This window comes from Neorhizobium petrolearium, from assembly GCF_017873175.1.
Classification (GTDB): Bacteria; Pseudomonadota; Alphaproteobacteria; order Rhizobiales; family Rhizobiaceae; genus Neorhizobium; species Neorhizobium petrolearium.
The window spans coordinates 225721-282046 of the sequence record NZ_JAGGJW010000010.1 but is presented as its reverse complement, the minus strand read 5'-3'; the positions used below and the strand labels follow the sequence as shown (position 1 = coordinate 282046).

Below are 56326 nucleotides of genomic sequence, written 5' to 3'. Positions count from 1 at the left end.
ATCGCTGATCTGCTGAGAAGCCGCCTCCTTCGACCAGGTCCAGTACATCCATTCGGCGGCGAACATTGCCGCGACCGTGTCGAAATAGCCGCCGTCGCGGGAGATCTCCAGCATGCCGTCGCGGAAGCTCGCGACCTCGGGAATGGACGTATCGAAGCCTTCAGGTTCGATGCCGCGCTCGGCAAAGGTCTTTTCGAAGTAAGCGATCTGCTGGTTGGCGAGCGCATCCAGCACACCGACCAGCCAGCGCTTCTGGGCGATGGTCCTTGCCTTCGCGGCGGCGAAGGCAAAGATCGAGATCGCCGTGTCGACGAAGGCGCCTTCAAAAACAAGGTAGCGGTCAAAGACGTCCTTCGGAAGGCGGTCGGCCTTGATGTCTTCGACGAAGCGATGGCCGATCATTGCGTCGAAGACGGCCTTGTTTTCTCTCAGGATCTGCTCGGACAGGGTTTCGGCCATTTCAGCTCTCCAGCGCCGGGCGGGCGGCTTCGACGAAGGCCTTGACGCGGGCCGGTTCCACGGGATTCCACCAGACGCCGCCTTCCTTCAGCGAGGACGCGACAATGACACCGTTCGTGCGCTTGAGAATCTCGACGATATTGTCCTTGGTGACTCCGGAGCCGACAAGCAGCGGCAGATGGGTTGCGGCCCCGATCGTCTCGATCTCCTCAATGGTCGCCGAATTGCCGGTACGCTGGCCGGTGGCGATCACCGCGTCGGCGTCGAAGAAGGCAAGATCGCGGGTCAGTTCCTCGATCGTGCGATCGGCGGTGATCGCATGGGCGCCGTGCTTCACATGGCTGTCCGCGAAAACCTTGATGTGTTCGGCGCGAAGGAGGGAGCGATAACGCATTGCTTCCGCCGCCCGGCCCTCCATGAAACCTTCGTTGGCGACATAGGCGTTGGCCCACTGATTGACCCGGATAAACTTCGCGCCGCCCGCCATGGCGATGGCAAAGGCCGGGATCGGCGCGTTCGCCAGCACGTTGATGCCGATCGGGATGCCGGTCGCGCGGGCGATCCGGTCGGTGATGACCGACATGAAAGCAGAGGTTTCCGGCCCGATATCTTCCGGCTTCGAGAAGGGAATGTCGCCGTGGTTTTCGATGATCAGCCCATGCATCCCACCGTCGATCAGTGCCTCGGCATCGCCCATCGCGGCGTCGTAGATCGTGTCCATTGCCACCCCGCGGTAACGCGGCGCGCCGGGGAACGGCAGGCAATGGATCATTCCGATCAGCGCCTTGTCAGTACCGAATATTTCCCTTATGGCGCTCGAATTGTTATCCGATATCTGCTGCATTTTCATTCCTTTCCGAAGGCCAGTCATGCCTGCCAATATTCATGCCCCGATACGGGCCCATGTCATCGGTAACGTCGCTGTCGACGAAACCATATCCGTGTCGACCATGCCGGAAGCCGGAGCTTCCATCCTCGGTCGCGAGGAAACCCGCGACCTCGGCGGCAAGGGTGCAAACCAGGCCGTGGTCATGGCCCGTGCTGGTCTTCCCACCGCTCTCGTCGCAGCCGTGGGCGAGGATTTCCGCGCCCAGACCATCCGCGATCAGCTTGCGCCGGAACCGGTCGAGGCAAAGCTCGTTGCGCTTGCCGGCCGTTCCAGCGACTTCTCCATCATCTTCACCACCCCGGACGGCGAGAACGCCATCGTCACCACGACCGAATCCGCCGGCTCGCTGACGCTCGAAGAGGCGATTGCCGCACTCGACACCGCCGCCGGTGACCTTTTGGTCCTGCAGGGCAATCTCAGCGAGGCGACGACCCGTGGCCTGCTTCAGGAAGCCCGACGCCGCGCCCTCGTCACCGCCTTCAACCCCTCGCCGCTCCAGCCCTACTTCGTCGACCTCTGGCCTCTTGTCGACATCGCCTTCCTGAATCGGGGCGAGACCCAAAGCCTCACCGGTCTCTCAGACCGCGCCGCAACCGAGCGGCTGCTGCAATCCGGCGTGCGCCACGTCGTGCTGACACTCGGGGGCGACGGCGCCATGCTGGCTAGTCAAGGCCGGGAAATCGCCACCATCCCGGCCGTCGCCACCAACGTTATCGACACGACCGGAGCCGGCGATACCTTCATGGCGGTGGCGCTTGCCTCCGCGGCACTTCGCGGCGTCGAACTCGACACACGCGCCATCGGCCATGCCGCTGCTGCCTCCGCCCTCACCGTCAGCCGCCGCGGCACCCGATCGGCCTTCCCGACCGCCGACGAACTGCGGGCGATCCTGACGCGCTGACGCGCGCCTCTGCTCGCCCCTCGCCTCAGCGGGCCGCGCTCAGCCAGCCGAGAATGTTCTTCCAGAGGCGGCCATAGCCTTCCCATTCGCAGAATGCCGGCGACAGCCAATGCGGCCCGATATCGGAGGTCCAGGCGGCGCTGCGTCCCTTGCCGAAACGTCCGGTGACGAGCAGCGGATGGCCGCCCTGGTCTTCCGGCAGGCGGGCGACGACTTCCACGTCGGCGCGATCGCGTACCTCAACCTCGTTGACGCCGAGCAACAGCGGCCATTCGCCCTTCATGCCGACCACCGTCGGATGATCCGCATTGGTGATGACGGCCGTCGCCCCTTCGGGAATTTCGACGCGGTCGTCATAGGGAAGGCAGGTCACCGGCAGCACGTCTTCCACCGCCGTGCGCCGCCAGCGCGCCTTGCCGTCGATGCCCTGGAAGGAGAAATATCCGCCGACCATCAGCAGGCCGCCGCCCTTCTCGACCCACGCCTTGATCAGCTTCAGGCGGTTCGGCACGGTCTTCGAATGCAGCCAGACCGCCGGCGGCAGCAGCAGCGAGTTGGCGCCGATATCCGACAGGATGATCACGTCGTAGGCGTCGAGACCGTCCATATCGAAAGGAAACTTCTCCACCGCCTCATGCGCCGGCATGTAGGTGAGTTCGTATTCGCTGCCTTCCAGCGCCTTCACCAGCGGCTCGGCACCAAGATGGAAGGTGACGCTGCCGAACTGGTCGAAGCCTTTGTAATGGGTGGCGGAGCTGACCCAGCTCTCGCCGACGAGGAGGACTTTCTTGGTCATGGTCTTTCCATTTCTGTCATCGTTTTGGCGGTCAGGCCTTGGCCTCGAACACCGATCTCGGATTGTCCTGCATGAGAATGTCGAGCTGCGCGTCAGTGACTCCGTGCCGCTTCAATCGTGGCAGGAAGTGCTTGAGGATGTAAGCGTATCCATTGCCGCCGTAGCGCGTCAGCATCATCTTCAGGAAGACGTCGTGGGAGAGCAGGATGCGGTCGATATGCCCGCGCTCGATCAGCTTGACGATGGCGCGCCCAGCCTCCTCGTCGCTCGGGCACTGCACCTGCTGGTCGGCATAGAAGAAATCCATGCCGATCATGTCGTATTCGAGAAATGCGCCGCGCGCGGCGAGCTCACCCTGATAGCCGAGGTCGTCATGGGACGGGTTCATGTGACAGAGTACCGTGTGGCGAAGCTCCGCCCCCTCTTCTTCCGCAATATCCAGCACCTTGTGACCGAGGCGGAACCAGCCGGGCAGATGTATCATCAGCGGCAGCCCCGTACGGACCTGAGCGCGCGCCGCCGCCCGCAGCGACTTCTCTTCCTCGTCGGTGAAATCCGACGACACGCCGATTTCGCCGATCAGCCCGACCTTGATGTCGGTGCCGTCGACGCCGACGGTTGCCTCCTGCACGATCTCGTCGGCGATCTGGTCGATCGTCATCTCCGCCACCCTGGCGGGATGCGAGGAGCCGAGATAGTAGCCGGCGCCCATCACGATATTGAGCCCTGAGGCCTCGGATATGCGCTTCAGGGCCTGAGGGTTCCGGCCGATCCCCTGGCAGGTGGGCTCAACCACCGTCCGTCCGCCGTGCCTGACGAAATCCTTCAGTTCCGTGATGGCGAGCGGCTCGTCGTCCAGCGTGATATTGTGCTTGTTGACAAAGGGATCCTGGCGCAGTTCGCCAAGGATCTCGATGCAGACGAAGCTTTCGGCCAGGTACTGTCGCTCCGGCGTCTTGGGCGCGTGCCACCAGCAGCGACAGTCGTTCAGGATGTGCTCGTGCATAAGAGTGATGCCGAGATCGGAGACGGAGACCGGCCCCCTCACCGTCATCACCTTGCCCGAACGGATGTGCGCTTCGGAACGTTCTTCCATCATGGCACCCTCACGCCTTCCTTCCGCCGAGGCGGAAGTTGGTGGTGAAGATCTTCGTGTTGAGCCAGATCGCCACGAGGATGATCGCACCCGTCACGATCTGCGTGAAGAACGGCGAGATGTGCATCAGGATCAGCCCATTGCCGATGACGGCGATCGTAAGCGTACCAAGCACCGTTCCGAGAATGCTGCCGCGACCACCCATCAGCGACGTGCCGCCTAAAACCACGGCCGCGATGACTTGCAGTTCAAAACCGACCGCCGCATTGGACGAGCCGGAGCCCAGGCGCGCGGCGATCAGCAAGCCCGCCAGTGCACAAGCGATGCCCGACACCATGTAGACCGAAGCCACGATCCATTTCGCCGGCATGCCGACGCGACGGGCCGCTTCGAGATTCGAGCCGACGGCAACGACCTGCCGACCGTATTTCGTATAGGCAATGATGACGTATCCGACAACGGCGACCAGGATTGCGATCAGCGCCGGCACGGGCATGCCCAGAAATTCACCCCGGCCGATCGCAAAGAAGCCGGGCACGTCCTTGATCGGGATCGAATAGCCCTGGGTCAGGTAGAGTGCGAAGCCGCGCAGGATGGAAAGACCGGCAAGCGTCACGATGAAGGCCGGAATGCCCTGGTATGCGACGAACCATCCTTGCGCCATTCCGAGCAAGGCACCGAAGGCCAGCATGCCCACCGCCACCACCGGCCACGGGTAGCCCATGGCGAGGATGATCGCGGCAACCGCATTGACCAGAGCCACTTGCGAGCCGACCGACAGGTCGATGCCGCCGGTGATGATCACGAGGGTCATCGCCACCGCCACGACGAGGATCGGAGCGGCCTGACGCAGCACGTTCAGGATGTTGCCAAGTGTCAGGAACGTGTCCGTGGTGACGGAGAAGAAGATGAGGCAGGCGAGGAAGAACACGGCAATCGACAGGACCTGTGCGTGTTCAGAAAGGAAGTCTGCGACCGGAGAGCCTGCCGCGCGTTCGGTATAGGCGGTCAATGTTTCTGCCCTCCGACGATCAGTTGCACGAGATCCTGGAGGTCGGTCTTGCCGATGTCGCGTTCTGCAACCTTGGTGCCTTCGTACATGACGGCGATACGATCGCAGACGCGGAAAAGATCCTGCAGGCGATGGGTGATCAGGATGACCGAGACGCCCTTGGCTTTCACCCGGTTGATCAGGTTGAGCACGGCCTCCACCTCGGCGACGGCCAGGGCCGAAGTCGGCTCGTCCATGATGAGGACCTTGGGATTGAAGGAGGCCGCGCGGGCAATCGCAATCGCCTGGCGCTGGCCACCCGAGAGCTTCTCGACCTTGGCGCTGAGGCGCGGAATGCGGATTTCGAGTGCATCCAGCATGGCACGCGCCTCGGTCATCATGCGGGAGCGGTCAAGGAATGGGCCTTTCGTCAGCTCTCGACCGAGGAAGAGATTGCCGACGACATCGACATGGTCGCACAGACTCAAATCCTGGAACACCATTTCGATGTTGCGGTCGCGGGCGTCGGCCGGTCCGCTGAAGCGAACCTCCTGCCCCTCGATCGAGATCGATCCGTCATCCGGGATATAGGTGCCGGAGATGACCTTGGTGAGCGTCGACTTGCCGGCGGCATTGTCGCCCACGAGGCCGAGGCACTCGCCCGGGTAGATATCGAGGTCGACGCCGCGCAGCGCCTGGTGCGAACCGAATGTCTTGCGGATGCCCCTGAGCGAAACCCGGGGCTGGCGAACGGCGCCCTCGCCGGACTGCCGGGGAAGATCTCCTCCCCCGGCCCCTGCGACAGCGGTTGGGTGCTGTCGATCAGAGATCATTTGAAGACGGCCCGGTAGGGTTCAACATTCTCCTTGGTGACGATGGTGATCGGCACGGAGATCGTCTTTTCAACGCTGCCGCCGTCCGAGATCTTCTTCAGAGCGTCGACCGCTGCCGCGCCCATGGCGGCCGGATCCTGCTGGATCACGGCGGTCACGTAACCAGCATCAATGCCGGCGATCGCCTGAGCCGTGAGATCCCAGCCGAAGATCTTGACGTCGGACTGCTTGCCCTGGCTTTCGACGGCGGCAATGGCGCCCATCAGTGCCGGTTCGCCGGTGGCGTAGACGGCCGTCATGTCCGGGTTGCCGGTGATCAGGTTCTCGGCTGCGGCGAGCGCGTTGTCCTGGATGTTCTGGCCATCGACGACGCCAGCCGTCTCCACGCCTTCGGCGCCCTTGACGGTTTTCTCAAAACCTTCCTGGCGCACGTTCTGGATGAAGGAGTTCAGTGCGCCGACGACGCCGTACTTTACCTTGCCGCCCATGTCGCTCTTCACGTAATCGAGGAAGAACTTGCCCATGTCGGCACCGGCCTTGGCGTTGTCGACGCCGATCTGCGCCTTCTGCGGGCCTTCCGGCAGGATGGCGTCGATGGCGACGACCGGAATGCCGGCGGCAGCGGCCTGCTGCACCGCAGGCATGATGCCGTTGACGTCGATCGCGACAACCGCAAGGCCGTCGACCTTCTGCTGGATGTAGGTTTCGATCGCGCTGTTTTGAGCGGCCGGATCATTGTTGGCGTTGAAGATCACAAGCTTGGCGCCGGCGGCATCCGCTGCCTTCTGTGCGCCTTCGTTCATCTGGTTGAAGAATAGCGCCTGCTGGTTGATCTGGACAAGAGCGAAGGTCTTTTCAGCGGCCTGGGCCATGGAGCCGAGCGAAATGCCGGCCAAGGCGGTCGCTGCCAGGGCGGTGGTCAACATTCTGCGTGTCAGAATAGTCATGTGTTCGTCCTCTGTTTGGTTCAGGGTCGTTGCTGTTATGATTTCGACGGCGGCGCAACGGAGTTCCGCACGACGATTTCGACCGGCAGAAGCTCTTCGGAGGCCAGACTCTCCGGCTCCTGCCAGTTTGTTTCCAGAAGCAGCGCCAGCGCACGTTCGCCAAGCGCCCGGACGGGCTGGCGTATCGCGGTCAGCGGTGGAGCAAAAAGGTGCAGCGGCCCGACGTCGTCGAAGCCGACGACCGAGACTTCATCCGGGATCGAGACGCCCTGGGCACGCAGGACCTCGATGAGGCCGATCGCAATCTCGTCGGAGCTCGCGAAGATTGCCGTCGCCGGCATGCTTTCATCGAGGAAGCGGCGTGCGGCTTCTCGGCCGAATTCCACGGTGTAGCTGCCCTCGTAGCGTATCACCTGAAACGGCTCTCCCCTCTCCTTCAGCGCGCGCTCGAGACCCTGTGAGCGGCGACGGGTGCTGATCATCTCCCGAGGGCCGCCGGCATAGATGACGCGCCGATGCCCGTGATCGGCGAGATGCCGCCCCGCGAGATAACCGCCATGGTCATTGTCGGAGAACAGCTTCGGCACCACTGCATCCGGCACGTCTTCGTCGACGATGACGACCTTGCCTGTCTGGTTGATCAGCGAAGCCAGCTCGCCGTTGTCGGGGTGGTTCGTTATGAAGAGAAGACCATCCACATGGTTGCGGCCGAGCGCAGTCACGTAGGAGATTTCGCGGCCGGGGCGGTTGAGGGTCGCATACAGCGACAGCGCGAGGCCGCGCTTGTCGGCCTCCTCCTCGACTGCCGAAACGAGGGTCGCGAAGAAGGGGTTTGCGATGTCCGGAACTACGAGACCGATCGTATCCGAGCGGCCGCGGCTCAGCCTGCGAGCATGCGGATTAGGTTCGTACTTAAGGTCCCCAATGGCCTTCTCAATGCGCAATTTTGTTTCCGAGGGAAGCTCGAGCGAGCCATTCAGAAGCCGGGAGACGGTCGTCACCGACACTCCCGCCGCTTCGGCGACATCTTTCAGGCTGGTTGCTCGCTTGGGAGACATCGGAAACCGTTATCCTGCCAATTTTGTAAAGCGCTTTACTAAACCGCTTTACAATGCATCCTGTTTCAAAGCTGTCAAGCGTTGTTCAAGTCCTTTGTTCGATGCTGAGGATGATTTCTCTCATCTCGCGGCGGCGTAGGCTCCGGGCTTGTCGGCGATCATGAACCTGGCGGGCGACCCGAATGCTCTCAACCATCCACAGGCTGAGTGCGAAGCTGATCGACGCCGATAAAAAGCAAGTTCTTCATCATAGAAAAACCTTTCCTGTTTGCCGGATCAGTCGAGATCGTCGCGGATGCACGCCTTGAAATGCCCTTTCGCCCCTTCCCGGAGCGGCGGCACGACGTTCGCACAGGCCTCGACCGCGACCGGACAACGCGTGCGAAAAACGCAGCCGCTGGGAGGATTGGCAGGGCTCGGGATATCACCCTTGAGGATTTGCCGGACGGTGTGCCTTGAAGGATCGGGCGACGGAACGGCCGAAAGCAGGGCGCGCGTATAAGGATGTTGCGGGCTGGCATAAAGCGCCCGGCTCGGCGCCATTTCCATGATCCGCCCCAGATAGAGCACGATGACCGTATCGGCGACGTATTCGACCACTGCAAGGTCATGCGCGATGAACAGCATGGTAAGGCCGAGCCGCATCTGCAGGTCACGCAGCAGGTTGACGATCTGTGCCTGGATGGAAACGTCAAGTGCCGATACCGGCTCGTCGGCGACGATCAGGTCGGGCGCGAGCGTCAGCGCCCGCGCAATACCGATGCGCTGCCGCTGCCCTCCGGAAAATTCGTGCGGATAGCGGCAAATCGCATCAGGCGGCAGGTCTACCGACGCGAGCGACTCAGTGGCCTTCGTGACCCGCTCCGACTTGCTGCCGATCCGCTGGATATCGAGCCCTTCCATGAGAATTTCGCCGATCGTCATTCGTGGCGAGAGGCTGGCAAAGGGATCCTGAAAAATGTACTGCACGCGCGCATGCAGGCGGCGGAGCTCGCGACGTGTCAGGCTTGTCGTCTCGACGCCGTCAAAACGGATGCTTCCGGAAGTGGGCTCGATCAGTTGTGCGACCATGCGGCCAATCGTCGTCTTGCCGCTGCCGGATTCGCCGACAAGGCCGACGACTTCGCCGCGTCTGATCCTGAAGGAGACGTCCTGAACGGCGCGGACGACCGGCCCGCGCGTAAATGCCACCGGAGCGAAATCTTTGCCGAGCCCGCTCACCTCAAGGAAGAATTCGTGTGACATCGGTCAGATCTCCTGCCAACGGATGCAGCGGCTGAGCTGGCCCTCACCGGCATCGGCGAGCTTCGGATAGGCTTCGGAGCAGGCCTCTATCCGATAAGGACAGCGTGGGGCGAACGGACAGCCCTGCGGCAGGTTCATCAGGCTCGGAACCGATCCCGCGATTGTCGGCAGCGGCGTTCCCGCTTCCTTGAGAAGCGTCGCCGTTCCAAGCCGCGGCACCGAGCGCATCAGCCCCTTGGTGTAAGGGTGGCGTGGATGGGAGAAGACGCGCGCCACGCTGCCGGTCTCGACCACTGAACCGGCGTACATGACCGCCACGCGATCGGCGATCTCGGCAACGACCCCGAGATTATGGGTCACGAACAGCATGCCCATGCCGCGTTCCTTTTGAAGCTGGCCGAGCAGGTCGAGGATCTGCGCCTGGATGGTGACGTCAAGAGCCGTTGTCGGCTCGTCGGCGATCAAAAGCGTCGGATTGCAGGCGAGCGCCATGGCAATGGTCGCCCGCTGCCGCATGCCGCCCGACAGTTCATGCGGATACTGCCGGGCACGCCGTCGCGGATCGGGAATGCCGACATCCTCCAGCCGCTGGATGGCATCCGCAAGGGCTTCCCGGTGGGACTTGCCGAGATGGATGCGGATCGGTTCGGCAATCTGTTCGCCGATCGTATAGACCGGATTGAGGCTGGTCAGCGGCTCCTGAAACACCATGCCGATATCGTTGCCGCGCACACGGCGCAGCGCCTCGCCGCCGAGGCTTTGCAGTTCGACGAGTTCTCCCGACTTCCGCCTGAGCTGAACCTTTCCCGCCGCGATGCGGCCGACGCCACGCGGCAGCAGCCCCATGATCGAGAGGCTCGTCACCGACTTTCCCGAGCCGGATTCGCCGACCAAGGCAACTGTTTCTCCGGTCGCCACAGCGAGACTGAGATCGCGGACGGCGGCAATCTCGCCGTCGCCGATGCGGAACACCGTGGTCAATCCGGAGATTTCGAGGATCGGCTCTGCATTCATCATCAATCCAGAAGGCCTGTTTGACGAAGGATACCATCGATGATGGCCGCCTCTTCGTCGTTGAGGGATCGCTGCGGACGGGCCATGATGTTGGTATCGATGACACCCAGGCTACGCATGGCGGTCTTGAAGGCCCCTACTCCGGCTGAACCCGCACTCGTCCGCGGCAGGCTGACCCACACCATCTCGAAAAGCCGGCAAAGCCGCTCCTGCTCCCGGCGTGCCGCAACGAAATCACCCGCCTGGCAGAGGTTCCACAGGCGCACATAGCCGTGCGGATCGACGTTGCCGAGGCCGGGCACGATGCCATGCGCTCCCATGTTCACGACGCTGTCGGCGACGATTTCCGATCCGGTCATGACGAAGAAATCCGGCAGATCGGCGGTGTCCGCCATCACATAACGAAGATTGCCGTCATCGCCGCTCGAATCCTTGACGCCGACGATCGTCCCCTCGCGGGCCAGCGTGACGGTGGTGCGACGCTCGAGCTTGGTGTGGACGCAGACAGGGATATCGTAAGCGATCACCGGCAGGTCGACCGCCTCCCTTATGTAACGGAAGTGATCGATGGTCTCGGATTGATTGGTGCGCGCATAGAACGGAGCCGTGACGACGATCGCGTCGGCGCCTGCCGACTGTGCCGTCTTTGCATGGGCAATGACGCGCTCCGTCGTGGGGTCGATCACGCCGACCAGGATCGGCACGCGGCCGCGTACCTGTTCAACCGCATGTTCGATGATGCGCCGCCGCACGGCTTCATCGTGAAAGACAACCTCGCTGGTCGAGCCAAGCACGAACAGGCCGTGCACCCCGCCCTCGAGCAGGTGGTCTGTGACACGTGTGAATGAAGGATAGTCCACTTCGAAAGCCGCGGTGAGCGGGGTGACGACGGGTGGGATGACGCCGGTAAAGAGAGGCATTTCTAACCTTTCACTTGAGTTCGGAGCGCGGGTCGAAAGCATCGCGAAGCCCGTCACCCACGAAGTTGATGGCGAGAACGGTCACGACGAGCGCTCCGCCGGGGAACATCCATTGCCAGGGATAGTTTTCGAGCACATGCGTGGCGCGGGCGGCGTTCAGCATATTGCCCCAGCTCGCTTCCGGAGGCGTGACGCCGAGGCCAAGGAAGGAAAGGCCCGCCTCCAGCAGGATCCCGCTTGCGACCTGCAACGTGGCATAGACCACGAGGATATCGATCGTATTGGGCAGGCCGTGGCGGATCAGCAGATGCCAAAGGCCGGCGCCCATGCCGTGCGACGCCACGACGAAATCGCGCTCGCGCAATTCCAGCAGCCGGGCCCGTACCATGCGCGAAAGGACCGGCCAGGATAACAGCGAGATCACGAAGATCGTCGGGACAATGCCGCTGCCCACGATCGAGGCGAGCACCAGCAGGAAAATGACCGGCGGCAAGGTCATGGCGAGGTCCACGAACCGCATCGTGGCGCCGTCGATGAAACGCCCTGCAAAGCCGGCCAACGCCCCTATGAAAAAGCCGATGAAGGTGGAGATCACCATCGAGACGGTCGCGACCAGCAGCGAGGTCCGTCCGCCCTGCAGCAGCCGCGCCATGATATCCCGGCCCACGCCGTCACTTCCGAGCCAGTGTGCCGATGACGGCCCCCGGTTCATCGCCAAGAGATCGATGTCATTGGGCTTATAGGGCCACCAGAAATCATAGGTGAGCGTGAGCAGAAGGATCGGAACGAGGATGACCAGGCCGGCGACGGCCGCACCGTTCTCGAAAAACCGGGACAGGGCGCGCCGGATGGGACCTGCCGAGCGGGCATGTATCAAGCTCGCCATCTCATGCCACCTTGATGCGCGGATCGACAGCGGCATAGGCGATGTCGGTGAGCAGGTTGACGAGAATGACGCAGGCGCCGGTGAGCAGCGTCGCGCACATGATCACGGGATAATCGCGCCGGACCACGGCGTTGATCATCAGGAGGCCCATGCCAGGCCAATCGAACACGCTTTCGATGAAGATCGCGCCGCCGATTGCGATGCCGATCGTCGATCCGATCAGCGTGATCACCGGCAGAAGCGCGTTGCGGACGGCATGCTTGACGATGACCCAGAACTCGCGGACGCCTTTGGCGCGGGCTGTCCGGACATAATCCTGCGACAGCACTTCGAGCAGGGAAGAGCGCATGTATCGCATGATGAGTGCGCCGTGGCCGATCGACAGCAGGGTGGCGGGCAGGACGAGATGCGCCAGAAGATCACCCACGGAAAAGGGAGCGCCAGGCGTCAGCATGCCGCCGGCCGGCACCCAGCGCAGGATGACCGCAAATACGTAGAGCCCCAGCAAGGCCGTCAGGAAAGCGGGGCTCGAAATTCCGACGAAGGCCGCCGTCGAGAGCGAGAGGTCAGCCAGCTTGTTGCGCCGGACCGCAGCAAAGATGCCGGTTGCGATTCCGACGATGGCCGCGATCGCGAGCCCGCTGAACATCAAGAGGATCGTTGGGCCGATGCGGCTGAGGACGAGCGGCAGCACCGCTTCGCCGTTGTACTGGATGGAATAGCCGAAATCGCCCGTCAAAGCCGCCCCGAGCCAGGCGAAATACTGCACCGGCAAGGGCTGGTCGAGGCCGAGGCGCGTACGGAGCATCTGGAGATCGGATGCCGACATGGGGAGCGACGGATTGACATACGCATCGATTGGGTCACCGGGAGTGAGCCGCAGCAATGTGAAGATGAGAACCGTCAAGGCCAGCAGCATCAACAGGCCGACAGCAGTACGGCGGAGAATGTATTGCAGCATGTTTCACCAACAGGGTCCGCAGGAGATGCGGACGGGTTTTGAACGCCGTCCGCATCTCGGTTCACGGGCTCATCACGGAGCGATATCCCACTTCTCCGGATGGGAGACGAAGGGGCCGCCGGCAGGAGCGGGCGTCCAGAAGAAGTCCTTGAGCTTGCTCGACACGACCCCATAGCGGCTCGCAACCCACATCGGCCCCCAGGGAAGCTGCGAATTCATTTCCTTGCAGACCTGCTGCCACTTGGCGTCCGCTTTTGCCGGATCGGTTTCCGCCATCGCCGTGTTCAAGGCCTCGGTAAGCGCAGGCATCTCGACGCGCATGATATTGTTGCCGGATGGAGGTATCTGGGCGGCGTTCAACCCGATATTGAGTGATGCCGGATTGGGCCCGTTCTGCAGGCCGGCATAAATCATCGGAAAGTCCTGCCACTTTTCGCTGCGCACGATGCCATTATAGCTTGGAACATCGAGAGCGCGCGGAACCACATTGATGCCGACCTGCGCCAGCATGGCCTGGATCGCAGCCATGACATTGGCGACCTGTGGTGTATTGTAATAGGTCAGCCACGGAATCGGCTTGTCGCCGTTGATCTTGTCCCAGCCCGCTTCCGCCAGCAGGTCCTTTGCCTTCTGGGGATCGTGGGCATAGCCGGTCAGGTCCTTCGGAAGGAGCTGCGGCGCGACGTAGCCGCAATTGGCGAGCTTGGCTGCACCGCCGAAAAGGCTGGAGACGATCGCATTCCGGTCGATGGCATACATGACAGCCTGCCGCACGCGAAGGTCGTCCCAGATTTTGGCCCGGTGATTGAAACCGATATAGTTGACCACATAGGAGTCGCCTTCGATGACCCGGAAACTGTCGTTGCCCTTGAAGGTCTTGGCATCGTCCGGTTCGGCGAAGGTGAACTGGACCTCTCCCGCTCTCAGCGCCGCGACAGCTGCGGCAGGATTGGCGAAATAGCGGTTGATCAGGCGATCCGCCTTCGGCTTGCCTCCCCGATAACCCTCATAGGCAGCCATTTCGACATACTGATCGCTGACGTACTTCACGAACTTGAACGGACCGGTACCGACAGGCTGGGTCGACCACCATTGGCTCTTGGCGACCTCCTTGACAGGCATGGAGGACAGCGCATGTTGCGGCAGTATCATGACCTGCGACAGCACGGACAGAAACGCCGAGTTCGGCTTGCTGAGCTTGACGACCGCCGTGCGTTCATCCGGGGTCTCGACCGATGCAATGCCGGCAAGCCGCGCCGCAAAGATGCTGCCGCTCTCGGCGTTCCTGGCGAGTTCGAGAGTGAATTTGACGTCGGCCGAGGTGAAAGGCTTGCCGTCATGCCATTTCGTATCGACGAGCTTGAACGTGTAGGTCAGGTTGTCCTGGCCGACGGCAAATTCCGAAGCCAGTGCCCCGGTGAGCTTCGACAGGTCCGACGTATAGATGACCAGCGGCTCGAAATAGGTGTTCAGCCATGTAAAGCCAGCGGTGGCGGTCAGCGGGTTGAAATTGCCTTGGAAACCGCCCGGCCCCACGTCGAAACCACCGACAATGGTCTTGCCCGCCTGCGCCATGGCCGGCACAGGCATCACTGCGGGAATCGTTGAAAAAAGCAAGGTTCCCGCCGCCAGAAGGCGGCCGAAATTCCGTCGATTCATGTTCTCCTCCTCTTGTGTATTCGTTTATTGCGGAACCGGCTCGACCTCCTCTGGCCGGTTCTTCGCAATGACTCTCCCTATCCCTGAATAGTGGTCGCTCAGGCGCTTTCGGGCGGCTCCGATATCCCGTGCCGCTATGGCTTCGACGATCTCATGGTGATCGCGCCAAGTCGCCAGAGGCGTAGGGCTTGCCAGGTTCGCAAAGCCCGAGGCCTTGTAGAAAGCGGACCAGAAGATATCGATCAGCGTGCTCAGCATCTTGTTGTTCTGGCAGCGGAACAGAAGCTGATGGAATTGCTGATCCTCTTCGGCGAAACTCTCACCACGTTCGGCACGCTGGCACATGCGGTCAGTAAGACGCCGAAGCTCAGCGACGTCGTCCTCACTGATCATCTGTATTGTCTTGTCGATGAGGCCGGTTTCCAGCACGCGGCGGATTTCCAGAAGCTCCTCCACATCGCGCAACGACGCCTGCAGCCCGTAGGCGAGATTATCCAGCAGCGGCGCAAACGAGAATTCCTTGACAAATACGCCAATGCCGCGCCGCGTCTCAAGGATACCGACCGATTCCAGCGCCTTGATCGCCTCGCGCACGGAGTTGCGCCCGACGCCCAACTGTTGCGCCAGGAAGGTTTCCGGCGGCAGAGCCGCGCCAGCCGTCAGATTGTTGTCCTCGATATAGCTGCGCAGGCTTTCCTGCACGCTGACATGCAGAAGTGGCGGGCGCTCCAGCGGCTTTATCGGCTTGGCCAAGAAGGACTCCTTTAGCGATCCGGCTTTTCAATATGGTTGAGGTATATCGACTTGTAGGATATCTTGCAAGTCTATAAATGGAATTGGGCGGAGAAAGCCGGCTTGCCGCCGGCGATGGCGCGCAGATGGGGAGCGGCCTCAGATGCATGCCCAAACAGGGAGGCGGGTATGGCACTCACAAAATTCGAACGGCGGGATGGCGGCTGGGGTCGCATTCGAGGAAACTGGGCGACGCTATTGCTGCCGATCAATGAAGACGACTCAATCGATTTCGCGCGTCTTGCCGATGAAATCGACCGACTGATTGCCGCCAAAGTGGACGGCATTTACTCCAACGGCACCGCCGGTGAATTCCACAATCAGACGGAAGCGGAGTTCGACGCTATCCAGCGACTGCTGGCTGATCGCTGTAGCGATGCGGGAATGCCCTTCGTGATCGGCGCCTGCCAGCCCGATTCCCGGATATCCCTGGAACGCGTGCGCCGTGCAGCAGACATGAGACCGGAGGCAATTCAGGTGATCCTTCCGGACTGGTGGCCCGTGAAGACAGCGGAAGCTTCCGATTTCCTGACGATGGCGGCGGAGGCAGCCGGCTCGGTGCCGCTGGTTCTCTATCAGCCGCCGCATGCCAAACGCGTCTTTGCCCCCGCCGAACTGGCCATGTTCCTCAAACCGGTCCCACAGGTCATCGGCGTGAAGCTTGGAGACGGGGATTCCCCATGGTACGAACAGGTCCGCCGGCATCTCGATACATGGGGAATTTATGTCCCCGGGCATCATCTCGCGACTGGCGTCGAACAGGGTGTTGCAGTCGGAGCTTTCTCGAACGTTGCCTGCCTTAGCCCATCCGGCGCGCAGCACTGGACCTCGTCCATGGCCGGCGGCCTCAATCAGGCGCTCGATACAGAGCAACGGCTGCGCGCCTTCCTGGAAGACCACATAGCGCCCTTCGCAAGGGTGCATGGCTATTCCAACGCAGCACTGGACAAGCTGCTGGCCGCGATCGGGGGATGGGCGGATGTCGGTACCCGACTGCGCCGGCCATATCGCTGGATCGATCCTGCGGTCGTTCCCGACCTGCGGGAAAAAGCCAAAGCTGCCCTTCCGGAAATCATGCTGTGATCCTGAGGTAAGTACCGTGACACCGCCCAACATTCTGATGATCATGACCGACCAGCAGCGCCGTGACACGCTCGGCATCTACGGCTGCGACTGGATTCCGACACCTCACCTCGACCGACTGGGTAAAGCTGGAGCGGTATTCGAGCATTGCACGGTCGACAATCCGATCTGCACGCCTTCACGGGCCAGCATCTTCACCGGCAAACCCGTGCCGGGCCACGCGGTGCTGCGGGTGCATGACGACCTGCCGCCGGACGAGGTGCTGTTCACCGAACGGCTTCGACAGGAGGCCGGCTATCGGACTGCGCTTTTCGGCAAGCTGCATGTCAGCAGCCGTGTCCGGGAAGAACATCAACGGCATCCGCATGACGGTTTCGATATCTATGAGTGGTGTCTGGAGCCGTCTGTCTCGATGCAGAGCCCTTTCAACGGTTATGCGGCCTGGCTTCGCGAGACGGCGCCGGACTTCTTCGCCGCCCTTCGGAGTAACGGCCGGAAGGAACTTCATCACCCCGAAGCCCGGCACATGAGCAAGTGGGCGGCTGACCGAACCATATCCTTTATCCAGTCCATGAAGGAGGAAGAACAACCTTTCTTCTGCCTGATGAGCCTGTTCGACCCCCACGACCCCTATGAGGATTATCCCCTCGCATTCAGGAACTGCATAGATGCCGCGAAGATTCCGGACCCCATCGTTTCGCGTACGATGCAACCCGAATGCGTTCGTCGGGAACAGCGGGGTTCCTATCTCGGACGTTTCGCAGACTTCTCTCCGGAGGAAATACGCAAGATCCGTCTTGGTTATGCCGCCTCCATTGCCTTCCTCGATGCGCAAGTCGGCCGCGTTTTGACGGCATTGGACGACGCAGGCCTTGCCGAAGACACGTTGGTCATCTTCCTATCCGACCACGGCGACCAGCTTGGCGATCACGGGCTCTTCATCAAGGGAGTTGCACTCTACCAGCCTACCACCGGGGTGCCGCTCATGCTGCGTTGGCCAGGCCACATCACTGCCGGCACCCGATGCACCGCGCTTGCGCAGGGCCGCGACGTGACGGCCACTTGTCTCGCCGCGGCAGGCATCGATACGCGATCCTGCCCTGAGAGCGAGGACCTGGTGGCCATGGCATTGCGGAATGCAGCCCGGCGCAGCAGTGCGATCTGCGCCTACCGCAATTCCGGTGTAAACGACAGCGGTCGTTTCTGGAACCCGCCGATGCACGCCACCATGGCGAGAGACCAACGCTTTAAGCTCACGTTCTATGCCAGCGGCGGCTTAAACCAGCGGGAACTGTTCGATCTTGAAACCGATCCACAGGAGACCGTCAATCTTTCAGGCGATCCCCTCCATGCGGAAGTTGAACTCAAGCTGCTGGGCGACATCGCCTCGTTTCTGCAGAATGAAGCGATGATGGCAGCACCGCGAGCAACGTCCTCCATCCCCAATGCAGCGCAGCGGCTGCAAAACAGAATCAAATGAGATCGACAATCCGTAACATGCTTCAGTGGCGGGAGAGCCAGTGCGCCGCAAGCGCGCAGGCGAGCGTGCCCAGAGCCGGACGGAACGATAGCGCTAGCGTTCCAGTGCCACCGTCTTGATGACAGCGAAGACCTGCTTTTCGGGCCGGAGGTCGAGGCGCTCCGCGGAGAGAGCGGTGATGCGGGCGAGAACCATATCCTCGCCGCAGCGGATGCGGATGCGGACCATGCCCTCGCTGTCCGGCTCCATCGAAGCGACATGGCCATCGAGGATATTGAGGGCGCTCAGGCCCTCGGGCCGTTTTATCGCCACCATCACGTCGCGCTCGGGGATATGCAGCCTGACTGTACGTCCGGCTTCAACATGGGCATTCAGAACCATCAGATGCGACGTGGAAAGCCGAATGTTTGCCAGACGATGTTCCGTGTCGACCGACTCCACGGTGCCGGAGAGAACCGCACCCGCTTCACGGCGGTCGGATGACGGCAAGGATGAGCCGCCAAGGATATCCGACGGAGTGCCGATCGCTTCGACCTTGCCGTCCCGCATCATGACCACCCGGTCGGCAAGCCGCGCCACCTCTGCAACGGAATGGCTGACATAGACGATCGGCGTTGTGGTCTCATCGCGCAGCCGTTCGAGATAGGGCAGGATTTCCGCCTTGCGCTCGTCGTCGAGGGCCGCGAGCGGCTCGTCCATGAGGAGCAGGCGCGGTGCCGACAGGAGCGCCCGGCCGATTGCGACGCGCTGTTTTTCGCCGCCCGACAGCCTGCCCGGCCGCCGGTCGAGCAGCGCGCCGATCCCGAGGAGGTCGACGATGTGGTCGAAGTTCTCCTTCTGCGCAGCCTTCGATGCAAACCAGCGGCCGTAGTCGAGGTTCTGGCGGACGGTGAGATGCGGAAAGAGCCGGCCTTCTTGGAAGACATAGCCGAAGCGTCGCCTGTGCTTCGGCACGAAGATGCGGTTTTCCGTATCGAGCAGCACCTCGTTGTCGATTATCAGCCGGCCGTGATCCGGTCGCAGGAGCCCGGCGATCACCCTGATCAGCGAGGTCTTGCCCGAGCCGGAACGGCCGAACAGCGCCGTCACGCCGCCTTCCGATGTAAAACCGGCATCAAGCGTGAATCCGCCGAGTTTCTGCTGTGCCTCAACGACAAGGGTCATTCGATGTCGACCCTCCTGCCGATCAGATAGGCCATGAACTCGGAGGCGAGCAGCGCGGCAAAGGAGATGACGATCGCGACTAATGTGAGCCGCATGGCGCCGAGATCACCGCCCGGCACCTGGGTAAAGGTATAGATCGCCGCAGACAGCGTCTGCGTCTCGCCCGGAATGTTGGAAACGAAGGTGATTGTCGCGCCGAACTCGCCCATGGCCTTGGCGAAGGCGAGGATCATGCCGGCGATGATGCCGGGCAGGATGAGCGGCAGCGTTACGGTGAGGAACACCCAGGCCGGACTGGCGCCGAGCGTACCGGCTGCTTCTTCCAGCTTTCGGTCGACCGCTTCGATCGACAGCCGGATCGAGCGCACCATCAGCGGAAAGCCCATGACGCCGCAGGCAAGCGCCGCACCCGTCCAGCGGAAGGAGAAGACGATGCCGAGATATTCGCCAAGGAAAGCGCCGATGACGCCGCGCCGGCCGAACACGATGAGCAGGATGAAGCCGGTGACGACCGGCGGCAGGATGAGCGGCAGGTGCACGACCCCATTCAGGATCGATTTGCCCCAGAATTTCCCGCGGGCAAGCAGATAGGCGATGAGAATGCCGAAGGGCAAGCTGACGACCATCGCCACGCTGGACACCCACAGGCTGAGCCTGACGGCCGTCCATTCCTCGTCGCTCAACACCAACCAGTCCAAACGCTACCCCCAAGGAAGGTGGCTCCCGCAAAGGAGCGCGAGCCACCTTAACCCGACTTACTTCAGAACCGTAAAGCCTTCCTTCTTGAAGAAAGGCGCAGCTTTTTCCGACTTCAGGTATTCGAGGTAGGCGGTGGCATCCGAAGACCTGGATTCCGAGAGAATAGCGATCGGGTAGATGATCGGCGGATGGGTGTCTTCCGGAAACGTGCCGACCACTGCGACACCCGGGTCGGCCGCCGCGTCCGTCTGGTAGACGATGCCGTAGGGTGCTTCGCCGCGCGAAACGAGGGCGAGTGCGGCGCGCACGCTCTCGGCCCCGGCGATGCTCTTTTCGACCGAGGCCCATATGCCGAGTTTTTCGAGCGCGGCCTTGCCGTATTTGCCGGCCGGAACGGAGTTCGGCTCGCCCATGGCGAGCCTGCCGCCTTTCAGCAGACCGGCAAGGTCAAGGCCCGGCTTGATGTCGACCGGTGCAGCCTTGTCCTTCGCAGCGATCAGCACGATCCGGTTGGCGAGGAAGTTGGAGCGGGTCTCTTCCTTCACAAGTTTTTTGTCGGCTACGTATTTCATCCAGTCGAGGTCAGCGGAGATGAAGATGTCAGCCGGCGCGCCGCTTTCGATCTGCTTGGCAAGCGCCGAGCTTGCCGCATAGGAGACGGCCACCGCCCTGCCCCCCTGGGCGCCCCAGGCCTTGTTGGCATTGTCGAGCGCGTTCTTCATACTGGCGGCGGCAAAGACGGTCACCTTTTCCTGTGCAGTAGCAGGCGCGGCAAGGCCGGCCAGCGACAGAAAGGCTGCGGTCGCCGAAGCAATGGCGATCCTGATCAAGAAGCGACGGCTGATGGTCATGTTTCCCTCTCCAATCTTCAACGAAATATCTCCCTGAATATATCGGGGATGAAGTTTTGGCCAGCGTTATATTCCGTGAAATATCTTGATTGGTGGGATGTGTTGAACAGCAATCACCCGCCGCAACGGATCGCGTCGCAGCGGGTGCTGAAACGTTCGGGCGAGAGGTCAGATGCCGAGCGCCATGCCATCCTTGCGGGGGTCGGAACCGCCCCGCAATACGCCGGTTTCCCAGTCGATCCAGACGCCTGAGCGCCACCCATCGGCGATTCCGGTGCCTTGACCTGAAAACCGCGCCGTTCGAAGTCCCGGCCGATCGTATCGCGCAGCCGATGTTCCATCTCGACCTGGTTGGTGCCGGGCAGCGGGAAGAGGCGCGGCAGGTCGATCGCACTCTGCAGGTCCATGCCGTAATCGAAGACCTTGGAGAGGAAATGCGCGTGGCCCATCGCCTGGTATTGGCCACCCATGACGCCGAAGGGCATCACCGCCCGGCCGTTTTTGGTCACCATACCGGGGATGATCGTATGCAGCGGTCGCTTACCGGGAGCGATTGTGTTCGGATGGTTGGGATCGAGCGAGAAGCTGAAGCCCCGGTTGTGGAACATGACGCCATGCTTCGGGTCCATGCGACCGCTGCCGTAGACGAAGAAGATCGAGTTGATGAAGCTGACCACGTTGCGGTCGCTGTCGACGACGGAGAGATAGATCGTATCCCGGTGCGGCACCTCGTCGAACTTCGGCAAGTCCGTTATCGCCTTGTCGGGATCGATCATGCCGGCCAGTTCCTCGGCGAGCGCATCGGAAAGCAGATAGTCGACCGGCACGTCCACCTTGGCCGGGTCGGCGAGGAAGCGGTTGCGGGCCGCGTAGGCCAGACGAGTCGCCTCGACCTCGATATGCAGCCTTTCGGGAGAGAGCGGGTCGCCTTTGCCGGGGAAATGCGAAAGGATCTTGAGGATCATCAGCGCGATGATGCCCTGCCCGTTCGGCGGGCACTCGTGGATTTCGTGGCCGCGGAAGGTCGTCTTGATCGGCGTGACATATTCGCCTTTCGCAGTGGCAAAATCTTCGAGCGTGTGAAGTCCGCCGATGCTGTTCAGATAGCGAACCAGATCCTCGGCAATCGGACCGCGATAGAAGGCATCCCGGCCCTCCCGCCCAATCGCCTCCAGCGTATCGGCAAGTTCCCGCTGGTACCGGATCGAGCCGGCGGGCGGGGCCTTGCCATCGACGAGGAAAGTGCGGCTTGCAGCCGGGTCTCCCTTCAGCACCTCCTCCTGGGCGGCGAGGTCATAGGCCGAGCGCGGCGGCAGCGCATAACCGTCGCGGGCAAGTTTGATCGCCGGCGAAAGGATGTCGGCCATCTTCATGCGTCCGTGGTCGGCGACGAGCCGTGTCCAGGCATCCACGGCACCGGGCACGGTGATCGTGTGCGGTGAGGTGCGGGTGAGGCTGGTGACGTCGAGCGAGCGGAGGTGCTCGACGGTCGCGGCGGCCGGTGCGCGGCCGGAACCGTTATAGGCGATGATCTTGTCCGTTCCACCGAGCGAGAGAAGCGCGAAACAATCGCCGCCGATACCGGTCGATCCGGCTTCCACCACGCATTGCACAGCGCAGGCGGCAACCGCCGCATCGATCGCGTTGCCGCCGCCGCGCAGGATGTCGATTGCCGTCAGTGTCGCCAGCGGCTGGGAAGTCGCCGCCATGGCATTGCGGCCGACGGCCAGCGAACGGCCGGGTAATTCGAAGTCTCTCATGGCGCTCTCATCGTTGGAAAAGCGGGCGAATGCCCTGTCGCGGCTTGTTATCCACTCAAGAGACCACGCCGAAGGCCAGTCATCAAGACCCTGGTTGTCGTTTTGAGATGGCTGATATTCCGCGGCAACCCGCTAATCTTGCCAACCACGGCCGACTTGACGCCTGTCTCCTGCCTGCCATTCTGCGAATAAAGGGAGACGGGGTTATGAAATATGTGGTCAATGGGCTCATCGCCCTTGTGGGCATTCTCGGCACGGGTGCGGTGGCAGGCATCGCCGCCATTCTGATGGCTGCTTTCGAAATGACCGGCTCCTGTTTCGAAGGTGCCTGTGCCTATACGGCGGTGTTCCTGGTCTTCCCGTTTCTCTGGATCGTGCTGATGGTGATCTTCTTCGCCATATGGCTGTCCATTCGCCGAAAACGGAAAGCGCTGGTCACGGGCAGGCCCTGATCCGCCCAGTTTCGATATCCGGCGAGTTTGCTGTGCTCCTGGTTCCTGATAGATTTCGGTGACGGAGGACGGACAATGTCAGTGAAATCATCGGAACGGCAGGTTGGGGAGATGCCGGCAGAGAACAAGGATCTCATTCCTGCCATTTTCCAGAATCTCGTTGGTTACCACCTGCGCGTGGCCCAGGAGGCGTCTTTCCAGGCCTTTGCCAGGGCGGCCGGGAAGGCGGACCTGAAACCCGGCTGGTACTCGCTGTTGACGGTGCTTGCGGAGAAGGAAAGCATGACGCCGTCGGAACTCAGCCGAATCTGCGGGCGCGACCGGTCTACGCTGACGTCGAGTCTTAAGGGGCTGGTGACGCGGGGATTGATCGAACGGCGCGAAAATCCGGAAGACCAGCGCAGCTACAGCGTCCGGCTGACGAAGGAAGGACTGCAAATGCAGGAACGGTTGCATGTCATCGCCGAAGCCCATGACCGCCGCCTTGATGAGATTGCAGGCGAGGACAAGGCTGTGCTTATCGCCGTACTCGGCCGGATCGCCGCCGCGCTTGGGGCAGAGCGAGATTTTTGACGACTGTGCCCAATATGTGCGCGTCCGCTCCAGACTGACGCCACAGATTGAAATCCGCATCGTTGGAATTGAAAAGGCCGGCGAAGTCTCCCTCGCCAGCCTGCGCGATCTTGAGAGATCTGCTTCAGAGAATATGCGTGCCGCCGAGGTTCTGCACCGCGCGGCGGGTCATCACGGCCACCAGATGTGCGCGATAATTGGCCGGTGCATGCATGTCGCCCATCATCTGCGACGGATCGATGGCCAGGCCTTCCAAAGCCTCGACTGTGAGGCTCTCATCGAGCCTCTCTTCGGCCTCAGTCCAGCGGAACACGCCTTCGTTGCCAGCACCCGTGATCGCTACGCGGACATGCCCGTCCCGGTGCTTCGATACGAAGGCGGCCGCCATCGAATAGCGCGAGGCCGGATTGCGAAATTTCGCATAGCCGGCGACTTCCGGGATCTTGAACTCGACGCGGACGAGGATTTCGCCTGGCTCCAGCGCCGTCGTGTAGAGGCCCTGGAAATAGTCGGCGGCCGGGATGGAGCGACGGTCGGTGTGGACGATCGCGTCGAGCGACAGCACGGCCGAAGGATAGTCGGCGGCCGGGTCGTTGTTGGCGGTCGAACCGCCGATCGTGCCCATATGGCGCACCTGCACGTCTCCGATCGAGCCGGCAAGGCCGGCCAGTGCCGGAATGGCGGCCTTGACCTCCTTCGAGGCGGCGACGACCGCATGCCTGGTGGCCGAGCCGATGATGACCTTGTCGGCCGTCACTTCGATGCCGGAAAGTTCCGGAATGGCGCGCACGTCGATCAGGTGCTGCGGCGCGGCAAGCCGGCTCTTCAGCGTCGGGATCAGCGTATGGCCTCCGGAGAGGTAAGACGGCTCTTCGGAATTCTCGTAAAGGTCGATGGCTTCGGAAAGCGTCTTCGGCTTGTGGTAGGTCGTTGCGTACATGGCCCTGTCCCCTCCCGCTTATTCGGCCGCGACGGCATGCGCCGCGCGATGCTTCTCGGCGGCATCCAGCACCGCCTTGACGATGTTGTGGTAGCCGGTGCAGCGGCAGAGATTGCCTTCCAGTTCGTGGCGGACGGTGTGTTCGTCGAGCATGCCGTCATGGCGGCGGATCATGTCGACCGAGGCCATGATCATGCCGGGCGTGCAATAACCGCACTGCAGGCCATGATGTTCGTGGAAGGCCTGCTGCACCGGATGCAGCTTGCCACCTTTGGCAAGACCTTCAATGGTCATCACTTCCGAGCCATCGGCGGCGACGGCGAGAACCGTACAGCTCTTCACGGCCTTTCCGTCGAGATGGATCGTGCAGGCACCGCACTGGGTAGTGTCGCAGCCGACATGGGTGCCGGTCAGCCCCAAATGCTCGCGGATGAACTGCACGAGCAGCGTGCGGTCCTCGACCTCTCGTGTCTCCGGCTTGCCGTTGACGGTAATGGTGATGCGGGACATGAGCCCCTCCTCTCAAAAAGACTCAGGCGGCAAGCGCCGCGACAACGATGACGGCGACAGCAACGACGCCGGCGATAATATAGGGCAAACGGCTCGCACGCTGCCCGGCCGGCGCTGCGGGTGCAACAACCGGTCCGGCAGCCTCGGGAGCCGCAGGTGGGATGGGTGCCGGTGCTGCAGCTGACATGACAGGCGCGGCAACAGCCGCCGTCGCAATAGCCTCCGCTACACCGGCATCGGTTGCATGATCAACCATGACGGCGCGTGCTGCAAGCTTTTCAAAGAACTCGTCGGCGAGTTTTTTTGCCGTGGAATCAATGAGCCTCGATCCGAGCTGGGCGAGCTTGCCGCCGACCTGCGCCTTGGCGAGATAGGTAAGCACGGTCTCCACGCCATCTTCGGCGAGATGCACATCGGCGCCGCCCTTGGCGAAGCCGGCGACCCCGCCCTTGCCCTCACCCGAGATCGTCAGGCTTTCCGGCGCTGTCACGTTCGACAGCGTCACCTCGCCGGCAAACGTCGCCTTCACCGGGCCGATCTTCGTGGTAACGCGGGCCGCAAAACCGGTCTCCGGCGTGCCCTCCAGGCTTTCGCAGCCGGGAATGCAGGCCTTCAGCACGGCCGGATCGTTGATCAGCGCCCAGACGTGCTCGCGCGGCGCGGCGATGCGATATTCGCCCTTGAGATCCATAGGTTCACTCCTCCCCGTCCGTCATTTGCTGCCTCTGACCGATTCGTAGAACGAGAGGTCAAGATATTTGGAAATATCGGTCAGCGGTGTGTTTCCCGATCCGTAGCGGGAGCGAAGGTCCAAGACGGCCCTCATGCCTTCGGGCAGGATCTTTGCGCCCGGAGTGAGACCCGAGCGCGGCGAAAGCAGACTTGCCATGATCGAAGGGACCGCCGCCGGCTGGATATCCGGCATCTTGGCCTGCAGCAGGGCGGCACCGGCTTCACGGTTGGCTGGGTTAAGCGTCCATTCGAGCCCCTTCAGATAGGCACGAATGAAAGCTTTCACTGGTTCCGGATTTTCGTTGGTATAGGCGCGGCGGGCGGCGATCACACCGCCCTGGTAGCTGTCGAAATGGTTCGAGGAGACGTCGAGCACGTTGAAGCCGGAACGTCTGGCGATGCTGGTGAAGGGCTCGATCGTCAGCGTCGCGGCGTGTTCGCCGGCCTTGACCGACTGCCAGCGCTGCGGGGTGGCGCCAACGGCGGCGAAGGCGACGTCGTCGCGGCTAAGGCCGCTGCGGGCCATCATCTCGAAGAGCACGAAGGCAAAGCCGGTGGTCAGAGCATCGAGCGCGATCGAGCGTCCCTTGAGATCCTCGTAGGTCTTGACCTCGGGCGCGGTGACAATCGCGAGCTCCAGCTGTGTGGCCCCCATCAGCACGACATAGTCCGGGTTGACACCCTCCGTCGTCGCACCCTGGCCTTCGCCGTAGGCAACGACATTGTCGAAGGCGGTAAAGACGATATCGAACTCGCCGGCGGCGGTCTTCTCCGCCTGGGCGACCGAGCTCGGGGTCAGCGAGACTTCGACATTCAGGCCTTCTTCCACAAAGAAGCCCTGTGCGATTGCCGCAAAGGTCGGCAGGTTCGGCGCGCCCGGGAATGCGATGACGCGGACGGTCTGCAAATCACTCATAAGATAAATTCCTCCTCAGGACGCCTTGCGTCCGCTATTCATGGCGCGCCAGACATTGGCCGGCGTGACGGGCATCTGGATGTCCTTGACGCCGAATTCCGAAAGCGCATCGACCACGGCGTTGACGACAGTCGCGAGCGCCGGCGTGGTGCCACCCTCGCCGCCCGCCTTGATACCGAGCGGATTGGTCGGCGAAATCACTTCGGCAATTTCGCATTTGAAGCTCGGCATGGTGTCGGAGCGAGGCAGGCCGTAGTCCATGAACGAGCCGGCGAGCGGTTGCCCGCTGTTGGGATCGATCGCACAGAGTTCCCACATGGCCTGACCGACGCCCTGGGCGATGCCGCCATGGGTCTGGCCGTGGACAATCAGCGGGTTGATGCAGCGGCCGACATCGTCGATCGTCGTATAGCGGACGATCTGCACATAGCCGGTGTCGCGGTCGATCTCGACCTCGCAGACAGCGGCACCGTTCGGGAAGACCGGCGTGTGCATTTCGTTGTCCTTGACGACGCGCAACTTGCCATGGGAGGCGCGCGTGCGGCGGCCGAGCTCGAAAATGTCGATCGTCTGGTTAGAGTTGCGGAGCTTGAAGACGCCGCCTTCGAAATCGATCCGGTCAGACGTCGAGCCGAACAGATCGGCGGCGCGCTTCCTTCCTTCTGCCAGAAGATCGGCGGAAGCCATGGCCATGACCGTACCGGCATGGCGCATGGAGCGGCCGGAATGCGAGCCGCCGCCGACACTGACGATATCGGTGTCGCCGAGCACGATCCACACCTTTTCGACCGGAACCTGGATCATGTCGGCCACGACCTGGGCAAAGCTCGTCTCATGGCCTTGGCCGCTCGGCTGGGTGCCGATGATGACTTCGATGGTGCCGTCGTCCTTGATCTCGATCTCTGCGCGCTCCTTCGGCGTGCCGATCGAGGATTCGACATAGTTGGCGAAACCGCGACCGAGCAGCTTGCCGCGCGCCGCGGCTTCCGCCTTGCGGGCCTCGAACGACGCCCAGTCGGAGAGCTCGAGCGCGCGGTCCATGTTCTTCTCGTATTCGCCGCTGTCGTAAACCGAGCCGACCGCATTGGTATAGGGCATGGCGGACGGCGGGATGAGGTTCTTACGGCGCAGTTCCAGCTTGTCGAAACCGAGCTGGTCTGCGGCAAGCTCTACCAGGCGTTCGATCGCGAAGGTCACTTCCGGCCGGCCTGAGCTTCGATAGGCCTGGGTGCACATCGTGTTGGAGAAGACGGCGCGGGCACGCAAGGTCGCATAGGGAATGTCATAGGAACCGGTAATGAGGCCCGAGCCCTTGCTGAGCGGCGACAGCGACACGGCCCGACCACCGACATTCGAAAGGTTGTCGGCGCGCATGGCGAGAAACTTGCCGTCCTTGCGGATGGCCAACTCCACCTTGGTCACGAGGTCGCGGCCCTGATAATCGGTGAGGAAGGATTCCGAACGGGTCGCAGTATATTTCACCGGCCGACCGATCTTGGCGGACGCCCAGAGAACCAGGCCGAATTCCACATAGACGCGGTTGCGGGTGCCGAAATTGCCGCCGACGTCGAAGGAAAGCACGCGCAGATCCTTCGGCTCGATACCGAGCACCTTGGAAAGCTCGTTCTTCTGCCGCACGGCGCCGCCGCTGCCGGCATAAAGCGTGTAACGCTTCGTCTCCGGATCGTAGGAGCCGAGCGAGGAACGCGGCTCCATGGTGACGCCGGTGACGCGGTGGATATGGAATTCCGCTTTTACGACATGGTCGGCCTCCGCAAAGGCGGCGTTCGTGCCTTCGACATCGCCGAAGGTCGTGTCGATGAAGACATTGTCCGGCACCTCGTCCCAGATGGTCGGCGCGCCCGGCTCAGCGGCCTTGGCGGTATCGGTGACATAGGGCAGTTCTTCCCAGTCGATGAGAACCTTTTCGGCACCGTCGGCGGCCTTGGCGGCAGTCTCCGCCACGACGATCGCCACGGCCTCACCGACAAACCGGGCCTTGTCCGCAGGAAGAAGGTAATGCGGTCCGGTAAATGCCGGGCTGCCGTCCTTCGCCCTCAGTTTCATGTCGAAATTGGTGGACGGAATGGGATTGTGGGGGATCGGCTTGATATCGTCGGCAAGAATGTCCTTACCGGTCAGGACCAGGAGCACGCCCTCGCTCGCCAAAGCTTCCGTCTTGTCGATGCCGAGGATGCGGGCATGCGGATAGGGCGAGCGCACGATCGCCGCACAGGTCTGTCCGGGCAGCGAGAAGTCGTCGGAGAAGCGGCCCTTGCCGGTGATCAGGCGACCGTCTTCCTTGCGGGGAATCGGCTTGCCGACATGCTTGAACAGCGCCTCCTGCACCAGCTTCATTTCGGGCGAAAGCTCTGCCGAATTCGGCTTCGGTTGCTTCAGCGGATGCACGATCATCTCGGACGCGGCGGTCTTGAACGGCCTGTTCATGAAACCTCTTCTCTTTGAAATCACGGCGGTTTCTCCCTTCCGCCGACATGTCTCCGAGCTCTCACCCCGCTCTGCGAGATGTTGTTGCTCTTCGTATTAATGTATGACAATATGGCAGGATAATGCAATCGAAAAGATCGCCCTTTCGACCTGAGGGTGATTGCCTCATCCGGCTCGATGCCTTCAGTTAAGGAATGACGCCTGCTTTTCCGTTCTCTCTCGAACGGATGCCGGCGCAGGTTTGGGAGTGAAACTTAGATGACGACTTTCGCGCGGAAGGCGCCGCTCGACCTGCAGGAACACCTGCGGCGGCTGGAGGCCCTCGGCCTCCTTACCAGGATCCAGGTGCCGATCGACAAGGACAGTGAACTGCATCCGCTTGCTCGCTGGCAGTTTCAGGGCGGCCTGCCGGACGAGCAGCGCCGCGGCTTCCTGTTTACGGATGTGAAGGGCGCCAAGGGCGAGAAGTATGATATTCCCGTCGCCGTCGGTGTGCTGGCCGCTTCGCCGGCAATCTATGCGGCAGGCCTCGGCGTCTCCGAAGACGAAATCGGCGATGTCTGGGTCAACGCCATGGAACATCCGATCGATCCGGTCATGGTCACGGAAGCGCCTTGCCAGGAAGTCGTCGTCACCGGCGACGAATTGAAGCGGGAAGGCAAAGGCCTCGGCTCCCTGCCCGTACCGATCTCGACACCGGGCTTCGATAGCGCCCCCTATTTCACCGCCACCCTCTGCGTCACCCGCGACCCGGAAAACGGCATCCGCAACATGGGCACCTACCGTGCGGCGCTGAAGGCGGAGGACCGGCTCGGCGTGCGCATGGCGAGCCGCCTCTCCGGTGCCGGCGGCTACCAGCACTGGCTGAAATACCAGAAGATGGGCAAGCCGATGCCCTGCGCCATCGTCATCGGCTGCGCGCCGGCCGTGCTCTTCACCGGCCCGCAGAAACTGCCGATCGACCAGGACGAACTGGGGGTTGCCGGCGGCCTGATCGGCGAGCCGATCCGCATCGTCAAGTGCAAGACGATCGACCTCGAAGTGCCGGCCGATGCGGAAATCGTCATCGAAGGCCTGATCGATCCCGTGCTCCTGGAGCCGGAGGGTCCGTTCGGCGAAAGCCACGGCCATGTGGCGCTCGAAGACTTCAACATGTCGATGCAGGTGACGGCGATCACCCGCAAGAAGAAGCCGGTCCTCGTCTCGATCGTCAGCCAGGTGACGCCGAGCGAATCGAGCGTCCTGAAGCGCGTAGCCTACGAACCGCTCTTCCTCAATCACCTGAAGAAGGTGCTGAACATCAAGGGCATCAAGCGCGTCGTGATGCACGAGCCGCTCACCAATATCCGCAAGGTCATCTTCCTGGAATTCGACCGCTCTGCGCCGCAATCGGAAATCTGGCGAGGCCTCCAGGGGGCTGCGACGCTGCAGGCGCAATGCGGCAAGATCGTCATCGCGGTTTCCGACGATATCGACAGCCGCAACGCGGATGCCGTCTTCTGGTCGCTCGCCTATCGCGCCAACATGATCGACGACGTGCATATCACGCCCTACCGCTCCGGCGGTCATGGGCCGAAATCCGGCTCGAAGAGCGCCGAGGGTACGATGCTGATCGATGCGACGCTGAAGGCGCCAATGCCTCCGCTCGCCCTTCCAGCCGAGCCCTACATGGTCAAGGCGCGACAGATCTGGGAAGACCTGCAGCTTCCTCGCCTCACACCGCAGCCGCCATGGCATGGCTATTCGCTGGGCGACTGGAGCGACCTCTGGACCCGGTTTGCCGACGATGCGGTCGCCGGGGACTGGCGCAAGACCGGCGAGAACACGCTCGCCCGCCGCAAAGGCGGCATGAAGCCGGAGACGCCCGCCCGCGACGTCGAAAACCCGAAGGCCGACAAGAAGGGCTGACGAAACGCGGCGGCGCGGATGGTTCAGACGTCGTCCGGGCCGCTATCGTTTTCGAGAATCCGTCCATCGATAGTCAAAGCATTCCGTTTTCGGGAGGAGTCATGTTGAAGATCGGCCAGTCGCAATTGCGGTTCGAGGATGACGCGCTGATTACAGGACGCGGGCGCTATATGAACGACCTCGCGCCCAAGGGCGAGTCAATGGCCGTCTTCGTCAGGTCGCAGGCCGCATCCGGCCGGATCGTCTCGGTCGATACGGAAGCAGCGATCGACATGCCTGAGGTTCTCGGTATCTTCACCGGCGCGGACCTGAAGGCGGCAGGCCTTCAGCCGATCCAGCCGAGGGGCAAGCATCCTGGCCCCGATGACGGCGAAATGCGAGTGCCGGTCTTCTATCCGCTCGCCGCCGATGCCGTCCGTTACGTCGGCGACCCCGTTGCCATGGTCGTCGCCGAGACGAAGGAAGCAGCACTTGCAGCCGCCGAAGCCGTGACGGTCGAAATAGAAGAGCGGCCAGTGGTAATCGACCCGCTGGAATCCGTCTCTCCGGACGCGCCGCTCGTCTGGGATGAATTCCCCGATAATCGCTGCTTCACCTTCGAAACAGGCGACAAGGCGGGCGTGAGCGCTGCCATCGCTTCCGCCCATACGGTGGTCCGCCAGCGGTTGAGAATTTCCCGCGTCACCGCCGCGCCAATCGAGACGCGCGGTGCAATCGCCTCTTACGACGATGCCGCCGGTCTTTACAGGCTCGAGCTCGGAACGCAGGCGCCGCATCGCATTTCCGGTGATGTGGCGCCGGTTCTCGGCGTTTCACCGGACAAGGTGCATGTGGTCGCGTCCGATTGCGGCGGTTCGTTCGGCATGAAGAATGCCGGTTATCCCGAATATCCGGCGCTCCTCTGGGCGGCAAAACGGACCGGCCGCACGATTCGCTGGGCAGCCGACCGGCTTGAATCCTTCCAGTCCGACGCGCACGCCCGCGACATGTGGGCCGATGCTGCGCTGGCTCTCGACGCCGACGGGAAATTCTTAGGCCTCGATGTGCATGTGCGTGCCAATCTCGGCGCCTATCTGGGGCCGGCGACCGTGCACCCACCGGTCGCCAATCTCGGCGGCCTTGCCGGCGTCTACCGCACGCCGAATATCCATGCCAAGGTCGACGGTGTCTTTACCAATACCCAGCAGACGGCGCCTTATCGTGGAGCTGGCCGGCCGGAAGCGACCTATATCATCGAGCGGATGATCGATCTTGCGGCCTACGAGATGGGCATCGACCGGGCGGAACTGCGCCGCCGCAACCTCGTGCCGAAGGAAGCCATGCCATATTCGAGCGGCTTCATCTTCACTTATGATTCGGGTGACTTCCCCGGCGTGCTCGACAAGGCGCTCGAAATGGCCGATTGGAGCGGCTTCGAAGCGCGTCGGATGGGGGCCAAGGCGCGCGGAAAACTGCGCGGCATCGGCATTGCCAATCCGATCGAGATCGCCGGTGGCCCGGCCGCCAAGCCCAATCCGGAATTCGCCCGCGTGGAAATCGCGCCGAATGGCAAGGTTCGCATCCATGTTGGTTCGATGGACAGCGGCCAGGGCCATGATACGGCCTTCCGGCAGGTCATCGCCGACCGGCTGGGACTTGATACGCAAGATATGGAAATCGTCACCGGCGACACCCATGAGGTGCCGCAAGGTACCGGCACATTCGGCTCGCGTACGCTGGCCGCGGCCGGCGGCGCTATCTGGACCGCTGCCGACACGATCATCGAAAAGCTGAAAGATCAGGCGGCCGAGCAACTGGAGGCGGACAAGGCGGATATCCTCTTCGAAAGCGGGGAATACCGTATCGCCGGCACCGACCGAGCGATTTCCTTCGCCGAGGTGATAGCCGGCGAATCAGTGCCTCTTTCGGTGGAAAACTTCGTGAGCAACGAAGGCGCCACCTTCCCGAACGGCTGCCATATCTGCGAAGTCGAGATCGATCCGGAAACCGGACAGGTCGAGCTCGCCAGCTATTGCGTCGTCGACGATGTCGGACTCATGGTCAATCCGCTGCTTGTCAAAGGTCAGATTACCGGCGGCGTCGCGCAGGGGCTCGGCCAGGCGCTGATGGAGAACGCCATCTACGACCCGAATTCCGGTCAGCTTCTGTCTGCCACCTTCATGGATTATGCCATGCCGCATGCCAGCGACATGGCGGGCGTGGAGATTGCCGGGTTTTCGGTTCCGACCAAACAGAACCCGCTCGGCGTCAAAGGCGCCGGCGAAGCAGGTACGGTCGGCGCTCTCTCAGCAGTGATCAGCGCCGTCGCCGATGCACTCCATCCGCTGGGTGTCAGGCATATCGATATGCCCGCAACACCCGAACGGGTCTGGCGCTGCCTGCAAATGCAACATATGGATTAGTCAGCGCCATGCCCCGATATATCTTGTTGGAAATATCGACTTGACGGAGAGGTGACGGCGCGCGAGTTTGTTTGTATGACAGACTTGTGATCACATTGGTTTGAACGCCGCCGCCTTCGAGGAGACATATGGCAAATCCGCTTGCAGAGCCTCTCAACCCGCTCGTTCACGAGCCCGCCCCCCTGCGGAACAAGATCATGAATTCCCTGCGGCGGGCGATCGAAACCGGTGCACTGGAGCCCGGTACCCGTCTCGTGGAGAAGGATCTCTGCGAGAGGCTCAATGTCAGCCGCACTTCGCTCCGTGAGGCGCTGCGCCAGCTCCAGGCCGAAGGCATTCTGACCGACCTCAACAACCGGGGCCTCACTGTTGCCGCCGTCACCCGCTCGGATGCGGAAAACATCTACCGCATCCGCGGCGTGCTGGAGCCGCTGATCGTGGAACAGTTCATCGAAAACGCCCCGGATGACGAGGTTCAGGCGCTGAAGGCACAAAGCGAGGTGCTGAAGAAGGCCTACAGGGGCAGTAACGCTGAGGAGATCGTCGCCGCCAAGCGCGATTTCTACGACCGGATCTGCACCGGTGCCCGCAATCCGATCGCCTTCGATCTGCTGAAGAAGCTGACGCTGATGACCTCGCCGCTGCGCCGCCGCTCGGTGGTGCGCCCGGAGCGCCAGAGCCAGAGCATCAGCGAGATCGACACCATCGTCGCAGCGATCGTCAAGCGCGACAAGGCCGCCGCCAAGGCTGCTGCCGAAAAGCATGTGGCCAATTCGGCGATCTCCGCTTTCCGGACTGCCGACGGGGTCTGATAACCGTTTAGGATAAAATACCATGCGCCGTATCATCGTTGCCATTACCGGAGCCTCCGGGGTCATTTATGGCGTCCGAGCGCTTCAACTGCTGAGACAAGTCGAGGATATCGAAACCCATGCGGTGATCTCGCCGTCCGCCTTTCGTACGGCGACCGACGAGATCGACATGAGTGCAGACGAGATCAAGGGGCTTGCCGACGTACTCTATAACTACAAGGACATCGGCGCGGCGGTCTCCTCCGGCTCGTTTCGCACGGCTGGCATGCTGATCGCGCCCTGCTCGGTGAAGACGTTGAGCGGCATTGCCAACTGCTACAATGACGAATTGATCGTCCGCGCCGCGGACGTCTGTCTCAAGGAACGCCGCCGTGTCGTGCTGCTCTTTCGCGAAACGCCGCTGCATGCCGGTCATATCGCGCTGATGGACCAAGCGACGCGGAATGGCGCGATCATCATGCCACCGGTACCGGCCTTCTATTCCAAGCCGGCCTCTATCGATGAGATGGTGACCCAGACCGTTGGTCGTGCGCTCGACCTCTTCGACATCCACCTGCCGATGGTCAAGCGCTGGAAGGATGGCCCCGGCTCACCGGGCCAACATTGATGTCCCGGATGGCCATCAGGTTACGGATGCCGGCTTAGAGGCCGGCCAGCGCCTTTTCGACAATTCCAAGAGCCTCGGTCGCCTTCGCGTCCGGTTCCGACCCTCGGAAATGCCACAGCACACGTGCGAGGTTTCCGCTGGCGTCACCCGAGCCTGCAGCAATCAGTGCCTCTCCTTCCGCCTCAAGCACCGCCAGTTCGATCTTTTCCGAACCGAGCTCGACGCCTTTCACCTCGTTGCGCAATGCCTCGGTTTCCTTCGTCGGTGCAGGATGCGGCCCACCCTTCAATCGACGGCGGATGTCACGCAGTGGCCTCACCACCTCGTTCCGCCAATCCGCGACACGTTCGTCGATGCGCGCAAGTTCCGCATCCGTCAGCGCCGCGGAATGCTTCGCAAGCCAGGCGGAAAAGAGAAGCACCGGCACGTCGACGCCGCTTTCGTCCTGCAAGGTCAGACAGGCATCGCCCACGCCCGGCGAGACATAGAGGCGTAGAGCAAAATCCCACAGTCCCATTCGATCGTCACTCATTTCGCCCTTCCCTTTCCGGTCCGTATCCGCTTAGCAGCCCGGCCCCAAAAGCGGCAAGGTTTCGATGAAAAATAAGGAACCCCAAGGCGAACCGGCGTGAGGGTATTTGTTAAGAATGCGAAACATCATTCGCTTTCCCTGTTGCGTCGCCCCGCCCTTTGTCATACAGTAGTATCATCATAGTATCTGACCATAAAGGGGCCGTACCGGGAGGGCCGGTCCAAGGGAGGGAGTCTCAATGCTCAAATCGATCCGCCTGTTGACCATCGCTGCAGCCACGGCCTGTGCCACCATTTTCGGCGCAGTCTCGGCTCAAGCCGATGCCGTTTCCGACTTCTACAGCGGCAAGACCGTCACGATCCTGATCGGTCATCCGCCCGGCGGTTCCTACGATCTTTACGCCCAATTGCTCGCTCAGCATTTCGGCAAGCACATTCCCGGCAATCCGACCGTGATCGTCCAGGGCATGCCGGGCGGCGGCGGCTCGCTCGCGGCCGCGCACTTCTATACCAAGGCGCCGAAGGACGGCACCATGGTTGCGCTCCTGCCGGAATCGTTGGCGCAGGATCAGGTCCTCGATCCGAAGAAGAGCCGCTGGGACGTTTCGAAGATGCGTTTCATCGGTCGCGTTGCCGACGTCACCTCGGTTATGATGGCGCGCAAGGATTCGCCGGTGAAATCGATCGAGGACTCGCTGAAGACCGAAGCCAACGTGAGCTGCTCCGGCCGCACCACATCGAGTGCCCAGACCGGAGCCGTGCTGAAGTCACTGATCGGCTCGAAGTTCAATATGGTCTGCGGTTATGACAGCGCGACCGCCAGCGCGCTCGCCGTATTTCGCGGCGAAGCCGATCTGACGACCACCGTCTGGGCCAACTGGTCGGTCAATTACGCCCAGCAGCTTGCTGCCGGCGATGTCGTTCCGGTCGTGCAGTTCTCGGAAAAGCGCCTGACGGACCTTCCGAACACCCCGACGGCTGTCGAGCTCACCAATGATCCGGCCAAGAAGCAGGCAATCGAATTCTTCGGTGCAGGCGGCGATATCGGCCGTGCCCTGATGACCCCGCCCGGTACGCCGGAAGACCGCATCGCGGGGCTCTCCCAGGCCTTCGATGAGCTGATGAAGGATCCTGACTTCCTGGCCGACGCCAAGGCTCGCTCGATCCCGATCGCGCCGATGGGCGGCAAGGATGTGGATGCGGTGGTCGAGAAGATCATCACGACCCCGCCGGACGTTGTCGCCACGCTCCAGAAGGCGATCGCGGACGGCTTCAACAACTGATCCCGATATGCCGCGCGGCTCCGGTCGCGCGGTTTTTCTTTGCCTTTAAAGCGTTCGTCACTTTCCCAATATCAAGGATTACGTCCATGGACCACCAGGGCACGAAGCGTTTCGTCCCGGTTGAAACCGGTGCGCCGAAATATGGCAGCGACCTGATAGCCGCGGCCATCCGGGAGCAAGGTTTTCCCTATATCTGCCTCAATCCGGGTGCGAGCTACCGACATCTGCACGACAGCCTGGTCAATTATCTCGGCAACGAAAATCCGAAGATCATTCTGTGCATGCACGAGGAGCATGCGATCGGCATCGCTCAAGGGTGGGCGAAAATCACCGACAAGCCGCTTGCCGCTGCGGTTCACAGCAATGTCGGCCTGATGCATGCCACGATGGGTATTTTCGACGCGTGGTGTGACCGCGTGCCGGTCGTCGTCATCGGCGCCACCGGCCCGCTCGACGCCACCAAGCGCCGGCCGTGGATCGAGTGGATTCACTGCACCATCGACCAGGGTGGTCTGGTCCGTGACTTTACCAAATGGGATGACGAACCCGCCTCGCCGGAAGCCGCAGTGGAATCGATCCGCCGCGCCACGATGCTTTCGACCGCCCGCCCCTCCGGCCCGACCTATGTGAACCTCGATGTCACCGTGCAGGAAATGGAGCTCGAAAAGGTCCCTGCGCTGCACGACATCTCCCGCTTCAAGGCACCCGCCGATCCCGAGCCGCCACGCCGAGACCTCGAAGAGGCCGTCGAAATCCTGGCGAGAGCAAAGCGCCCCGTCATCCTCTGCGGCCGTACCTCGCGCAGTGAAGAGGGCTGGGCCGAGCGCATCAAGATCGCCGAACTCATCGGTGCGAAAGTGCTCACCCATGTGAAGCTGGCAACCAGCTTCCCCACCACGCACCCCCTGTTCATCGGCGAGACAGGCTGGAAGCTGTCGAAGAACCTGCTGAAACACCTGACGGAAGCCGACGCCGTTCTTTCGCTGGACTGGCTCGATCTCGCTGGCACGATCAACCAGGTCTTCCCGGCCGGAAGCCCGAGCGCCCCGGTCATCAGCGTCTCGAACGACTTCAACATCCATCGCGGCTGGAACATGGACTACCAGGGCCTGCCGGCTGTGGACGTCAACATTCCGACCGTACCGGAAACCGCCGTGTCGCGGCTCCTCGAAGCGCTTACCCCTCTCCTGCCGGCTCCGAAGACTTACGAGCGCCGCCGCCTCGACGCCGAGCCTTCAAGGACATCCGGCGAAATCAGCCTCATGGATCTCGCCAAGGTATTCAACCGCGTGACGCGCGACCTTGACGTCTGCCTCACCTCGCGTCCGCTCGGCTGGCCGGTGAATGCCAACGAACTCGAACATCCACACGACTACCTCGGCCACAATGGTGGTGGCGGCGTGGGCTCAGGCCCCAGCATCGGCATCGGCGCGGCGCTCGCGCTGCGCGACATGAAATCCCCGCGCGTGCCGATCGCGATCGTCGGTGACGGCGACTTCACCATGGGCAATACCGCGCTCTGGAGCGCGGCATCGCAGGGCATCCCGCTGCTCTACGTGATCTCCAACAACAATTCCTACTTCAACGACGAGCACCATCAGGCACAGGTAGCGGTCCAGCGCGGCCGTCCGCCGGAAAACGCCTGGGTCGGCCAGCGCCTGCAGGACCCGGTTCCGGATCTCTTGATGCTGGCAAAGGCGCAGGGCATCGACGGCGAAGGCCCGATCACCGATATCGCTGATCTTTCCGGCGCACTGAAGCGCGGCATCGAGAAGGTCAAGGCAGGCCAGCCCTGGGTGATCGACGTCCGCGTGCCGCCGGAATATTGCCGCGACCCGATGGTCGAGCTTGCCTAGTCGGAAGGAGTATTTTCCCTTGGTTGGCTCCGCTCACATGGGCGGGGCCTTTTTCGTGCGGCAGAAAACCAGGTTCGGCTCAAGCCGGAAACTACACCTTTAGGTTAAATTGAACGGCAGGTGTGTTTGGCGTAAAATTTAAAGTTACTCTGAGGGGGATCATCCGCTTGTTCCGCGTCACCCATTTGGCGTGAAGGTAAAAGGAGGAGATGATGTCCGCCACACAATGGTCGATCAAAGGCAATGAGTTCATCCATTGCAATTGCGCGTATGGCTGTCCTTGCCAGTTCAATGCCCGCCCCACCAATGGGAACTGCCATGCGATTGGCTTTGTCCATATCGAGGAAGGCTACCATGGCGACACGCGACTCGACGACCTGACGATCGGCATGGTCGCGACATGGCCGGGTGCCATTCACGAAGGAAGGGGCGAAGTCATGCCCATCGTCGATGAGCGTGCATCCGACAAACAAAGGGAGGCCCTGCTACGGATCATGACCGGCGAAGACACGGAACCGGGCGCAACCTTCTTCCAGGTATTCGCGACAACGTTCGAGAAGCTTTACGATCCGGTATTCACATCGATCAAATTCGAGGTCGATCCCGAGGCCCGAACAGCGCATGTGACCGTTCCGGGCTGGGTTGAAGCTCGCGGCGAACCGATCCGCAATCCGGTGACCGGCGAAGAGCACCGCGCCCGGATAAACCTGCCAAACGGCTTCGAATACGACGTTTGTGAAGCGGGTCGCGGTTGGGGCGAAACGAAGGGACCGATTGCGCTCAATCTTGAAGATTCGCATGCACACTTCGCCCACTTGCATATGACGGGGGCTGGCGTCGTCCACTAGGGCAATGACCGACACTGTGCTTGAAACGGTTCTGCGGCGTGACCGGGCGATCGTTGCCGTCGCGCTTGCCACTCTTACTGTTTTTGCCTGGGCTTATATTTTCTGGCTCGCGGATTCCATGAATATGGAACCGGCCATGAATATGGAGCCGGCGATCCCGAACCCGGAGATGCCCGCGATGGACATGTCCGGGACGGCCATGGATTTCGGCTCCGTCATGGCGCCCCAAGTGCACGAGTGGAGTGTGGTCGAGTTCGCATTCATCTTCACCATGTGGGCAGTGATGATGGTCGGCATGATGACACCCTCTGTCGCGCCCATGATCCTCATCTACGCCCATGTAGGACGCCACGCTGCTCTCAAGGGCCGTCCTTTGGCAGCGACCGGATTCTTTGCCGGCGGATATCTGCTTGCCTGGGTTACCTTCTCGCTGGTTGCGACCATCGGTCAATGGGGGCTTGAGAAAACGTTCCTGCTCACCCCGGAGATGGTCAGCGCAAGTCATGCCTTCAGCGGGTTTATCCTTGTCGCCGCTGGTCTTTACCAATGGACCCCGCAAAAGGACGCCTGTTTGGCAAACTGCCAGGCGCCGTTATTCTTCATCCAGCAGCATGGAGGGTTTCGGAGAGACGCTTTCGGCTCGATGCGGATCGGATTTAAACACGGGCTTTACTGCATTGGATGTTGTTGGGCCGTGATGGGGCTCCTGTTCGTGGGCGGTGTGATGAACGTTCTCTGGATTGCCGCCATTGCGATCTTCATTCTTGCCGAGAAGATCTTACCCGCAGGCCGATTTCTTCCTCGTCTGGCAGGTACAATCTTGATTTCGGCCGGAGCATGGCTGCTGGCTGCAACTGTTCTGTGAGTTTCCCGCGACATCGTGGGCTGATGGGCGACATGAAACCTATAAGCCTAACGCCCTGGGAGCCGAGACCTGCCGTGCCAATCATTCAGTTCACTCGTATCCACCGGTGCGTCGTGCGCCACGCCCGATGGCAGCATAGGGCAGCGCGAATAGGTACAGGCCGGTGAACAATAGCAGAAAGAGCGGCAGCAGTGGGGAGTAGACCACCCACGAGGGAGGTTCCCCCAACGCCATGGCGACGAAGTTTGCGACGACGGTTGCCGTAAAGATGATCGACAGCCAGCGGTGGACCTGCCGAATAGTTCTGTTCCAATCCAATGGGAATCCCCTCTCTCCACGCTCACTCCGGACAGATTTCAGTCTGTCCGAGCCAAGACCTGCTCCAGATTTGCGAGGAACTTCTGCCATCCGTGTCTGGCACCCTGATAGGCCTGTTGCTGATCCGGCCGGAAGCCCGATTGCTCCATGCGCAGATGGGTGCCTGTGCTCGTAGGGGTGAGAGTCCAAGTGACGACACTCTCGAGACCGTAGGCACACCATGTGTAGGACAGAGTCTGGTTCGGCTCGACTTCCAGAACCTGGCAGTCGACAGAACCCCAGTCTGCGCTAAGCTTGAAACGGTGGTCCATAACAGGCTTGAAGTCATTCTTCATGAGCCACTCCTCGATCAGGTGTGGTTGCGTAAGTGCGCGCCAGATCTTTTCCGGCGGAAAAGCTACCTCCCGCTCGATGACGACGGAGCGCGTTTCGATCGACGTTTCGTTCATTGGTCCATCCTTTTGAGTAGATCTTCGAGGTCATCGAACCGGCTCTGCCAGTATCCGGCCATCTGGCTCGTCCAGTCGACCAGAGGAGCCAGCGCGCCAAGTTGCGCACTATAATGCGTCTGGCGACCTTCATGGCGGTCGCGCACCAACCCGGCACGCTTCAGCGCAGCAAGATGCTTTGAAACAACCGGTTGCGAGACCCCGGCCCTGGCCGTCAGAGCGCCGACCGTCTTTTCTCCTTCGCGGCACAGTCGTTCAAAGAGAGCCCTCCGGGTCGGATCGGCGAGCGTCCTGAAGAGCACGTCATGAGCGTTCGACATTTGAAATCCATACCTCACCGACTATGAATTGACGTATAGCCACAGAGCTATGAATGAGTCAAGCGACCGCGACGATAGACAAACGAAAAGGCCGGAGCAGCGATGCTCCGGCCTTTTCATCGCGATTGTCGGCCGTGGCTCAGATTATGTCCGAGACCATCGTGCGCAATTGCGGGAAGGTGTCGCCCAGATAGGATTGCGGCCAGGGCATGACGAGCAGCATGTCGAAAAGGATGAACATGGCAACCCAGATGACCAGCGTAATCACCAGCGTGCGGATCCAGGGCTGTCTGCCCTCGAAGCGCATATAGCCGAGCATGAATACGAACAGTGTCGGCAGAAGACCGATCAGGAGCGTACCCACGAAGACCGAGAGCACCCAGGCGAACATGATACCCATGCGTGCGTAAAGCTGGCGGTCGGGCATCGCTTCCAGCGGATCAGCCTCGCTCACCTTGCGCGGTTTGACGATCGTCTCGCCGGCGCGCTTTCTCATGTAGATACCGATGCCTGAGCAAATCACCACGATGAGGCCGACGGCCGATACCGTCTGTGGCATCAGCCTTGCAGCAAGCGCCCATTCGGTCGAGGTGGCGAGCGCCGTGGCAAACAAGATCGCGGCAAGGACCCACATGCCCGGCAGCATGATGCGGTCGATCGTGGAGACCTGTCCGACCGGAGCTTCTTTCGGGGCGGCGGGTTCACTGACTGCTGCACCGACCGCGGCCAGTGCAGGCTCGCGGCGCTTCAGGAAAAACCTTACCGCGCTGTATGCAAAGTAGAGGACCGGGATCGCCAGAATAAAAAGAACGCCGGGACGTGTCAGCCATTCCGAACCGTAGCGACTGGTCGAAATGAACAGGTATTGTTCCACCAGACCTCCAAGGACGAGGCCGAGCAATACCGGTGCACGCGCCCAGCCGAAGCGCTTCATGGCCCAGCCGATCACCGAGAAGATCAGGAGAACGATGATGTCGCCGATGTCGCGGGTCGCCGAATAGGCTCCGATAAAAACGATGGCGAGCACCGTCGGCACCAGAATGCCTGCCGGTACCAATGCCAGCTTGGCGAGTTGCGATACGAAGGCGAAACAGATGAGCACGCCGATGATGTTGGCGATCATCAGGCTCCAGACAATCGTGTAGGTGATGTCGAGCTGTTCGGTGAGCAGCTTCGGACCCGGCTGGATGCCATGCATCATGAAGGCGCCAAGCAGGATTGCCATGGTGGCGCTCGCCGGAATGCCGAAGGCAAGCGTCGGGATGAGCGCGCCGCCTTCGCGGGAATTGTTGGCTGCCTCGCAGGCGATGACGCCGCGCACGTCGCCGGTGCCGAAGCTCTCGGTGCCGCCCTTCACCGATTTCGCCGCCGAGCCGTAGGCGATCCAGTCGATCGCCGGGCCGCCGAGGCCGGGGACCGAGCCAAGGATCGCACCGAGCCAGGAGCTCTGGAACACGAGGCGGATGTTCTGGATCGCGTCGCGCACGCCGCGGAACTGGTCGCGCACAATGCTTTCGCTGCGATGGAGGGCAACCGACTGGCGCGCCGCGCCGAGCTCGATCAGTTCCGGCACGGCGAAGAGGCCGAGCACCAGCGCCTCGAGCGGAACACCTTCCCAGAGATAGATGGAATCGAAGGTCCAGCGCAGTTCACCCGTCTGCGCCTCGTCGCCCACGGAAGCGATGACGACACCGAAACAGGCCGCCACCAGGCCCTTCATCATGTTACCCTGGCTGACGGCTGCGACCAGCGTGAGGCCGAGGATGCAGAGCGCCAAAAGCTCCGGCGTGCCGAAGGCCATCATGAAGGGCCTGAGGATCGGGATCGCGATGCCGAGCAGGACGGCTCCGAAAATACCGCCGATCAGCGATGAAGTGTAGGAGGCGCCGAGCGCTCGCCCGGCCTCGCCGCGGCGCGCCATGGGATAGCCGTCCATCACAGTCGCAGCCGATCCTGCAGCTCCTGGCACCCCGATCAGGATCGACGGTATTGTGTCGGCCGTCGGCGTCACAGCCCACATGCCGATCAAAAAGGCAAGCGCCGTATAAGGGTCCATCGTGTAGGTGAACGGCAAAAGCAGAGCCATGCCCGCCAGGCCGCCGATGCCGGGGATGACCCCGATGAAAAGGCCGAGTATACAACCCAGCATGATGATCAGGAAGCGCATCGGATCAAAGATGACCCCGAACGCCGCCATGGCCTGTTCAAGAAGCATATATATCCTCCACCGCCCCGCGATCCGCGAGGCTCATTGCTCGTGAGACGCTTTCATGCGCCTCCTCCCTCGTTTCGGGAGCTATCACCGGAGGCAGCATCCCCCAGCAAAACGCCGTGGCCGAGGCACCGCCCGAATACGCATACACCGGCGCGCGCGAAGTTTGATCGCAAACACTTGTGTAGTATTGTATTTTTGTACGACAATGTTGATCCGACAGAGCCATCAATGGCAAATTCAAAAAACAGAGAGTATTATCACTGAAATGAATTTGGCGAACATCGATCTCAAGCTCCTGGTGATCTTCGACGCGATGATGGCGGAAGGCAGCGTCAACCGCGCTGCCGAAAAGCTCGGCATGTCGCAGCCGGCGCTTTCCAACGCACTCAATCGCCTGCGCCTGCTCCTGAATGACCGGCTTTTCCTGCGCACGGCGGACGGCATGCGACCCACACCGCGGGCGCTGGAAATCGCCGGACCGATCCAGGCAGCGATGCGCCAGATCGAAGAAGCGTTGGAGCCGACTGCATTCGAACCCAACGATCCGGACTGGACCTTCAGCCTCGCCGTTTCCGACCATGCCTCGGTGGTGATGCTGCCGCTTCTGATCGAGCACATCGCCCGCGTCGCACCCCGGGTGGCCCTGAAGATCCAATCGCGCCCGAACGAGGAACTGCCGGCACTTCTCGACAACAACGAGATCGATCTCGCGGTCGGCGTCATCCCCAACCTGCCGCGCCGCTTCAAGCACATGGCTCTCTTCGAAGACAAATATCTCTGCATGATGCGGCAGGCTCATCCGCTTGCGGGCCAGTCGATCACGCTGGATGAATTCCTCGCCGCCGAGCAGCTTGCCGTCAAGCCCGGCACGAGCGATGTGAGCCGCGCCGACCGTTTCCTGGCAGAAGCGGGCCTCAAGCGGCGCGTCGCCACCACGGTTCACCAGTTCCTGGCCGCACCAGCGATCGTCTCCCGCTCCGATCTCATCGTCATGGTATTTGAGAAGATGGTGCCGATCTTCGATCCGTCGCGCTTTTATTTCTGTCCCGTGCCGGTGCCGAACATGCGGGTCTCCGCCACCGCCGTATGGAGCGATGTCCATACGGATCTTCCCGCCCATAAATGGCTGCGCCGGCAGCTTGGGCTAGTTGCCCGGCAGCTTGCCGAGGAGACCGGTGCGGAGGGGCTGGCACTTTCCTCTGCCGGCTAGACCATAAGTTCGCAAAGTGCAGCAGCCGTCACATTGGCGGTTGTCTCCCGCGTTCGATTTGCTTATATCATTGTCATACAGTATGACGCAAAACGGTCCCTACCGGAAGGATTTCGAGGTGAATGATCCGTTGAACAGCACCGCAACCACCCGCGACGGCACGAGGATCTCCTACCGCCTCGTCAAGGGAAGTGGCCAGGGCCGCATCGCGCTCGTGCATTCGCTTGCCATGGACAAGACCTTCTGGGAGCCGACGGTCGCCGCCCTCGACGGTTTTGCCGATGCCCTGATCTACGACTGCCGCGGCCACGGGGCGTCCGACAAACCGGCCGGCCCCTATAGCGTCAAACTTTTCGCCGATGATCTGGCCGATCTCATGGACCATGTCGGCTGGTCCTCGACCGTCGTTGCCGGCGCCTCCATGGGCGGATGCGTGGCGCTCGCCTTTGCTGCCGGCTATCCGCAGCGCGTCGAAGCGCTCGGTCTTTTTGACACCACCGCATGGTATGGAGAGGATGCCCCAAAAGCCTGGAGGGAGCGCGCCAACAAGGCGCTCGCCGAAGGCATGGCCGCACTCGTCGGCTTTCAGAAGACCCGCTGGTTCAGCGATAGCTTCCGCGAGGCCAATCCGGATATCGTGGAGAAGGCGATTGCCGTCTTCCTGAAGAACGAACTTTCGGCCTATGCCGCGACCTGCGCGATGCTCGGCAACGCGGACATCCGCGCCGCCCTGCCGAGATTTTCCTTCCCTTGCCGCGTCGCCGTTGGCACGGAGGACTATGCGACGCCGCCCGAGATGGCCCGCTACATGGCGGACAATATTCCCGGTGCGTCGCTCTTCATCATGGACGGCGTCAGGCATTTCACGCCGCTGGAAGTGCCCGCCACGATCGCCGGACATCTGAGGGAATTGGCAAAGGCTGCCAAGACGGCCTGACGTCGCCTTGCGACAACCGGCAAGGGGCGGCAGATTGAAATCAGCGCCGCGCTTCGATCGCCATGCGAACGGCAAGAGCAGCAAGGACGGTGCCCATCAGCCAACGCTGGATGACGATCCATGTGGGCCGGCGGGCAAGAAAGAGCGCGATAGCACCCGCCATCAGTGCGATCATCGCATTGATGGAGATGCTGATGGCGATCTGCGCGAAGCCGAGCACGATCGATTGGGAAAGCACGCTGCCATGTTCCGGATTGATGAACTGCGGCAGCAGTGAGAGATAAAGCACTGCCGCCTTGGGATTCAGAAGGTTGGTCATCAACCCCATGACGAACAACCTTTTCGGACTGTCCTTCGGCAGTTGCATGACTTGGAAAGGCGAGCGCCCGCCCGGCTTCACCGCCTGCCAGGCGAGATAGAGCAGGTAGAGCGCGCCCGCGAAACGCAGCGCGTCATAGGCATAAGGCACGGCCATGACCAGCGCGGTAATGCCGAAAGCGGCACAGAGCATGTAGAAGACGAAGCCGAGCGCCACGCCGCCGAGCGAGATCAATCCCGCCATCGGCCCCTGAGAGATCGATCGCGAGATGAGGTAGACCATGTTCGGCCCGGGCGTAAGTACCATGCCCAGAGCGATGAGAGCAAAGGCTGCGAGACTGGAAAGGTCGGGCAAGGGGTGATTCAGGAGAAAGGTGGGCCTTCTTCATCGACGAAAGCAATCGGGATTTCAAGGACGCGGGACCGATCTTATCTGTTGTCGGTCTTTCGACATCTGAGGATCTCGCATTTTTCAATGCAAACCGCCGACCCCGAGCAGCCGCTCGACAACATCATGATCGGCGGCGAGCACCTGCGGGCTGCCTTGCCAGCCAATGCGGCCGCGCTCGAGGATGATGACATTGTCGGCGAAATCCAGCGCGCTCTGGATGCGCTGCTCGACGAGCAGGATGGTCATTTCTCCGGATTGGGCGAGTTTGGAGAAGGCCGCCATCAACTCCTCGCAGATGACCGGCGCCAGACCTTCCAGCGGTTCATCGAGCAGGAGTACGGTCGGCTGGCCCAGGATGCTGCGGGCGGTCGAAAGCATCTGCTGTTCGCCCCCCGAAAGCTGACTGCCAAGATTCCTCCGCCGCTCCTTCAGGCGCGGGAACATCTCATAGGCCTCCGAGATCGCATCCTTCGGGCGGCCCTTCAACCCGACGAAGAGGTTTTCCTCGACCGTCAGGGTCGGGAAGACGTCCCGGGTCTGTGGAACATAACCCAGGCCGGCAAGCGCCCGGGCAGCGCTCGGTTCATCCGCGATGTCGACGCCGGCGAGGCGGATTTGGCCGTCATAGCGCCGCGTCTGGCCTGCCAATGTGGCCAATAGGCTCGTCTTGCCCATTCCGTTGCGGCCGAGAAGAGCCAGCCTCGATCCGGCGGGCACCGAGAAGGAAACGTCCTCGATCACCCGCGTTGGGCCATAACCGGCGGAAAGGTTTTTGACCTCAAGCGGTGCTGCCGGCATTTGCATAATTCCCCAGATAGGCTTCGCGCACGCGCTGGTCCTGCGTCACATCCTTCGGCGAGCCATCGAAGATCACCGTTCCGGCCGCGAGTACGACCACCCGCCGCGCAAAGCGGAAGACGAGGTCCATGTCATGGTCGATCATGAGCACGGCAAGATCCGGCGGCAGGCTGTTCAACGCTTGCTCGATGCGCGTGGTTTCCGATTGCGGCACGCCGGCAGCCGGCTCGTCCAGCAGTAACATCCTGGGCCTCAGCGCCATCGCCAACGCGATCTCCAGGAGCCGCTGCTGGCCATAGGCAATCTCCCGCACTTTGAGATGCGAAAGCTCGATCAACCCGAGCCGGTCCAGGATTTTCCTGACTTCGTCCATCACCTCGGGCTTGCCGGAATAGTGGCCGAACATTTTTCCAGCCTGCCTCTCCCGTTGCAGGATTGCGAGCGCCACGTGCTCTTCCGGGGTCATGTCCTGAAAGAGCCGCGTCACCTGGAAAGAGCGGATCAGGCCGCGCCGCACGCGCTTGGCGGCCTTGAGCCGGGTCACATCCTCACCACCGAGGAAGACGTGGCCCGAATCGGGCCTGAGATTGCCGGCCACAAGGTTGACGAAGGTCGTCTTCCCCGCCCCGTTCGGGCCGATCAAGGCTACGCGATCGCCCGGCGCCATGGCAAGCGAGACGTCATTGGTGACAACCAGCCCGCCGAAGCTCTTCCTCAGATTCCTGACCTCGAAGAGAGCGCTCATCCCCGCCCCCTCCTCAATCGGCTGACGAAACCGGCGGTGGAGCCATAAAGCCCCTTCGGCGCGAAGAGCACGACGGCGACAAGCAATGCGCCGATGATGGTGAGCCAGTGGAACGGATTGATGGCCGACAGCGTGTCCTCGAACCACATGAAGACCATCGTGCCGATCATCGCCCCATAAAGCGAGCCCGTGCCGCCGAGCACCAACATCACCAATGCCTCAGCCGAGAGCGTGAAGGAGAGACTGTCGAGCCCGACGACCTGCGTGGAGATGGCCGACAATGCACCGCCGATTCCGGCCACGGCCCCGGAGATCACATACATGCGCAGCAGCACCGAGTTTACCGAGGCGCCCATCGCGGTGATGCGGATACGATCCTCCCTCACCCCGCGCGCCAGCATGCCGAAGGGCGAGCGCACCAGAATCCTGAGTGCCACGAAGACGACGGTCAACAGGACGAGACCATAGATGTAGGCCGTCTGCCCCCAGAGATCGAACTCGAACAGACCGAAGACCGCCTCCGGCATGATGCCGGAAAGTCCGTCGCTGCCGCCGGTCCAGGCCGATGCCTTGTTTGCAGCCTCGTGGAAGAGATGGATGACGGCGATCGACAGAACGAGTTGCGCCAGGCCGTGGGCCCGCAGGATGACGACGCCCGAAACGAGGCCGGCGGCAGAGCCGGTCAGGGCTCCGACCAGCGTCATGGTCAATGGCTCGCTAATGCCGAAATGCGCCGCTGCAATGCCGGCTCCGTAAGCCCCTGCCCCGAAAAGCGCCGCGTGCCCAAGGGTCGCCACACCGCAATATCCGGTCACCAGATCGAGCGACAGGACCAGGAGCGCAATCGCTGTCATCCGCGTCAGGAGCGCCAGATTGTTCGGAAAGAGATAATAGCCGATCGCCCCGATCACGACGATTGCGAGTGCGCCGATCAACCCGCCATCGGCAAGCCGCCGGGCGATTGAGAGGTTGGCAGCAGAGCTGTGATCCGTGGAAGCCACTGTCATTTCGATCGCCCCAGAAGCCCGCGCGGAAAAAGGGTCACGATCACGATGACTGCGAGATAGAAGAAGAATTCTCCGTATTCCGGCGCGAGATAGCGGCCGGTCGTATCGATCGCGCCGAGCAACAGGCAGGCGAGCAGCGCACCGGGAATGGAGCCCGCGCCGCCGACCGAGACGACAACGAGGAAAGTCACCATGTAGCGCAGCGCGTAATAAGGCTCGACGGGAAGAAGTTCGGCTCCAAGCACGCCGCCGAGCGCGGCAAGCCCGATTGCCACAGCAAAGCTCACCGCGTAGACGATTTCGGTGCGCACCCCGAGAGCCGCCGCCATAGCGGCATTGTCCACCGCCGCGCGCAACCGGATACCGAAGGCGGTCCGCTCGATCAGGAACCACAGGGCCGCCGCGACAATCAGCCCGCAGACGATCGCGAAAAGCCGGTGCGCGGCGATCGAACGGAAGCCGAGATCGACGGAACCCTGCAGCGCCGGCGGCAACGGGATGGTCTTCAGTGTCGGCCCGAAGATGAAGTTGGTAATCCCGATGACGCAGAAGGTGATGCCGATCGTCATCAAAACCTGGGTCAGTTCCGTCGCGCCATAAAGGCGCCGGTAGAGGAGACGTTCGATCGGGATGGCGATGATGACCGTCCCGACGACGGCAACCAGGATACCAGCCGCGTAACCGAGCCCCAGGTCACGCGCTGCATAGGAGGCCAGGTAACCGCCGATCATCGCAAACGCCCCATGCGCGAGGTTCACCACGCGCATCAGTCCCATCGTCACGGAAAGCCCGATCGAAATCACGAACAGCACCATGCCGTAGGCCAGCGCATCGACGGCTATGCTGAACACGGTCTGCATGAGGTGGTCGATCCTTGATGCGTAGTGAGCCTGATAGATACTGTCTTCATGTCAACGCGCGCCTTGTCGGAGCGAGAAACAGTGCGTCATATCCTTTCCCCCCGCAAGCGGGGAGAAAGGTCGACGGATGCAGCCGGATGAAGGAAATTGTCTGAGCGACAGACTTACTTCTTCACGAAAGCCAGGCCTGGATCGCCTTGCTTCTCGAACGTCTGAATTTCCTTGTTGATGTATTTGCCACTCTCGTCCTTGGCGACTTCACGCAGGTAGACGTTCTGCGTGATATGGCGGCTCTCCGGATCGATGGCGACTGGCCCGCGCGGGCTTGTCCAGGCAAGGCCCTTCACGGCTTCGATGGCCTTCTTGGCGTCTTTCTTACCGCCGGTCGCTTCGATCATCCTCGAGATAACATACATGCCGTCATAAGCGCCGACCGCCGGGAAAGTAAGCTCTGCGGGGTTGCCGATCGCCTTCTGGGCTGCCGCGACGAATGCCTTGTTCTCCGGCGAGTCGTGCGAGACGGCATAATGATAGGTCGTCGTCAGCCCGAGGGCTGCGTCGCCGAGCGCCGGCAGGTCGGATTCGGGCGTCAGGTCGCCGGTCGCGAAGAACTTGATGCCGGCCGCCTTCAGGCCGTTGTCGTTATAGGCCTTAACGAAGGCAAGCGTCGGCGGGCCGGACGGCAAGAAGCTGAAGAGCGCTTCGGCGCCTGAATCCTTCACGCGCTGCATCAGCGGAGCGAAATCGTTGGTGGAAAGCGGCATGCGGATCGCTTCGACCACCTGGCCGCCTTCCTTCTCGAAGGCGGCCTTGAAGGCGTTTTCCGCATCGATGCCCGGGCCGTAATCGGAAACCAGAGTGATGACCTTCGTCACACCCTGGTCCTTCGCCACTTTCGCGATCGGCGTCGTGTTCTGCCACATGGTGAAGGATGTCCGCACGACATAGGGGCTTGCGGTAACGATCGAGGACGTCGCGGCATTCATCACAACCATCGGCACGTTGCCCTGCTGTAGCAGCGGCGTTGCGGCCATGGCGTCGGGTGTGAAGTAAAAGCCGGCGAGATACTGCACGCCCTCGCGCACGATGAGCTCCTGCGCCAGCGATTTCGATTGCGCCGGATCGGCTTGCGGTACGTCGCGATAGACGATCTGGATATCGTTGCCGCCGATCTCGTTGCCATTGACGGCGAGCCAGGCATCGATACCCGCCTTGAAGTTCTTGCCTTGCAACGCAAAAGGCCCCGAGAATGGACCGATGACGCCGATCTTGATCGTATCGGCATATGCGGCACTCGATAAAATGGCGACCGCGAATGCGGTCATGATGAGTCTCTTCATAAAGCCCTCCCTAAAACCTCATCCTCGACTGCGTTTGACAGGTGCCACGATGGCAGGATGCCCGCTTGTCCTAACGGCGACCCAGAATAACACGAGGCATGTCAGTCATGAAAAGTTATTGATGCACGTGCTTACAGCCGTGTCGCCGCCGCCTCAACCCTTTCCGAGGGAGCGTATGTTATCGACAAGTTCTGCCGCAAGACGCAGCGACGCACCCGTTGCCATCACCATCGGCGGCAAGATCAGCCATTCGAGGGTCCAGGCGGCGCCTGAGCGTTCCTGTTCGTGCACCATGGCCTGCTGCATGCCGGAAAGCTGCACTGCATTGAAGCGGGCAAGCGAGACCAGCACCTCAGCCGCTACCGGATTCTGCTTGTGCGCCATGGCGGAGGAGCCGCCACCGCCGGCAAGCTCCATTTCGCCGCCCATTTCGGCGAGCAGCGCCACGTCCTGGCCGAACTTGCCGAGCGAGCCGGAGATCAACGCAAGGATTCCGGCGAATTCCGCCAGGCGATCCCGTTGGCTCTGCCATTGCAGAGCATCGGCAAGCAACAATTCTAAAGCAAGCGATTTGCGCACGCCAGCCGCCTTGGCGCCCAGTTTGTCGAGCGTGCCGGCTGCACCGCCGAACTGCACTGCGAAACCGTGCTCGGAAAAGGTATCCAGCCGCTGGCGGTGGCGGATGAGCGGCTCGCACCACGCGCGGATGCGATCGGAAACGGTGATCGGAATTGCCGCCTGCATGCGGGTATGGCCCATCAGCGCGCGGACGCCGAAATTCTGATCGATAGCCACAAAGGCCTTTTCGAGAGCCGAAAGGCGTTGATCGAACAGGCCGCAGACCTGCTTCAGGCGGATCACCAGTGCCGTATCGATGACATCCTGGCTGGTTGCGCCGAAGTGGACGTATTGTGCCGCCTCGCCGCCGACGGCCGCGCGGAGTTGCTTGACGAACTCGGCGATAACGATGCCATCACGACCGGTACCTTTGTGAAGCCCTGCGATGTCCGGCTTGAATGAGCTGCAGACAGTTAAGATGCGCTCCGCCGCATCCATGGGAATGACGTCGGCACCCGCCTCCGCCCTGGCGAGCGCCGCTTCGAAGGCGAGCATGGCTTTGATCTCGGCTTCCGCCGAAAACAGCTTTCCGGTCTCGTCGTCACCAACGAGACCGGACAGGAACGGATGTTCGAAAGCCGAAACGCTCATACGGGCCCCTGATTCTTCGATCTCAGATGTCGAAGAATATGGTCTCGTTTTCACCCTGAAGATAGATGTTGAAGGTGACGGTATCGCCTTCACGCTTACCGATCAGGGTGGGCACGCGGACGCGGTGCTCGATGCGCGACAGGATCGGGTCTTCGGCATTGGCTTGCTCCTCGTCGGAGAAATACATGCGCGTGTTGAGACCGAGATTGATGCCGCGGGCGACGATCCAGAATGTCACGTGCGGCGCCATCAGCCGCCCGTCACGGAACGGCACACGACCGGGCTTGATCGTTTCGAACACGAATTCCCCGGTCTGCATGTCGCCAGGGCAACGAGCCCAGCCGAGGAAATTCGGATCGGCCTTGCCGCGCGTCTCCGAGGGGCTGTTGTAGAAGCCGTCAGCGTCCGCCTGCCAGATCTCGATCAGCGCGTCCTTGAGCGGCGTCATGGCGCCGTCATAGACGAAACCACGGATGGTGATGCGTTCACCGCGGGTCTTGTCGTTGACCATCGAGCCGGAGCCGAGATCGGTCTCGTAGACACCGGTGATACCGGAAAAGTTCGGCGTACAGCCGATGTGAACGTATGGACCTGCCGTCTGGGATGCAGATTCCTTGAAGTAGGTGAGCGGCTGGACCATGGATCAGTTACCTTCCTTGCGGTTCTCGAAGAATGTCGAGCGACGGCCGCGCAAGATGATGTCGAACTTGTAAGCTCTCATGTCATGAGGAATCGTGTTGTTCATGTCGAGTGCGGCGATCAGGCCCTTGATGGCGTTCTCGTCCGGAATCGTCTTCACGATGGGACAAATCCAGATCATCGGGTCACCTTCGAAATACATCTGGGTGATCAGGCGCTGGGCAAAGCCGTGACCGAAGACCGAGAAGTGGATATGCGCCGGCCGCCAGTCGTTGACGCCATTCGGCCAAGGATAGGGCCCTGGCTTGATGGTCTTGAAGAAATAGCCGCCGTTCTCGTCGGTGATGGTGCGGCCGCAGCCGCCGAAGTTCGGATCGAGCGGTGCGAGGTATGTTTCCTTCTTGTGGCGGTAGCGTCCGCCGGCGTTCGCCTGCCAGAACTCCACCAGCGCGCCGGGAATGCCGACGCCCCGCTCATCCAGCACGCGACCGTAGACCATGATGCGTTCGCCGATCGCCATTTCGCCGGGTTTGGCGAAGTTGACGATGAGGTCGTTGTCGAACTCGCCGAGGATGTTGTGGCCGAAGACCGGACCGGTGATCTCGCTCTTCGTGCCTTCCAGCGAAATCAGCGCGCGCTGCGGCGAGCGCAACACGGATGTCTTGTAACCCGGCGTGAATGCCGGTGGATGCCATTCCCTGTCACGAGGGAAGAAAGGTGTCGTTTCAGGCGGTGCGTTTTTCATCTTCTCTCTCCCGCGGCCTTTTCCGCGTCCATTTCAGCATAGGTGGCTTTTGCGATCTTGAAGGCATGATTGGCGGCCGGAACGCCGGCATAAATTGCCACATGCATCAGGGCCTCGCAGATATCGTCTTTTGTCGCACCGGTATTGGCGGTTGCGCGGATATGCATGGCGACCTCGTCATAGTGGCCCAGCGCTGCAAGCAGCGCGATCGTCACCATGGAACGTTCGCGCTTGGTCCAGTGCGGGCGCGACCAGACGGTACCCCAGGCGCTTTCCGTGATGAGTTCCTGAAACGGCTGGTCGAACGGCGTTCTGTTTGCCTGGGCACGGTCGACATAGGTATCGCCGAGCACGGAGCGGCGCGTCTTCATGCCCTGTGCATAGCGTTCCGACGGCGTAGAAGTCTCGGCCATAATCATTCCTTATCCAGTTGCTCAATGAAGCCGCGGATCAGCGCGGCGTGGGCGGCAGGTGTTTCAACGCACGGAATATGCGCCGCTCCCTCGATGATCTCGTAGCGGGAGCCGGGAATCAGATCGGCAAGCGACTTGACGACCTCCGGCGGTGTCGAACCGTCCTCGCGGCCGACGATGCAGAGCACCGGCACGGCGATCTTGCTCGCGGCTTCGGTAAAATCGGCATCGCGGATCGCCGCGCAGGTGCCGCTGTAGCCGAAGGTCGGCTGGCGCACCAGCATGTGACAATAGCCCTGGTAGGCGGCATTCTCCGGCCTGCGGAAGGGTTCGGTGAACCAGCGCTCCATGATCGCGTCGAGGATGCTGCCGATGCCCTTTTCCTCGACGGTGGCGATGCGCGCCGCCCACATCTCGGCGGTACCGATCTTGTGTGCCGTGTTGGAAAGCACCAGCGCCTTCACGAGGTCCGGCCGGGCCGCATACAGGCCCTGGGCGATCAGCCCACCCACAGAAAGACCGCAGACAACGACCTGCGACAATTCCAGATGATCGAGCAAACCGGCAAGATCGGCCGCATGATCTGCAATTGAATACGGGGGGTTGCCGAGTCCGGAAAGACCATGGCCGCGCTTGTCATAAGTGAGGATTGTATAGTCTTCAGCTAGCTTCGGCAGCACGTGATGCCAGATGCGGCTGTCGGTTCCGAGCGAATTGATGAAGACGACGACCGGCCTATCATCACCCGCACGCAGAATGTCATAATGGATAGCAATGCCATTAATGTGTACAAATTGCATCTGCGCCTCCTCTCCCGTTGATAGATTGCACTAGTTTCCGGTTAAGTAAAATGATATTTAGAGCATGTTCCTTAACCGCAAGGTTATTTGATTTTGATCAATTCGCGAATCAAGTTTCGACACCTGTATACATTCATCGAGGTCGCCCGACAGAAGAGTGTCGTCAGGGCGGCCGAAATCCTCAATGTCAGCCAGCCCGCTGTGACCAAGACGATCCGCGAACTGGAGGAGGCACTGGGTGTCGCCGTTTTCGAGCGCGAAGGGCGCGGCATCCGCATTACTCGCTACGGTGAAGTCTTCCTGCGGCATGCGGGCGCGGCACTGACAGCACTCAGGCAGGGCATGGATTCCGTCTCGCAGGAACTCTTCGATTCCGCGCCACCTGTACGCATCGGCGCATTGCCCACCGTCTCCACACGGATCATGCCACGGGCGATGATGCTCTTCCTTGCGGAAAAGACGGGCAGCCGGGTAAAGATCGTAACGGGAGATAATTCCGTTTTGATGGAACAGCTCAGGGTGGGAGATCTCGATCTGGTCGTCGGACGCCTGGCTTCGCCGGAAAAAATGGCTGGCCTTTCCTTCGAGCATCTCTATTCCGAGCAGGTGGTCTTCATCGTCCGTCCTGGCCATCCCCTGCTCGACGGAAGGCGTTCGATCTTCGAGGGCCTGGCGGATTATCCGGTGCTGATGCCGACGCGTGGCTCCATCATCCGGCCATCCGTGGAACAGTTCCTCATTGCCAATGGCGTTGCCACCCTGCCCGTCCAGGTGGAAACAATCTCCGATGCTTTCGGCCGGGTTTTCGTGCGCTCGAGCGAAGCGGTCTGGATCATTTCAGCGGGCGTCGTCGCAGGGGACGTCGCTGACGGCACGCTCGCGACACTCCCGATCGATACCAGCGAGACCCGTGGACCGGTCGGCCTCACCATACGGGCCGATTCCAACCCTTCGGCGCCACTTTCCATCCTCATGCAGACGATCCGCCAGGCGGCTGCGGAGATCATGCCGGGGCGATAGGTGCGACCTCAGCCCGTCTGCAGTTCGGGGAACTTCCTCTTCAGTTCGTCCATCGACGCAATCACCGCATCGTCGGCGCGAAGCGTGACGGAAATATTGTCGGCGACGTTCAGCGTCTCCTCGAAATGCACTGCCGTCTGGTATCCGCCTTGACGAACCAGCGTCGCCTGCCGGCGAAAGCCGTGTTTCAGCAGCCAGTCGCGCGACGTCGTCAGACTCACCGCGACGTGGAAAGCCCCGTCATCCTCCCTGCAGGCCTTGAGCTTGTAGGTTACGGGCGACCGACTGCCGCCGATATCGATCTGGCCGGAATAACCTGCTTCCTTCAAATGCTCGGTCATGCTTCGCTCCTTTCGTTCAATGAGCCTTGAGGACAACCGACACCCACCGGCTTTGTTCCGGGCGGAAAGGCCCATGGCGATCAA

At 61.6% G+C, this 56326-nt stretch carries 56 protein-coding genes and 1 pseudogene (1 of these 57 cut by a window edge); 16 read left to right on the top strand and 41 right to left on the bottom strand.

Features of this window, described 5'->3' with window-relative positions:
• Window positions 1-459, bottom strand: partial view of a TenA family protein gene (locus J2046_RS20405; RefSeq protein ID WP_210055000.1) — the 5' portion only. The gene continues 186 nt to the left of window position 1, outside the view; only the first 459 of its 645 coding nucleotides appear in the window; the start codon lies at window positions 457-459; its stop codon lies off the left edge, out of view.
• A 1-nt stretch (window position 460) separates the two neighbouring features.
• Window positions 461-1303 (bottom strand): BtpA/SgcQ family protein, encoded by an 843-nt coding sequence (locus tag J2046_RS20400; RefSeq protein WP_210054998.1) that lies wholly within the window; start codon window positions 1301-1303, stop codon window positions 461-463.
• 49 nt (window positions 1304-1352) lie between these two features.
• Here J2046_RS20400 and J2046_RS20395 point away from each other — a divergent pair, with 49 nt between their 5' ends.
• Entirely contained in the window at window positions 1353-2249 is an 897-nt protein-coding gene (locus tag J2046_RS20395; protein ID WP_210055061.1) for a PfkB family carbohydrate kinase, read from the top strand.
• 25 nt (window positions 2250-2274) lie between these two features.
• On the opposite strand, the gene J2046_RS20390 is transcribed toward J2046_RS20395, so the two are convergent.
• The 13 genes from J2046_RS20390 to J2046_RS20330 all read right to left on the bottom strand — a co-directional run bounded on the left by J2046_RS20390 (window position 2275) and on the right by J2046_RS20330 (window position 15408).
• Window positions 2275-3045, bottom strand: coding sequence for a glutamine amidotransferase (locus J2046_RS20390; protein ID WP_210054996.1), 771 nt, complete (start codon window positions 3043-3045; stop codon window positions 2275-2277).
• Window positions 3046-3076: 31 nt separating this feature from the next.
• Complete coding sequence (locus J2046_RS20385) at window positions 3077-4141, bottom strand: phosphotriesterase family protein (protein ID WP_411828529.1); 1065 nt, start codon at window positions 4139-4141, stop codon at window positions 3077-3079.
• 10 nt (window positions 4142-4151) lie between these two features.
• On the bottom strand, window positions 4152-5153 hold the full coding sequence (locus J2046_RS20380) for an ABC transporter permease (protein ID WP_210054993.1): 1002 nt from the start codon (window positions 5151-5153) through the stop codon (window positions 4152-4154).
• Window positions 5150-5965 (bottom strand): ATP-binding cassette domain-containing protein, encoded by an 816-nt coding sequence (locus tag J2046_RS20375; RefSeq protein ID WP_210054991.1) that lies wholly within the window; start codon window positions 5963-5965, stop codon window positions 5150-5152. Before J2046_RS20375 ends, J2046_RS20380 begins: the two co-directional genes overlap by 4 nt.
• Entirely contained in the window at window positions 5962-6912 is a 951-nt protein-coding gene (locus tag J2046_RS20370; protein WP_210054989.1) for a substrate-binding domain-containing protein, read from the bottom strand. Before J2046_RS20370 ends, J2046_RS20375 begins: the two co-directional genes overlap by 4 nt.
• A gap of 35 nt (window positions 6913-6947) precedes the next feature.
• Entirely contained in the window at window positions 6948-7970 is a 1023-nt protein-coding gene (locus J2046_RS20365; protein WP_210054987.1) for a LacI family DNA-binding transcriptional regulator, read from the bottom strand.
• A 276-nt stretch (window positions 7971-8246) separates the two neighbouring features.
• Window positions 8247-9215, bottom strand: coding sequence for an ABC transporter ATP-binding protein (locus J2046_RS20360; RefSeq protein WP_210054985.1), 969 nt, complete (start codon window positions 9213-9215; stop codon window positions 8247-8249).
• 3 nt (window positions 9216-9218) lie between these two features.
• Window positions 9219-10229: an ABC transporter ATP-binding protein gene (locus J2046_RS20355; RefSeq protein ID WP_210054983.1), complete on the bottom strand. Its 1011-nt coding sequence runs from the start codon at window positions 10227-10229 to the stop codon at window positions 9219-9221.
• Window positions 10230-10231: 2 nt separating this feature from the next.
• Window positions 10232-11149, bottom strand: a complete 918-nt coding sequence (locus J2046_RS20350; protein ID WP_210054981.1) for a dihydrodipicolinate synthase family protein — start codon at window positions 11147-11149, stop codon at window positions 10232-10234.
• A 10-nt stretch (window positions 11150-11159) separates the two neighbouring features.
• Complete coding sequence (locus tag J2046_RS20345) at window positions 11160-12071, bottom strand: ABC transporter permease (protein WP_411828522.1); 912 nt, start codon at window positions 12069-12071, stop codon at window positions 11160-11162.
• Complete coding sequence (locus tag J2046_RS20340) at window positions 12037-12996, bottom strand: ABC transporter permease (RefSeq protein WP_210054978.1); 960 nt, start codon at window positions 12994-12996, stop codon at window positions 12037-12039. Before J2046_RS20340 ends, J2046_RS20345 begins: the two co-directional genes overlap by 35 nt.
• Before the next feature lie 72 nt (window positions 12997-13068).
• The gene (locus J2046_RS20335) at window positions 13069-14655 is read right to left on the bottom strand and encodes an ABC transporter substrate-binding protein (protein ID WP_411828521.1); all 1587 of its coding nucleotides are present in this window, start codon (window positions 14653-14655) and stop codon (window positions 13069-13071) included.
• Between the two features lie 24 nt (window positions 14656-14679).
• Window positions 14680-15408 (bottom strand): FadR/GntR family transcriptional regulator, encoded by a 729-nt coding sequence (locus J2046_RS20330; protein ID WP_210054975.1) that lies wholly within the window; start codon window positions 15406-15408, stop codon window positions 14680-14682.
• A 168-nt stretch (window positions 15409-15576) separates the two neighbouring features.
• Here J2046_RS20330 and J2046_RS20325 point away from each other — a divergent pair, with 168 nt between their 5' ends.
• Both J2046_RS20325 and J2046_RS20320 read left to right on the top strand, forming a co-directional pair.
• Entirely contained in the window at window positions 15577-16530 is a 954-nt protein-coding gene (locus J2046_RS20325) for a dihydrodipicolinate synthase family protein (protein WP_210054972.1), read from the top strand.
• A 16-nt stretch (window positions 16531-16546) separates the two neighbouring features.
• Complete coding sequence (locus J2046_RS20320; RefSeq protein WP_210054970.1) at window positions 16547-18010, top strand: sulfatase family protein; 1464 nt, start codon at window positions 16547-16549, stop codon at window positions 18008-18010.
• Window positions 18011-18103: 93 nt separating this feature from the next.
• Here J2046_RS20320 and modC read toward each other — a convergent pair whose 3' ends face one another.
• From modC to ggt, 4 genes and pseudogenes are all read right to left on the bottom strand, one after another.
• The gene (modC, locus tag J2046_RS20315) at window positions 18104-19174 is read right to left on the bottom strand and encodes a molybdenum ABC transporter ATP-binding protein (protein WP_210054968.1); all 1071 of its coding nucleotides are present in this window, start codon (window positions 19172-19174) and stop codon (window positions 18104-18106) included.
• The gene (gene modB, locus J2046_RS20310; RefSeq protein ID WP_210054966.1) at window positions 19171-19872 is read right to left on the bottom strand and encodes a molybdate ABC transporter permease subunit; all 702 of its coding nucleotides are present in this window, start codon (window positions 19870-19872) and stop codon (window positions 19171-19173) included. Before modB ends, modC begins: the two co-directional genes overlap by 4 nt.
• Window positions 19873-19929: 57 nt before the next feature.
• Complete coding sequence (gene modA / locus J2046_RS20305) at window positions 19930-20724, bottom strand: molybdate ABC transporter substrate-binding protein (protein WP_210054964.1); 795 nt, start codon at window positions 20722-20724, stop codon at window positions 19930-19932.
• Between the two features lie 168 nt (window positions 20725-20892).
• Window positions 20893-22484 (bottom strand): annotated as a pseudogene (ggt, locus tag J2046_RS20300) (gamma-glutamyltransferase).
• A 206-nt stretch (window positions 22485-22690) separates the two neighbouring features.
• On the opposite strand from ggt, the gene J2046_RS20295 reads away from it, so the two are divergent.
• Together J2046_RS20295 and J2046_RS20290 are read left to right on the top strand one after the other, a co-directional pair.
• The gene (locus J2046_RS20295) at window positions 22691-22936 is read left to right on the top strand and encodes a hypothetical protein (protein ID WP_210054961.1); all 246 of its coding nucleotides are present in this window, start codon (window positions 22691-22693) and stop codon (window positions 22934-22936) included.
• A gap of 75 nt (window positions 22937-23011) precedes the next feature.
• Window positions 23012-23509 carry a MarR family winged helix-turn-helix transcriptional regulator gene (locus J2046_RS20290; protein ID WP_210054959.1) on the top strand — a complete coding sequence of 166 codons (498 nt, stop codon included), beginning with the start codon at window positions 23012-23014 and terminating at the stop codon, window positions 23507-23509.
• A 124-nt stretch (window positions 23510-23633) separates the two neighbouring features.
• Here the strand turns inward: J2046_RS20290 and J2046_RS20285 are convergent, their stop codons facing one another.
• The 5 genes from J2046_RS20285 to J2046_RS20265 are packed head-to-tail and all read right to left on the bottom strand — an operon-like array spanning window position 23634 to window position 29055.
• Window positions 23634-24449: an FAD binding domain-containing protein gene (locus J2046_RS20285; RefSeq protein WP_210054958.1), complete on the bottom strand. Its 816-nt coding sequence runs from the start codon at window positions 24447-24449 to the stop codon at window positions 23634-23636.
• A gap of 18 nt (window positions 24450-24467) precedes the next feature.
• Window positions 24468-24959, bottom strand: a complete 492-nt coding sequence (locus tag J2046_RS20280; RefSeq protein WP_210054956.1) for a (2Fe-2S)-binding protein — start codon at window positions 24957-24959, stop codon at window positions 24468-24470.
• A 22-nt stretch (window positions 24960-24981) separates the two neighbouring features.
• On the bottom strand, window positions 24982-25650 hold the full coding sequence (locus J2046_RS20275) for an SRPBCC family protein (RefSeq protein ID WP_210054954.1): 669 nt from the start codon (window positions 25648-25650) through the stop codon (window positions 24982-24984).
• Window positions 25651-25671: 21 nt separating this feature from the next.
• Window positions 25672-26607: an ABC transporter substrate-binding protein gene (locus tag J2046_RS20270; RefSeq protein ID WP_210054952.1), complete on the bottom strand. Its 936-nt coding sequence runs from the start codon at window positions 26605-26607 to the stop codon at window positions 25672-25674.
• Window positions 26608-26622: 15 nt separating this feature from the next.
• The gene (locus J2046_RS20265; RefSeq protein ID WP_210054950.1) at window positions 26623-29055 is read right to left on the bottom strand and encodes a xanthine dehydrogenase family protein molybdopterin-binding subunit; all 2433 of its coding nucleotides are present in this window, start codon (window positions 29053-29055) and stop codon (window positions 26623-26625) included.
• Window positions 29056-29313: 258 nt separating this feature from the next.
• Here J2046_RS20265 and J2046_RS20260 point away from each other — a divergent pair, with 258 nt between their 5' ends.
• The 4 genes from J2046_RS20260 to J2046_RS20245 all read left to right on the top strand — a co-directional run bounded on the left by J2046_RS20260 (window position 29314) and on the right by J2046_RS20245 (window position 34784).
• Window positions 29314-30963: a UbiD family decarboxylase gene (locus J2046_RS20260; protein ID WP_210054948.1), complete on the top strand. Its 1650-nt coding sequence runs from the start codon at window positions 29314-29316 to the stop codon at window positions 30961-30963.
• 101 nt (window positions 30964-31064) lie between these two features.
• Entirely contained in the window at window positions 31065-33365 is a 2301-nt protein-coding gene (locus tag J2046_RS20255; protein WP_233470147.1) for a xanthine dehydrogenase family protein molybdopterin-binding subunit, read from the top strand.
• A 128-nt stretch (window positions 33366-33493) separates the two neighbouring features.
• Window positions 33494-34177 (top strand): GntR family transcriptional regulator, encoded by a 684-nt coding sequence (locus tag J2046_RS20250; RefSeq protein ID WP_210054946.1) that lies wholly within the window; start codon window positions 33494-33496, stop codon window positions 34175-34177.
• A gap of 22 nt (window positions 34178-34199) precedes the next feature.
• The gene (locus J2046_RS20245; protein WP_210054944.1) at window positions 34200-34784 is read left to right on the top strand and encodes a UbiX family flavin prenyltransferase; all 585 of its coding nucleotides are present in this window, start codon (window positions 34200-34202) and stop codon (window positions 34782-34784) included.
• 34 nt (window positions 34785-34818) lie between these two features.
• Here the strand turns inward: J2046_RS20245 and J2046_RS20240 are convergent, their stop codons facing one another.
• Window positions 34819-35316, bottom strand: coding sequence for a TIGR02444 family protein (locus J2046_RS20240; protein ID WP_210054942.1), 498 nt, complete (start codon window positions 35314-35316; stop codon window positions 34819-34821).
• 238 nt (window positions 35317-35554) lie between these two features.
• Here J2046_RS20240 and J2046_RS20235 point away from each other — a divergent pair, with 238 nt between their 5' ends.
• The 4 genes from J2046_RS20235 (at window position 35555) to J2046_RS20220 (ending at window position 40167) form a co-directional block, all read left to right on the top strand.
• Complete coding sequence (locus J2046_RS20235; protein ID WP_210054940.1) at window positions 35555-36598, top strand: Bug family tripartite tricarboxylate transporter substrate binding protein; 1044 nt, start codon at window positions 35555-35557, stop codon at window positions 36596-36598.
• Window positions 36599-36684: 86 nt separating this feature from the next.
• Window positions 36685-38454 carry a thiamine pyrophosphate-binding protein gene (locus J2046_RS20230; protein ID WP_210054939.1) on the top strand — a complete coding sequence of 590 codons (1770 nt, stop codon included), beginning with the start codon at window positions 36685-36687 and terminating at the stop codon, window positions 38452-38454.
• Between the two features lie 212 nt (window positions 38455-38666).
• Window positions 38667-39302 carry a DUF1326 domain-containing protein gene (locus J2046_RS20225; RefSeq protein WP_210054936.1) on the top strand — a complete coding sequence of 212 codons (636 nt, stop codon included), beginning with the start codon at window positions 38667-38669 and terminating at the stop codon, window positions 39300-39302.
• Between the two features lie 4 nt (window positions 39303-39306).
• Window positions 39307-40167, top strand: a complete 861-nt coding sequence (locus J2046_RS20220) for a DUF2182 domain-containing protein (RefSeq protein ID WP_210054934.1) — start codon at window positions 39307-39309, stop codon at window positions 40165-40167.
• A gap of 90 nt (window positions 40168-40257) precedes the next feature.
• Here the strand turns inward: J2046_RS20220 and J2046_RS20215 are convergent, their stop codons facing one another.
• From J2046_RS20215 to J2046_RS20200, 4 genes are all read right to left on the bottom strand, one after another.
• Complete coding sequence (locus J2046_RS20215; protein ID WP_210054932.1) at window positions 40258-40485, bottom strand: hypothetical protein; 228 nt, start codon at window positions 40483-40485, stop codon at window positions 40258-40260.
• Between the two features lie 38 nt (window positions 40486-40523).
• Complete coding sequence (locus J2046_RS20210; RefSeq protein WP_210054930.1) at window positions 40524-40934, bottom strand: SRPBCC family protein; 411 nt, start codon at window positions 40932-40934, stop codon at window positions 40524-40526.
• Window positions 40931-41254 (bottom strand): ArsR/SmtB family transcription factor, encoded by a 324-nt coding sequence (locus tag J2046_RS20205; RefSeq protein ID WP_210054928.1) that lies wholly within the window; start codon window positions 41252-41254, stop codon window positions 40931-40933. The genes J2046_RS20210 and J2046_RS20205 overlap by 4 nt, the downstream gene beginning before the upstream one ends.
• Before the next feature lie 139 nt (window positions 41255-41393).
• Entirely contained in the window at window positions 41394-43469 is a 2076-nt protein-coding gene (locus tag J2046_RS20200; RefSeq protein ID WP_210054927.1) for a tripartite tricarboxylate transporter permease, read from the bottom strand.
• Window positions 43470-43734: 265 nt separating this feature from the next.
• On the opposite strand from J2046_RS20200, the gene J2046_RS20195 reads away from it, so the two are divergent.
• Together J2046_RS20195 and J2046_RS20190 are read left to right on the top strand one after the other, a co-directional pair.
• Window positions 43735-44679, top strand: a complete 945-nt coding sequence (locus J2046_RS20195) for a LysR family transcriptional regulator (RefSeq protein WP_210054926.1) — start codon at window positions 43735-43737, stop codon at window positions 44677-44679.
• Between the two features lie 118 nt (window positions 44680-44797).
• Window positions 44798-45616 (top strand): alpha/beta fold hydrolase, encoded by an 819-nt coding sequence (locus tag J2046_RS20190; RefSeq protein ID WP_210054924.1) that lies wholly within the window; start codon window positions 44798-44800, stop codon window positions 45614-45616.
• A gap of 40 nt (window positions 45617-45656) precedes the next feature.
• Here J2046_RS20190 and J2046_RS20185 read toward each other — a convergent pair whose 3' ends face one another.
• The 11 genes from J2046_RS20185 to pcaD form a co-directional block, all read right to left on the bottom strand.
• Entirely contained in the window at window positions 45657-46241 is a 585-nt protein-coding gene (locus J2046_RS20185; RefSeq protein ID WP_411828528.1) for a LysE family translocator, read from the bottom strand.
• A gap of 165 nt (window positions 46242-46406) precedes the next feature.
• Window positions 46407-47123, bottom strand: a complete 717-nt coding sequence (locus J2046_RS20180) for an ABC transporter ATP-binding protein (protein WP_210054920.1) — start codon at window positions 47121-47123, stop codon at window positions 46407-46409.
• Window positions 47104-47868, bottom strand: a complete 765-nt coding sequence (locus J2046_RS20175; RefSeq protein ID WP_210054918.1) for an ABC transporter ATP-binding protein — start codon at window positions 47866-47868, stop codon at window positions 47104-47106. The genes J2046_RS20180 and J2046_RS20175 overlap by 20 nt, the downstream gene beginning before the upstream one ends.
• Window positions 47865-48875 (bottom strand): branched-chain amino acid ABC transporter permease, encoded by a 1011-nt coding sequence (locus tag J2046_RS20170; protein WP_210054916.1) that lies wholly within the window; start codon window positions 48873-48875, stop codon window positions 47865-47867. The genes J2046_RS20175 and J2046_RS20170 overlap by 4 nt, the downstream gene beginning before the upstream one ends.
• Window positions 48872-49735, bottom strand: a complete 864-nt coding sequence (locus tag J2046_RS20165; protein ID WP_210054914.1) for a branched-chain amino acid ABC transporter permease — start codon at window positions 49733-49735, stop codon at window positions 48872-48874. Before J2046_RS20165 ends, J2046_RS20170 begins: the two co-directional genes overlap by 4 nt.
• A 164-nt stretch (window positions 49736-49899) precedes the next feature.
• The gene (locus J2046_RS20160) at window positions 49900-51075 is read right to left on the bottom strand and encodes an ABC transporter substrate-binding protein (RefSeq protein ID WP_210054912.1); all 1176 of its coding nucleotides are present in this window, start codon (window positions 51073-51075) and stop codon (window positions 49900-49902) included.
• A gap of 153 nt (window positions 51076-51228) precedes the next feature.
• Window positions 51229-52284 (bottom strand): 3-carboxy-cis,cis-muconate cycloisomerase, encoded by a 1056-nt coding sequence (locus tag J2046_RS20155; RefSeq protein ID WP_210054910.1) that lies wholly within the window; start codon window positions 52282-52284, stop codon window positions 51229-51231.
• Window positions 52285-52306: 22 nt separating this feature from the next.
• Window positions 52307-52924: a protocatechuate 3,4-dioxygenase subunit alpha gene (gene pcaG, locus J2046_RS20150; protein WP_210054908.1), complete on the bottom strand. Its 618-nt coding sequence runs from the start codon at window positions 52922-52924 to the stop codon at window positions 52307-52309.
• 3 nt (window positions 52925-52927) lie between these two features.
• Window positions 52928-53668, bottom strand: a complete 741-nt coding sequence (gene pcaH / locus J2046_RS20145) for a protocatechuate 3,4-dioxygenase subunit beta (protein ID WP_210054906.1) — start codon at window positions 53666-53668, stop codon at window positions 52928-52930.
• A complete protein-coding gene (gene pcaC / locus J2046_RS20140) occupies window positions 53665-54081 on the bottom strand; it encodes a 4-carboxymuconolactone decarboxylase (RefSeq protein ID WP_210054904.1) in 417 nt (138 codons plus the stop codon). The genes pcaH and pcaC overlap by 4 nt, the downstream gene beginning before the upstream one ends.
• Before the next feature lie 2 nt (window positions 54082-54083).
• Window positions 54084-54881 carry a 3-oxoadipate enol-lactonase gene (gene pcaD, locus J2046_RS20135; protein WP_210054902.1) on the bottom strand — a complete coding sequence of 266 codons (798 nt, stop codon included), beginning with the start codon at window positions 54879-54881 and terminating at the stop codon, window positions 54084-54086.
• Between the two features lie 93 nt (window positions 54882-54974).
• On the opposite strand from pcaD, the gene pcaQ reads away from it, so the two are divergent.
• The gene (gene pcaQ / locus J2046_RS20130) at window positions 54975-55901 is read left to right on the top strand and encodes a pca operon transcription factor PcaQ (protein ID WP_210054900.1); all 927 of its coding nucleotides are present in this window, start codon (window positions 54975-54977) and stop codon (window positions 55899-55901) included.
• An 8-nt stretch (window positions 55902-55909) separates the two neighbouring features.
• On the opposite strand, the gene J2046_RS20125 is transcribed toward pcaQ, so the two are convergent.
• On the bottom strand, window positions 55910-56242 hold the full coding sequence (locus tag J2046_RS20125) for a hypothetical protein (protein ID WP_210054899.1): 333 nt from the start codon (window positions 56240-56242) through the stop codon (window positions 55910-55912).
• Window positions 56243-56326: the final 84 nt, after the last annotated feature.

Coding starts and splice junctions, on each gene's coding strand:
- J2046_RS20345 (WP_411828522.1), bottom strand. CDS start 12,071: ATGCCGCTGTCGATCCGCGCATCAAGGTGGCATGAGATGGCGAGCTTG.
- J2046_RS20360 (WP_210054985.1), bottom strand. CDS start 9,215: ATGTCACACGAATTCTTCCTTGAGGTGAGCGGGCTCGGCAAAGATTTC.
- J2046_RS20210 (WP_210054930.1), bottom strand. CDS start 40,934: ATGAACGAAACGTCGATCGAAACGCGCTCCGTCGTCATCGAGCGGGAG.
- J2046_RS20250 (WP_210054946.1), top strand. CDS start 33,494: ATGGCAAATCCGCTTGCAGAGCCTCTCAACCCGCTCGTTCACGAGCCC.
- J2046_RS20155 (WP_210054910.1), bottom strand. CDS start 52,284: ATGAGCGTTTCGGCTTTCGAACATCCGTTCCTGTCCGGTCTCGTTGGT.
- J2046_RS20175 (WP_210054918.1), bottom strand. CDS start 47,868: ATGAGCGCTCTCTTCGAGGTCAGGAATCTGAGGAAGAGCTTCGGCGGG.
- J2046_RS20375 (WP_210054991.1), bottom strand. CDS start 5,965: ATGATCTCTGATCGACAGCACCCAACCGCTGTCGCAGGGGCCGGGGGA.
- J2046_RS20185 (WP_411828528.1), bottom strand. CDS start 46,241: ATGGTACTTACGCCCGGGCCGAACATGGTCTACCTCATCTCGCGATCG.
- J2046_RS20400 (WP_210054998.1), bottom strand. CDS start 1,303: ATGCAGCAGATATCGGATAACAATTCGAGCGCCATAAGGGAAATATTC.
- J2046_RS20290 (WP_210054959.1), top strand. CDS start 23,012: ATGTCAGTGAAATCATCGGAACGGCAGGTTGGGGAGATGCCGGCAGAG.
- J2046_RS20235 (WP_210054940.1), top strand. CDS start 35,555: ATGCTCAAATCGATCCGCCTGTTGACCATCGCTGCAGCCACGGCCTGT.
- J2046_RS20325 (WP_210054972.1), top strand. CDS start 15,577: ATGGCACTCACAAAATTCGAACGGCGGGATGGCGGCTGGGGTCGCATT.
- J2046_RS20205 (WP_210054928.1), bottom strand. CDS start 41,254: ATGTCGAACGCTCATGACGTGCTCTTCAGGACGCTCGCCGATCCGACC.
- J2046_RS20200 (WP_210054927.1), bottom strand. CDS start 43,469: ATGCTTCTTGAACAGGCCATGGCGGCGTTCGGGGTCATCTTTGATCCG.
- pcaC (WP_210054904.1), bottom strand. CDS start 54,081: ATGGCCGAGACTTCTACGCCGTCGGAACGCTATGCACAGGGCATGAAG.
- J2046_RS20160 (WP_210054912.1), bottom strand. CDS start 51,075: ATGAAGAGACTCATCATGACCGCATTCGCGGTCGCCATTTTATCGAGT.
- J2046_RS20220 (WP_210054934.1), top strand. CDS start 39,307: ATGACCGACACTGTGCTTGAAACGGTTCTGCGGCGTGACCGGGCGATC.
- J2046_RS20270 (WP_210054952.1), bottom strand. CDS start 26,607: ATGAGTGATTTGCAGACCGTCCGCGTCATCGCATTCCCGGGCGCGCCG.
- J2046_RS20180 (WP_210054920.1), bottom strand. CDS start 47,123: ATGCCGGCAGCACCGCTTGAGGTCAAAAACCTTTCCGCCGGTTATGGC.
- J2046_RS20285 (WP_210054958.1), bottom strand. CDS start 24,449: ATGTACGCAACGACCTACCACAAGCCGAAGACGCTTTCCGAAGCCATC.
- pcaG (WP_210054908.1), bottom strand. CDS start 52,924: ATGGTCCAGCCGCTCACCTACTTCAAGGAATCTGCATCCCAGACGGCA.
- J2046_RS20340 (WP_210054978.1), bottom strand. CDS start 12,996: ATGCTGCAATACATTCTCCGCCGTACTGCTGTCGGCCTGTTGATGCTG.
- modC (WP_210054968.1), bottom strand. CDS start 19,174: ATGACCCTTGTCGTTGAGGCACAGCAGAAACTCGGCGGATTCACGCTT.
- J2046_RS20355 (WP_210054983.1), bottom strand. CDS start 10,229: ATGAATGCAGAGCCGATCCTCGAAATCTCCGGATTGACCACGGTGTTC.
- J2046_RS20335 (WP_411828521.1), bottom strand. CDS start 14,655: ATGAATCGACGGAATTTCGGCCGCCTTCTGGCGGCGGGAACCTTGCTT.
- J2046_RS20295 (WP_210054961.1), top strand. CDS start 22,691: ATGAAATATGTGGTCAATGGGCTCATCGCCCTTGTGGGCATTCTCGGC.
- J2046_RS20390 (WP_210054996.1), bottom strand. CDS start 3,045: ATGACCAAGAAAGTCCTCCTCGTCGGCGAGAGCTGGGTCAGCTCCGCC.
- J2046_RS20165 (WP_210054914.1), bottom strand. CDS start 49,735: ATGCAGACCGTGTTCAGCATAGCCGTCGATGCGCTGGCCTACGGCATG.
- J2046_RS20275 (WP_210054954.1), bottom strand. CDS start 25,650: ATGGATCTCAAGGGCGAATATCGCATCGCCGCGCCGCGCGAGCACGTC.
- pcaH (WP_210054906.1), bottom strand. CDS start 53,668: ATGAAAAACGCACCGCCTGAAACGACACCTTTCTTCCCTCGTGACAGG.
- J2046_RS20230 (WP_210054939.1), top strand. CDS start 36,685: ATGGACCACCAGGGCACGAAGCGTTTCGTCCCGGTTGAAACCGGTGCG.
- J2046_RS20245 (WP_210054944.1), top strand. CDS start 34,200: ATGCGCCGTATCATCGTTGCCATTACCGGAGCCTCCGGGGTCATTTAT.
- J2046_RS20350 (WP_210054981.1), bottom strand. CDS start 11,149: ATGCCTCTCTTTACCGGCGTCATCCCACCCGTCGTCACCCCGCTCACC.
- J2046_RS20125 (WP_210054899.1), bottom strand. CDS start 56,242: ATGACCGAGCATTTGAAGGAAGCAGGTTATTCCGGCCAGATCGATATC.
- J2046_RS20265 (WP_210054950.1), bottom strand. CDS start 29,055: ATGAACAGGCCGTTCAAGACCGCCGCGTCCGAGATGATCGTGCATCCG.
- J2046_RS20280 (WP_210054956.1), bottom strand. CDS start 24,959: ATGTCCCGCATCACCATTACCGTCAACGGCAAGCCGGAGACACGAGAG.
- J2046_RS20255 (WP_233470147.1), top strand. CDS start 31,065: ATGTTGAAGATCGGCCAGTCGCAATTGCGGTTCGAGGATGACGCGCTG.
- J2046_RS20225 (WP_210054936.1), top strand. CDS start 38,667: ATGTCCGCCACACAATGGTCGATCAAAGGCAATGAGTTCATCCATTGC.
- J2046_RS20365 (WP_210054987.1), bottom strand. CDS start 7,970: ATGTCTCCCAAGCGAGCAACCAGCCTGAAAGATGTCGCCGAAGCGGCG.
- J2046_RS20260 (WP_210054948.1), top strand. CDS start 29,314: ATGACGACTTTCGCGCGGAAGGCGCCGCTCGACCTGCAGGAACACCTG.
- modA (WP_210054964.1), bottom strand. CDS start 20,724: ATGACCATCAGCCGTCGCTTCTTGATCAGGATCGCCATTGCTTCGGCG.
- J2046_RS20240 (WP_210054942.1), bottom strand. CDS start 35,316: ATGAGTGACGATCGAATGGGACTGTGGGATTTTGCTCTACGCCTCTAT.
- pcaD (WP_210054902.1), bottom strand. CDS start 54,881: ATGCAATTTGTACACATTAATGGCATTGCTATCCATTATGACATTCTG.
- J2046_RS20170 (WP_210054916.1), bottom strand. CDS start 48,875: ATGACAGTGGCTTCCACGGATCACAGCTCTGCTGCCAACCTCTCAATC.
- J2046_RS20385 (WP_411828529.1), bottom strand. CDS start 4,141: ATGGAAGAACGTTCCGAAGCGCACATCCGTTCGGGCAAGGTGATGACG.
- J2046_RS20370 (WP_210054989.1), bottom strand. CDS start 6,912: ATGACTATTCTGACACGCAGAATGTTGACCACCGCCCTGGCAGCGACC.
- J2046_RS20195 (WP_210054926.1), top strand. CDS start 43,735: ATGAATTTGGCGAACATCGATCTCAAGCTCCTGGTGATCTTCGACGCG.